Consider the following 57,671-nt stretch of genomic DNA (forward strand, 5'->3'; position numbering starts at 1 on the left):
TTTTACAGGCGTGAAGAACCGTAGCGTGATCGCGTTTTCCTATTTGCGAACCAATACTAGCTAATGAAGCTTTGGTGAATTTTTTAGCAAAAAACATGGCAAGTTGACGTGCTTGAACAATGTGACGTTTTCTGGTTTTTGATTGAAGTGTATCAATATCCATTTGGAAATAGTCAGATACTACCTTTTGGATGTAATCTATAGAAACTTCACGTTTTGTATTTTTTACAAATTTTTCAACAATAATTCTGGCTAAATCTATGGTAATCTCTTTTTTGTTAAAAGAAGATTGTGCAATCAGCGAAATAATGGCGCCTTCTAGTTCTCTAACATTGGTCTTGATATTTTTAGCAACGTATTCCACTATATCATCTGGCATTTCAACCCCATCTCGATATAATTTGTTTTTCAAAATGGAAACTCTGGTTTCAAAATCTGGATTTTGTAACTCAGCCGATAATCCCCATTTAAAACGAGATAATAAACGTTGTTCTATGTCTTGCATGTCTACAGGTGCTTTATCGCTAGTTAAAATAACCTGTTTACCATTTTGATGTAAATGATTGAAAATATGGAAAAAGACATCTTGCGTACCAGTTTTTCCAGAAAGAAACTGTACATCATCAATAATCAAGACATCAATAATTTGGTAGAAATGAATAAAATCATTTCTGTTATTTTTCTTGACAGCATCAATGTATTGTTGTGTAAATTTTTCTGCTGAAATATACAAAACTGTTTTTTCAGGATACTTATCTTTAATATCTACCCCTATAGCGTGAGCTAGATGCGTTTTCCCTAAACCTACACCACCAAAAATCAACAAAGGATTGAAAGAAGTTCCACCAGGTTTAGCGGCAACGGCTAATCCGGCGCTTCTTGCTAACCTATTGGAGTCACCTTCTAAGAAATTTTCAAAACTATAATTTGGGTTTAGCTGAGATTCTATTTTTACATTTCTAATGCCAGGTATTACAAATGGATTTCGTAATTCAGGATTTTTATTGTTCAACGGAACATCAACGTCTTGCGATTTTAAAGCAGTTCTGTTTGCACTTGGTATTTTTTCTGTAAAGGGTATTTTGTTGCCATAGGTGTTTTCCATTTTAATAATGTAAACAAGTTTGGCATTTTCTCCTAACTCCTTAGTCAAGGATACTTTAAGGATTTTAACATAGTGTTCTTCAAGCCATTCGTAAAAGAATTTACTTGGTACTTGAATACTTAAAGCATTATCGGTAAGTTTCACTGCAACTATGGGTTCAAACCAAGTTTTGTAAGCTTGCGGTTGAATATTATCCTTTATGAATTCAAGACAATTATTCCATACCGATTGCGCAGTTATACTCATTTTATAATCTATTTGGTTTTTAGTTAGTTAGAATTCGTATGAAAAATGACTTTTCATATCCCCCTTTTATAGTGAGGCAAATATGTGAACAAAATTCTTAAAAAAAAAATCATTTGCTATTGAATTTAAAGAAATTTTTTCTCATGTTTAGCCCTAGCCGAAACTACAAAAAAATATTTAGATACAATCATGAAAATCGATGAAATACAAATTAGAGTGAGGTATGGAGAAACAGACCAAATGGGTGTGGTGTATCACGGTAATTATACGCTATATCTTGAAATGGGGCGCATTGAGTGGTTGAGAAAGTTAGGCATTTCTTACAAATCTATGGAGGAGAATGGTATTATGTTACCCGTAGTTTCATTAACTATAAACTATAAAAAATCAGCAGGTTATGATGACCTAATTCATGTAAAAACTCAACTTAAAAATATACCCACAGCTAAGATTGAATTTGATTACGAAATTACTAATGAGTTGGGTGAAATTTTAACGACCGCCAGCACAACTTTAGTATTTATAGAGATGAAGACAAAAAGGCCTATTAAAGCACCAGATTATATATTAAAAGCCTTGGAGAGTTAATTATAATTTCTCGATTTTTATTTCAAAAAGATTATTGAAAATTTCAAAAACGGTATTTGCCTCTTTTTTCCTGACTGAAATTGTGATTTGGCAATCTATTTCCAATTTTTGATTTGTAATATTCAATTGCTTTTCTTTGATGATTCGCATTACAGTGTTCATGTTCTTGTAATCAAAGCGGATTAAAAAATCATTATCAATAGTCTTTTCAATAATTTTTGAATTCTCAAGAACCATTTGTGCTGTTGTTTTATAAGCACTTATTAAACCACCAATACCTAATTTTATACCACCAAAATATCGAACCACAATCACTAAAACATTAGTAATATCAAACGATTGTATTTGTCCGTAAATTGGCAATCCTGCCGTGTTATTTGGTTCACCATCATCGTTGGCGCGATAGGTTATGGTTTCTGTACCTATTTGATAAGCATAACACCAATGGCGNTAACCGTAAAATTTACTGTTTTTATCCTTAAACAAAACAGATTCAGGTGCGGTTTCAATGGTTCTATATGTATCCTTTTCAATCAAATATGGTATTTATTTGTTGAGGTAAGTTTTTAAAATATCAGTATCTATTTTCTGTTCAGAAATCAATTCACCTGAAAATTTTGGAACTAGAATACCTTTTTTAAAAGAAACATCTCCAGTAAAAACTCTGGCTTCGTCCCAAAGATTTTCATCTATAAACATTTGAAGAGTTTTTGCGCCACCTTCAATAATTATGGAGAGTATTTCTTTCTCAAATAGTTTTTGGCATATTTTTTTAGTTGAAGTTTCCTTGATTAAAATTGTTTCAGCTTCATTATTGAAAATATTAAAATCTTTTGATAGTGTTTCATTTTTATCCAAAACTACTCGTATAGGGCTTTCACCTGACCAATCCCTAACGGTTAAACGAGGATTATCTTCCAAAACGGTATTGGTGCCCACTAAAATAGCTTGCTCTTCAGCTCGCCACTTATGGACTAATTGCCTAGAAAACATATTGGTTATCCAAACTGGTTTTTGCTCTCCTTTAGATTCTGGTGCAACAAACCCATCTTTGGTTTCGGCCCATTTTAAAATGATATAAGGGCGTTTTTTATTATGGAAAGTAAAGAATCGTTTGTGGTGTTTTTTACATTCCTTTTTTAAAACACCAACGGTAACATGAATACCCGCACTTTTAAGTTTTTTAATACCTTTCCCAGCTACCTTTTCATTGTCGTCCTTACAACCAATAACCACATTGGGTATTTGGTGTTTTATTATAAGGTCGCTACATGGTGGTGTTTTTCCAAAATGGGAGCAAGGTTCTAAAGTCACATAAAGTGTCGAGTCTTTTAATAAATTTTTGTCAGAAACTGAATTAATGGCATTTACCTCAGCATGATTACCACCGTATTTACTGGTAAACCCTTCTCCAATAATAGTATCATTATATACAATTACACTTCCAACCATGGGATTGGGTCTGGTAGTTCCCAATCCATTTTTGGCAATTTCAATACATCTTTTTATATATTTTTCGTGTATATTCACATTGCAAAAATAAGATTAAAAAGTGGGTATGAACAATATAGTTATCCGAGAAATTGAGCCTCAAGATAATAAACAATTGGAGGAAGTCATTAGAGGGTGTTTCCACGAGTTTAAAATTCCATTAGAAGGTACAGCTTATTCAGATCCTGAAACCAAAAAAATGTATGAATCCTATCAAAATGACAATGATATTTATTATGTGGTTGAAGTTGATGGAGAAATTCTAGGTGGCGGGGGCATTAAGCCTTTGAAGGATTTTGAAAGTGATGTTTGCGAGATTCAGAAAATGTATTTTTCGCCTAAAGTAAGAGGTAAAGGTTACGGTAGAAAATTATTTGAGAAATGCATGCAATCTGCCAAAGTATTGGGATACAGAACGTGTTATTTAGAATCGGCTTCACAACTTAAGGCCGCTATACATATATATGAAAGCTATGGTTTTGAACATTTAAATGGACCTCTGGGAAACACCGGGCATTATTCATGTGGTGTTTGGATGACTAAAGATTTATGAAATGGCTATTAACAAAATTGTAATCCTACATTAATAATCGAGGCATCGCATCTGACCTTTTAGAAACAAATAAAATTAACAGATGAAATTAAAAGCGGTTCAAAATATATTTCATGAAGAGTTGGATGCCATTTATTCCAAAGAAGAAGTAGATAGCTTTTTTTTCATCCTAATAGATTTTTACTATAAAGTGTCCAGAATGGAACTGGCTTTGAATCCAAAATACGAGGTTGAAGAAGCGCATACGATACTAAAAGCATTACAAGATTTAAAACGACAAAAACCAATTCAATATATTACAGGGGAAACTGTGTTTTATGGGTTGCCTTTTAAAGTAACGGAAGATGTTTTAATTCCAAGGCCAGAAACGGAAGAACTGGTTGAATGGGTTATAAAACATATTCATTCAAATAATCAAATACGTATTTTGGATATTGGTACAGGTAGCGGATGTATAGCTATTTCGATTGCTAAATATTTACCAAACGCAATGGTTTATGCTTTGGATGTTTCTGGAAAAGCATTAAAAATAGCCGAAGAAAATGCCCAAAGAAATGAAGTAGACATCAAATTTTTTGAAGAAGATATTTTGAAAATCGAAAGCATAAATGATTTAAAATTTGATATTATTGTATCCAACCCGCCGTATGTGAGAGAGCTAGAAAAAGAACTTATGGAACCTAATGTTTTAGAAAATGAGCCTCATTTGGCTCTATTTGTAAAAGATAACAATCCATTATTGTTTTACGAAGCAATCTCAAAATTTGCTGTTAATAATTTATCAAAGAAGGGTTTGTTGTTTTTTGAAATCAATGAGTATCTTGGTCAAGATATGATGGCTTTAATGAAAACTTATTTTTCCAATATAGAATTAAAACAAGATATCTTTAAAAAGGACAGAATGATAAAAGGAGTTTTATATTAATGAATACAATCCAACAACAAATAGAAGCATTACGCCACGAATTGCGAGAACATAATTACAATTATTACGTACTTGATAATGCCACGATTTCAGATTATGAGTTTGATATAAAACTAAAAGAACTCCAGGAACTTGAAGCAAAACACCCCGAGTTTTTTGATGCTAATTCACCAACTCAGCGTGTAGGTGGTGAGGTTACCAAAAACTTTGAAACCATACCCCATGAACATCGAATGTATTCCTTGGACAATTCTTATTCAAAAGATGATTTATTGGATTGGGAAGCTCGAATAAAAAAAATTATTGAAGGCGATATACAATATACTTGCGAGTTAAAGTATGATGGGGCTTCCATAAGTTTAACTTATGAAGATGGTAAATTAGTAAAAGCTGTTACTCGAGGTGATGGATTTCAAGGGGATAATGTTACGGCGAATGTAAAAACCATTAAATCGGTGCCTTTGCAATTAAAAGGAGATTTCCCTGAAAAATTTGATATTCGAGGTGAAATTGTATTGCCATTTGAGGGTTTTAACAAAATGAATGAGGAGCGCATTGAAATAGGTGAAGAGCCATATAGAAACCCAAGAAATACAGCTTCTGGAAGTTTAAAACTACAGGATAGTGCAGAGGTTGCTAAACGCCCTTTGGAATGTTTACTGTATAACATAACCGCGAACAAACTGGATATTAAAAGTCAGTTTGAAAGCTTAGAAAAAGCTAGACAATGGGGTTTCAAAGTACCCAAAGCCGCCAAATTGGTAAACTCCATTAAAGAGGTTCTGGAATTTATTGATTTTTGGAACACTGAACGCCATAAATTACCATATGAAACCGACGGCGTAGTGATTAAAATAAATAGTCTTCAGCAGCAAGAAGAGTTGGGTTATACAGCAAAATCCCCACGTTGGGCAATGGCTTATAAATTTAAAGCAGAGCAAGTTTCGACAAGGTTGAATGGCATCACCTATCAAGTTGGTAGAACTGGCGCTATCACACCCGTAGCTAATTTGGAACCTGTTGATTTGGCTGGTACCACAGTGAAACGCGCATCTTTACATAATGCAGACCAGATAGAAAAATTAGATATAAGAGTAGGAGATGAGGTTTATGTTGAAAAGGGAGGTGAAATTATCCCGAAAATTCTTGGGGTAGATTTAACAAAACGACCACTAAATTCTCAACCTACAAAATACATTACTCACTGTCCTGAGTGTCATGCGGAATTGGTGAGGCAAGAAGGCGAAGCACAACATTATTGTCCTAATTATAATGGGTGTAAACCGCAAATAATAGGACGTATTCAGCATTTTATTTCCAGAAAAGCTATGGATATTGAGGGTTTAGGTGGCGAAACTGTGGCGCTTTTAGTGAATGAAGGTTTGATTAATAATTATTCCGATTTGTATGAATTGACCAAAGAAGAAGTTATTCCCCTAGAACGCATGGCAGAAAAAAGTGCCGATAATTTAATTCAAGGTATTAAAAAATCTATAACCATCCCTTTTGAGCGTGTTTTGTATGCTTTAGGAATACGATATGTAGGCGAAACGGTCGCGAAAAAGTTGGCTAAACATTACAAAAGTATAGATGCTATGATTGATGCTACAGAGGAGGAATTGGTAAATGTAGATGAAATAGGTGTTAAAATTGCTGAAAGTATATTAGCTTTCTTTTCTTCAAAAGAAAATATCTTCATTATTAATAGATTGAAGCAGTTTGGTGTACAACTAGAAATGAGTGCAGAAGAACTCATGGGCAAAACGAATATATTGGAAGGACAAACTATTGTTATTTCAGGCGTTTTTGAATCTATTTCAAGAAATGAATTAAAAAAACTAATAGAGGATAATGGGGGTAAGGTTAGTAGTTCCATTTCCTCAAAAACAAGCTATATTGTTGCAGGGGATAATATGGGGCCAAGTAAAAAAGAAAAAGCAATTAACTTGGGTATAGAATTAATAAATGAGTATGAATTCCTACAAAAATTAAATTAATTTAGTTTTTTTATCGATAAAATGTATTTTTTTATCGTTTATTTGTAAAAATTATTTATATTTGACCATCAACCCCAAATTGCTGTTATGAACAAGTCTAAAATCTTGGTCGGATGTGTTTTGTCACTTTATGTCCTATTCGCTTTTTTTGAGGCCATTGGCCAATATACTATAGCATTTCATTTGGATTCTCTCATTATTCCATTGATTACTCTTATTTATATATTGTTTGTAAAAAACAAGAGCAGGTTGTTTTTGTTGTTTTTACTGTTTTACTCAATATCTGATATTTTTGGAATTGTTACAGATAATTTATTGTATTATTACGTGCCATATAAAGAGGGTTTTATTCTTTATGAATACGATTACTATATAGGTACAGGCTTATATATTATGGCTTATATCTTTCTTTTCATTAAAATAGCCTACTCGCTATCATTACCATACGTTTTTAAAAATTACAAAATACATTTAGTAGTTCTTACAATACTAAATATTTATTTGATTTATGTCTTACAATTAATTGTAGAACCTCATCTTAGTTATAAGCATGAATTTGGATTTGAATTAATTTATAATTTGATAATGCTTTTGGTTTTATCAGCATCCTTGATAAACTTTTTTTACAGAGACAATAAGAAATCTTTGTATTTGTTCATAGGTTCATTATGTATTGTGTTTTCTGAAGTGTTGGATATAGCTTATATTTATATCACACAGAGGAGTTTAATAAATTTCCTGGGAACCACACTGGCATTGGGTGCCTTTTACTTTTACTTTCAGCAATCCAAATTGTTATATGAGAGCAATGGGGAGAAAAATTACATGATACCGTAGTTTGACTAAATCATAGAAGTTTTAAAAAAGGAATATCTTTTTTGTACATATAAAGAATTGCCGTTGATAAAATGAATGTTACAACCGCAGTTGTAAAAAGTAAGCCATTATCATTGTTAACATCAATTCCTAATAGCGTTAAGTGCATCATAATAGCGCCACCAATAATTCCTATGGTCAGCGTTGCGCCAATCCAAACCGTTTTGGGTATCAACAATAAAATACCAGAAATTAATTCTAAAATACCTATGCCAATTCTTCCGTATGGCTCTAAGCCCACTTTTTCAAAAATGTAAACACTATCTGGATGCGCGGAAAATTTAAAACGTAAAGTTTGAATTAAAATAATCGCGACTATAATCCTTAAGGCTAAGGGTATGTATTTTTTCATAAAATGAGCTTCATTTAAGTGTTCCATTCTTTAGACGTTAAACACAAAATAACCTATCATTTTATTTGTTATTTTATACAATTATGGAAGTTCCGCTTGCAGATTTGTTTTTATTAGCATCAAAATAAAAATCTATTTTCCCGAGATAAAGCCCGTAGCACCCCACTTGATTTACAAGCATATTTTTGCCCACAACATTTTTAACAACAGTTGGTTTTTGCAAAAAGGTGTGTGTATGGCCACCGATAATTAAATCAATGTTTTTGGTACCGGCAGCAAGTTTTAAATCACTTATTTTATTTTTGTTATCTCTATAATGATACCCTAAATGCGAGAGACAAATTATTAAATCGCACTGTTCTTCTTCTTTTAAAGCGCTAGTAATATCTTGAGTAATTTCAATTGGGTCCAAATATTTGGTTTCTTTAAACAAAGCAGGATCAACTAATCCATTCAGTTCAATTCCCAAACCAAAAACGCCAATTTTAATACCATCTTTTTTAAAGATTTTGTAGGGTTTGGTATGTGTATCCATAACGGTATTTGAAAAATCATAATTAGCCGAAAGAAATTCAAATTCGGCGTGTGGTAATTGCGCATACAAGCCATCAATGCCATTATCAAAATCATGATTACCAATAGTTGATGCATCATATTTTAACTTGCTCATTAGTTTAAATTCTAACTCGCCTCCATAATAATTAAAATAAGGGGTACCCTGAAAAATATCACCAGCATCCAACAAAAGTGTATTTGGGTTTTCTTTTCTAATAGATTCAATTAAACTAGCACGACGCGCAACACCACCTTTATTCGCATTCCTACCGTCTTCTGGCCCAAAAGCATCTATATGACTATGTACATCATTGGTATGTAAAATAGTTATTTTTGATGTTTTTACCGGTGGCGTAAATGATTGTAATCCGAAACTCCCAAGGGTTACCAATGCCGTTCCTGCCGTTGCTTGTTGTATAAAATCTCTACGGTTCATCTGCTTACTTAATTTGGATAAATCTATCGTCCCTCAAAGGGTTAATGGTATCTTTTTTTATAAAATAATCAATTAGAGCATTTCTAACTTTGTAATTTAAAACATAAAGACTATCGTTAGTTTTAAAAAAATTCATGTTATCACCACCATTATATAGGTAATCATTAGTGGCAACATAATACGTTTTGTTGGGTTCGATAGCATGTCCTTTAATTGTAGCTTCAAGCACCTTAAAATCTTTGTCCAATGTTAATTTAAGTTTTGATATTGGGTGTGCTCTTCTTGCCTTACTTAAATAAGTAATTAAACTATCCATTTGTGGGCTTTCAAGAGCTACAACAACAATGCTATTTTCAAAAGGCATTAACTCAAAAGCAGTTCTTTTGGTAATATTACCTTTTGATAGTATTGAGCGTATTCCACCATGGTTTAACAATACCATGTCAATGTCATGTCCCGATCTATTTTTAAAAATAGGGTTTGTTTCTTCATACACCACATCTGCCATAAAGTTGCCAATAGCTGTGTTTAATTCACCATCGGTTTTAGAATAAGTATCGACCGAATATGCCAAAACGCTGTCTAAATCTTTTTGAATATGCTCCCTGAAAGGCTTTACAAATGCTTCAATTTCAGCATCTGAAGTTATGCTATCATTTATCTCAATGCGCTCGCCCTTAATTTTTGTTAAATGGTAAATTTCTTGTTTGCAACCCAGAAAAATAAAAATATATAACAAAAAAAATAAATGTGTAAACCTCATATTTAAAAAACGGAAAATTTGAATGTACTTTTGCTACCTTTGCGCAAAGTATAAAGATAAATGATTTTAAAAGGTTTTAAAGAAAAATCTATTAAAAAATGCTTAAACAAATTGTTGTCAGAAAGGCACGTAAATGTTAGTGATAGTAAGATTGAAAGTTTAGGTATTATCTTAAATATTGATGAAGTTGATGATTTTGAGTTGTTTAGAAAATTTGCTGATTATTTAAAAGTTCACCCCAACAAAATAAAAATAGTAGCATTTTCTGAAAATAGAAAAGATGATTTGAATTCTTGGGATTTGTGTTTTAACCCTAAAGATTTTGGATGGAATGGCATTATAAAAAACTCGGAATTACAAACGTTTTTAGATACTAGGTTCGATGCCTTAATCAGTTATTATGAAAAAGAAGTCATAGAAATCAAACTAATGACCGCTTTTTCAAAAGCAAAATTTAAAATAGGGATTTTACAAACCGATGAACGTTTAAACGACCTTATATTAAAAACCAATGTTAAACAATTTGATTTGTTTAAGGATGAGGTTTTTAAATACCTAACTATATTGAATAAAATTAAAAAGTAATGAATAATAAGTTTTTAGGAACTGGAGTCGCCCTGGTTACACCTTTTAAATCTAATTTGAGTATAGACCACGATGCACTTGCAAATATTGTAAATTTCAATATTAAAAATGGCGTTGAATATCTAGTGATATGTGGAACAACTGGTGAGAGTGTTACCATATCCAAACAAGAAAAAAAGGATATTATTGCTACAATTACGAGGGCTAATAACGGTCGTGTGCCCATGGTTTTAGGTATTGGCGGCAATAACACTATGCAAGTTATAGAAGAAATTAAATCGACAGATTTAAGTGAAATCGATGCTATTTTATCGGTATCACCCTATTATAGCAAACCAACACAAGAGGGCTTGTATCAACATTTCAAGGCTATTTCAGAGGCCTCACCAATAGATGTTATTTTGTATAATGTACCTGGTAGGACTTCAAAAAATATGGAAGCAGCCACTACGTTGCGATTGGCAAACGATTTTGAAAATATTATTGCCATAAAAGAGGCAGGCAACAATATGGCTCAATATTTAGAGTTATTAAAAAACAAACCCGAGGATTTCATGGTCATTTCAGGTGATGACGATTTAGCTCTCGGTGTGGTTTTGGCTGGCGGTTCTGGTGTCATTTCTGTGATTGGTCAAGGATTTCCAAAGGAGTTTTCTGAGATGATTCGTTTAGGATTAAGGGGCAATGCCAAGGAAGCATATAGGTTACATTACAAACTTATGGATGTAATTGGGTATATTTTTGAAGAAAATAATCCTGCTGGTATCAAAGCGGTTTTTGAGGCCTTAAAATTATGTGATGATACGGTTAGATTACCATTGGTGCCCGCATCCAATAATTTAAAAAAGAAAATTCAACATTTTGTCAATGCGTTTTAGTATTGTTAAATATTACTTAAACCACGTAATTACTAGGATTAAGCTATTATTTTAGCTACAAAATAATATTTTTAAAATCCATATTAATAACGTAATTTTGCATCCTGTTTAAAAATCTATGAATAAATTTTTTTACATATTACTAACAATCACGCTTTTAAGTAGTTGCAGTGAATATCAAAAAGCATTAAAGTCTGAAGATATTGCAACTAAATTCAAAATGGGAGAGGACTTGTATAACGAAGGTAAATTCGCAAAAGCCAATAGGCTTTTTGCCCAAATAGTGCCAGATTATAGAGGAAAACCTCAAGCTGAAAAGCTAATGTATTTATATTCGAATTCATTTTACAAAATGGAGGATTTTTATACATCTGGTTATCAGTTTGAACGCTTTGCATCGGGTTACCCAAATAGTGAAAAGTTAGAAGAGGCTTCGTTTTTAGGTGCTAAAAGCTATTACATGCTTTCTCCAATTTACACCAAAGACCAAACAGAGACTAAAGAAGCTATCGAAAAATTACAGGAGTTCATAAATTTATTCCCAGATTCTCAGTATGTTGCAGAGGCTAATACTTTAATTAAGGAGCTGGATTATAAACTTGAGAAAAAAGCATTTGAAATTGCTAAACAATACAAGGTGATTGCACCAGGATATACCAAAGACTTCAATGCGGCCATAAAATCGTTTGACAATTTCCTTTTTGATTTTCCGGGTTCAATCTTGCGAGAGGACGCAATGTTTCATAGGCTGGATGCTATTTACCAACAAGCCATTAACAGTGTTGAATATAAAAATACCGTACAAGATGGTTTGGTAGCTCTAAAGAAGCAACGTTTAGAAATGGCAAAAGAATATTCCGAGGCATTTAAAAAGACATTTACCAATTCAAAATTCTTGGATGAAGTAAATGAAATGGCTATAGTTGTAGAAGAAGAATTAAAAAATTATCGCACACAAAGTTAAATTATAATCAAAATGGATTTAAAAAAAACCAATGCTCCAGTTAATACGGTAACGTATGATAGAAATCAAATAGATGAGCCAACAAATAACATCTATGAGTCTATTTCTATCATTTCAAGACGTGCAGAACAAATTAACACAGAGATCAAAAAAGAATTAATTGATAAGTTAGAAGAATTTGCAACTTACAATGATAGTCTGGAAGAGATCTTTGAAAACAAAGAGCAAATTGAGGTATCTAAATTTTATGAAAAATTACCAAAACCTCATGCGTTAGCTGTTCAAGAATGGTTAACAGATAAAATTTATTTTAGAAATACTGAGGAAGATAATCAGGAATAATTTTTAAAATGTCAATATTAAGCGGCAAGAACATACTATTAGGAATTAGTGGTGGTATTGCCGCTTATAAAACAGCTACACTTGTAAGATTGTTTATAAAATCGGGTGCCAACGTCAAAGTAGTTATGACACCTTCTGCAAAAGATTTTATTACACCGTTAACCTTATCTACACTTTCAAAAAACCCTGTGTTTTCATCTTTTACAAATGAAGAAGATGAAAACGCTGTTTGGAACAATCATGTGGATTTAGGGCTTTGGGCAGATATATTTCTTATCGCTCCAGCCACGGCGAATACGCTATCTAAAATGGCAAATGGGGTTTGCGATAATTTATTATTAGCAACTTACCTATCCGCTAAATGCCCCGTTTATTTTGCTCCTGCCATGGACTTGGATATGTATAAGCACGAAAGCACACGTCGCTCGTTTAAGGTCTTGAAAAGTTTTGGAAACATCATTATTCCTGCCACTAGTGGGGAATTAGCAAGTGGTTTAGTTGGCGAAGGTAGAATGGCAGAACCTGAAAACATTGTAGCTTTTATTGAAGATGATATCTTAGGAAAACTTCCTCTTCGTGGAAAAAAAATATTAATTACTGCGGGTCCAACTTACGAAGCCATTGACCCCGTACGTTTTATTGGAAACCATTCCAGCGGTAAAATGGGGTTTGAAATAGCTAAAGCCGCTGCAAATTTTGGAGCTGAGGTTATTTTAATTTCAGGGCCAACACACGAAAAAGTGAATCATAATTTAATTGATGTTATTCCGGTAATGAGTGCCCAAGACATGTTTGAAGCGGCACATAAATATTTCAATGATGTAGATGTGGCCATTCTTTCTGCCGCGGTAGCTGATTTTAGACCAAAAGAAGTAGCTTCTCAGAAAATAAAAAAGACTTCCAATACGTTAATTTTAGAGTTAGAAAAAACAAAAGATATTTTAGCTTCTTTAGGAGCTATCAAAAAACAGCAATATTTGGTTGGATTTGCATTGGAAACCAATAATGAAGTTGAAAATGCCAAAGACAAACTAAAAAGAAAGAATTTAAATTTAATTGTCTTAAATTCGTTAAATGATAAAGGTGCGGGCTTTAAAAGCGATACCAATAAGGTAACTTTTATTGATGATGAAGAAACCATCACCTCATTCGAATTAAAATCTAAAGCTGAAGTAGCTAAGGATTTATTAAATAAAATTATATCAGTAATTCATGCGTAATATTTTAATTATACTCTTATTCAGTTTTGTTTTTAATGGATTTTCGCAAGAATTGAATTGCAATTTAGTGGTAAATGCGCAACAAACCGGTAATGAAAATTTTCCCATTTTTAAAACCCTAGAAAAGCAACTTACCGAGTTTATAAATAACACGAAATGGACCAATAAAACCTTTAAAAACCAAGAGCGCATTAATTGTAGTATGGTTATAAACATAACCAACTACAGTGGCGAATCTTTTCAAGCTTCGTTGCAAGTGCAATCTTCTCGTCCGGTTTATGGATCATCTTTTGGTACGCCACTTTACAGCTTTAATGACAAGGATTTTAATTTTCAATATCTGGAATTTCAAAATTTGATCTACAATCCTACACAATTTGAATCTAATTTGGTATCTGTTTTAGCTTTTCATGTGTACATGATACTAGCCTTAGATGCGGATTCCTTTTCGGAAAATGGTGGGGATGAGTATTATAAACAGGCACAAACCATTCTAAATTATTCACAACAAGGTAATTTTAAAGGTTGGAAATTGGAAGATGGTTTGCAAAGTAGATTTGCACTTATTGATAACGTATTATCTCCTACTTTCAAGGAGTATAGAAGTGTGATGTATAATTACCACAGAAATGGGTTGGACGTTATGAGTGACAACACAAAAGAAGGTAAAGATGTCATAGCCTCATCTTTACAACAGTTTCAGGCTATGAACAGTAGGAGACCAAATTCGTTTTTGCTTCGAACTTTTTTTGATGCCAAAGCAGATGAAATTGAACAAATTTTCACAGATGGACCTAACGTGAACATAGCCAAGGTTAAAGAAACGCTTCAAAAAGTGGCACCAATGCATAGCGGTAAATGGCAAAATATTAAGTTCTAAGAGTAACTATTTTAATTGGCATTTTCTTATATTTATTTTCAAATTTTTATAGCTTAAAAAACATTGTTAACCTCACTTTCCATAAAAAATTACGCTTTAATCGATAACCTTCAAGTAGATTTTAACGATGGCTTTTCAATAATTACGGGCGAAACTGGAGCAGGAAAATCCATTTTGCTAGGTGGTTTATCTTTAATATTGGGTAAACGAGCCGATTTGAGTAGTTTAAAAAATAAGGAAGAGAAGTGTGTTATTGAGGCCGTTTTTAATGTTTCCAATTATAATTTAAAAGCGCTTTTTAAGGCTGAAGATTTTGATTACGAAGAGCAAACCATTATACGTAGGGAAATTTTGCCATCAGGTAAATCAAGAGCCTTTGTAAATGATTCGCCTGTAAACCTGAATAGTTTGCAACTTTTAGGAGAGCGTCTGGTAGATATACATTCACAGCACCAAACTCTGGAACTGACAAGTAATGATTTTCAGTTTCAAGTAATTGATGCTTTGGCTAAAAATGATGAAGATTTACAAATTTACAGACAAGAATTAAAGGTTTATAAGCATTTACAAAAAGAGTTCAAAGAACTTTTAAATTTTCAAGCAGAAGCCATAAAAGAACATGATTACAACTCATTCTTACTTAATGAATTGATAGAAGCAAAATTGGTTGAGGGTGAATTGGAGACCCTAGAAGAGGAATACGAGACCTTGAATAATATAGAGGGTATTCAAGAAAAACTTTCTGAAGCTTATCAATTATTAAATGAAGAACAAATAGGTGTTTTAACATCGCTTACATCTTTAAAAAATGTGCTTCAAAAACTAGCAAATTATTCTTCAAAATATGAGGATATTTTTAATAGAACCCAAAGTAGTTTGATTGAATTAGATGATGTTTTTACTGAAATAAATAGGCTGCAAGATGGTTTAGATGCAGATCCCAATAGGTTAGAAGTAATTGATGCTAAATTAAAAATGCTTCATAATTTGATGCAAAAACATGTAGCCAATGATATTTCAGAATTATTAAACATTAAAAACCAACTTGAGGAAAAGGTAGCGTTTACTGAGAATTTGGATGATACGATTACTAAAAAACAAACTGAAATCAATTCAAAAGAAAGAGAATTAAATACCATTTCTAAAACCATTCATGACAAAAGAATAAGTGTTATTCCAAAATTAAAATCACAACTCGAAACTATTTTATTTAGTTTGGGTATGCCAAATGCCCAGTTTAAGATAGATTTGGTTTTCAGCGATATGTTTTTTACTAATGGAAAAGATGAATTATCGCTTATGTTTTCGGCCAATAAAGGGGGTAATTTTAACGAGCTTAAAAAAGCAGCTTCTGGTGGTGAGTTATCTCGAATTATGTTGGCTATAAAATCGGTTTTGGCAAAGTATATCCAATTGCCAACTATCATGTTTGATGAAATTGATACGGGTGTTTCAGGTGAAATATCCAATAAAATGGGAGATATTATGTTGGAAATGAGTAGAACTATGCAAGTTTTTTCCATAACACATCTGCCACAAATCGCGGCTAAAGGGCATTCGCATTTTAAGGTTTTTAAAGAAGATGTTAATGAAGTGACACAAACCAATATGGTTAAGTTAAATCACGATGAGCGTATTGTGGAAATTGCGCAGATGCTTGGGGGGATTGACATGTCTTCATCTGCCATTGCTCATGCTAAAGAATTATTGAATTAGCCTGCCATTCTTTCGGAATCCCGATTCCATTATAAAATTCATAATTAAATATTATCTTTGAAGCCATATAAATATACAAAGCAACTATTAAATTCATAAATTAACCAGACATGTCATACAATTTACTAAAAGGAAAAAAAGGTATTATTTTTGGAGCTCTAGACTCTAACTCCATTGCTTGGAAAACAGCAGAACGTGTTCATGAAGAAGGAGGTACATTTGTTTTAACAAATGCACCGGTAGCCATGCGAATGGGTCAGATTAATGAGTTAGCTGAAAAAACCGGATCTCAAATTATTCCTGCCGATGCAACATCTCTGGAAGATTTGCAGAATTTAGTAGATAAATCCATGGAGATTTTAGGAGGTAAAATCGATTTTGTTTTACATTCTATTGGGATGTCTATAAACGTTAGAAAAGGAAAGCATTATACAGACCAAAATTATGACTGGACACAAAAAGGAACCGATGTTTCTGCGATGTCTTTTCATAAATTAATGCAAACACTTTACAAAAGTGATGCGATGAATGAGTGGGGAAGTATAGTGGCTTTAACTTATATGGCTGCACAACGTGTATTTCCAGATTATAACGATATGGCTGATAACAAAGCCTATTTAGAGAGTATTGCCCGTAGTTTTGGGTATTTCTTTGGTGTCGATAAAAAAGTGCGTGTCAATACCATTTCACAATCGCCTACGCCAACAACTGCCGGTAGCGGGGTAAAAGGATTTGATGGCTTTATTGCTTATGCCGAAAAAATGTCGCCTCTTGGAAACGCTACGGCTTTAGATTGTGCTAATTACACTGTGGCTATGTTTAGTGATTTAACCAAACGTGTAACTTTGCAAAATCTATATAACGATGGTGGTTTCAGTAATATGGGGGTAAGCGATGCAGTAATGAAAACCTTCATGGGAGAAGAATAAATTTTTAAAAATCACAAAACAAGCCATCTTTAATAAGGTGGCTTTTTTGTTTGGATTGGTTACATTTGTGTTATGCCATTACAATTTTCATTTATTATTCCAGTGTATAATCGCCCTGACGAAATACAAGAACTTTTGCAAAGTTTTGAAGCTTTGGAAACTAATACGCCATACGAAATTGTAATTGTTGAAGATGGATCTTCAAATTCATCGAAAAATGTGGTTGACAGTTTTAATGATAAACTGAACATCTCATATTTTTTCAAAAAAAATTCTGGTCCGGGAGATTCTCGGAATTATGGAATGTTACATGCTAAAGGTAATTATTTTATCATTTTGGATAGTGATTGTATTTTGCCTAAAAACTATTTGAACGAAGTTGAAAAAAGTTTAAATGAAGATTTTGTAGATTGTTTTGGAGGGCCCGATACGGCACACCAATCGTTTACTAATCTTCAAAAAGCCATTAATTTTTCCATGACATCATTTATTACTACTGGTGGTATTCGTGGCAAAAAAAAGAGCGTGGATAGATTTCAACCAAGAAGTTTTAATATGGGTATTTCCAAAAAAGCCTTTCACGCTTCAAAAGGATTTGCTCATATTCATCCAGGAGAAGATCCTGATTTGTCTATTCGTCTTTGGAATTTAGGTTTTAAAACTAAACTTATTCCTGAAGCCTTTGTATATCACAAACGTCGTATTTCATGGATAACCTTTTACAAGCAGGTTTATAAATTTGGTTTGGTACGCCCCATTTTAAATCAATGGCATCCTTCAACAAATAAAATCACTTATTGGTTTCCAACGGTTTTTAGTATCGGCTTTATAATATCTGTTGTGCTCTTATTTTTCAACTTTAAATGGTTATTTTATACCTATATTTTGTACTTTATAATAGCTTTTATGGTAGCTTTAATATCAAATAATAATATAGTTGTATCGCTACTTTCATTAATAGCTATTTTTGTACAATTTTTCGGGTATGGCTTTGGATTTTTAATATCTACTTTGGCCACATCAATTTTGAATATGGAACCAGAAACATATTTTCCTAAATTATTTTTTAAATCAAAATGATAAAAAAACTTAGGTTAGAAATTATTACTTCGTTTAGAAACGGAAAAATAAATGTGTTTTTCTTGTTTTTGTTGTCGTCGATTGTTATTTTATTATTGACTAAACTTTCTAAAGAATATACAAATACTTTGGCTTTCGAAATTGAAAAGCAAAATGTGCCTCAGGAAAATATAATTTTAAACGACTCGGTAAAATTGATTGTTACTCTAAAAACCCATGGTTTTAAATGGTTAAATTATTATATATCTAAACCAAAAATTAAAATTGATTTCAGTAAAGATGTGTATAAAAAGGATGGAGTATTTACTTGGAATAAATCTATGGCTTATTTAAATAATACACAGTTTGATAAACAAGTTGAGTTACTCAATATATCACCTGATACATTAACCTTTAGGTATGGAATAAATATGGTTAAAAAGGTTCCTGTAAAAGTGAACGTAAAGCTGAATTTTAGTCCAGGATATAACATCTCAAATGATTTTGTCTCAGAACCCGATTCTATTGTTGTTGTAGGGCCAAATATTTTGGTTTCAGAAATTAATTTTGTTGAAACAGATAGCGTAATGTTTAACGCTGTTAAATCGGATTTGACATCCAAAGTAAAATTGAAATTACCAAATAACAATTCGAATTTAAGATTCTCAAATAATCAAGTTTTAATAAAAGCCAAGGTTGAAAAGTTTACAGAAGGCTCATTAAACATACCCATAACCATTATAAACAAGCCTAAAGATATAGAATTAAAATATTTTCCGAAAACAGTAAATGTATCTTATAATGTTAGTTTAAGTGATTATAGTAAAATATCAAATAAAGATTTTAAAGTGGTTTGTGATTATAATAAAACAGGTGATAATCAATCGTTTTTAATCCCAGAGTTCGCGAAAATTCCGGAGAATGTAAAAAATGTAAAAATTAGTCAACAACACATTGAATTTATAATAACCAAATGATTATTGTAGGGCTTACTGGAGGTATTGGCAGTGGCAAAACAACGGTTGCAAAACAGTTTGCCATTTTAGGCATTCCTGTTTATATAGCTGATGAAGAAGCTAAAAAACTAATGCAAAAATCTAAAATTATTAAAAGAAAGCTTATTGAATTATTTGGAGACCAAGCTTATATTCATGGTAAATTGAATAAACCTTACATAGCAGATATCATTTTTAAAGACAAGGTTTATTTAAGAAAAATGAACAATATTGTACACCCAAGAGTTGCTAACCACTTTGAAAAATGGTTGAAAAAGCAAAATGCACCCTACGTCATCAAGGAAGTTGCTATTCTATTTGAAAACGGAGGAGACAAATTTTGTGATTATGTTATCACGGTTACTGCCAATAAATTGTTGCGTATAGAACGTCTTTTAAAACGTGATAATACTACTAAGGAAAGGATTGAAGCCATTATGAAAAACCAGTGGACCGATAAAAAAAGAATAGATAAATCCGATTTTGTTATTAACAATATTAGTATTGCAAATACCAAAAAGCAAGTCCTCAAAACGCATAATGAGATTTTAAAAAGGATTAATAGCTAGTATTTTAACATTTTTGTTAATGTAAGGTTAAAACAAAGGACTGCTAAATGTTAAAATGTTAATTTTGATTGATGAGCAAAAGAATATTTATCCTACTAATAATATTAATGAGTTTATCGCTTGTTGGTATAATATCTATTCAAGCTTATTATATTAACGATTCAGTAAAAAACGAAAAGGAACGTTTTAAGTATAATGTTGTAACGGTATTAAATAATGTATCTAATACCATTGAAGAAAATGAGTTTGAACAATTTTTTGCTGAATATTTAAGCTTAGATAAGGAAAAAAAATCTGATGAGGATGCTGTATCGCAATTATTGATATACAGAAAAAATAATAGCACTAAAGAAACGCTCATTTATAAAAGTAATGTTTTGGAAGAAAATTATAAGCTTTCTTCCTCGCTCTTTGACATAGGTTTAGATAGTCTCGATATAAGTAATATCATTGGTAATTCCAGTACAGAAATATACAGTGATTTGGAATCTCCTGAAAAAGATTTAAAAAGTCCCATTACCAATATTATTCGAAGTGGTACAATAGATGAAGCTCAAAAGTTATCCTTCAAGAAAAATTTTAAAGAAGTATTTAAAAGAAAGCCAATTCATAAAAGAGTTTCTCAAGAAGAAATTAGACAATTATTAACTGAAAGACTAAAAAAATACGGAATTAATATCGATTTTGAATTTGCTATTTACAGCAACGATCTAGCAACTAAAGTAAAAAGTGATAATTTTGAAAATATTAAAAATTCAACGTTCAGTGTTCCTATTTTTTATGACGAAAACAATCAAAGTCTTTACAAACTTTTGGTAAATTTTCCAGATGACAGAAAGTTTATTTTGTCTACAATAATTGGCATGATTTTGTTGTCAATAATTTTCACGTCTATTATTATTTTGGCTTATACGAGTGCTTTATATCAATTAATAAAACAACGTAAAATATCAGAAATCAAAAGTGATTTTATTAACAACATGACCCATGAGTTTAAAACACCTATTGCCACCATCAATTTAGCTCTGGACGCCATAAGAAACCCTAAAATAATCGATGATAAAGAAAAGGTGCTTCGTTATCTTACCATGATTAAAGAAGAGAATAAACGCATGCATGCTCAAGTAGAAAATGTATTAAGAATATCTAAGCTAGAAAAAAATGAATTAAATATTAGTAAGGATAGGGTTAATTTGCACGACTTAATTGAAGATGCCATTACACATGTAGAACTTATAGTTGAAGACAGACAAGGCTACATAAAAACGTTTCTTGAAGCTGAGAAATCATCAATTTTGGCAAACGAAACTCACTTTACAAATGTTATTGTAAATATTCTGGATAATGCCATAAAGTACTCTCCAGATGCCCCAAAAATAGAAGTTTATACCGAAAATGTAGGGACTAATGTTTTTTTGAAAATAAAAGATCATGGTAGTGGTATGAGTAAAGCTGCTGCCAAAAAGGTGTTCGAAAAATTTTACAGAGAACACACTGGAAATATTCATAATGTAAAAGGCCATGGTTTAGGTTTGGCTTACGTAAAACGAATTGTAGAAGACCACCAAGGTCATGTATCAGTAGAAACAGAAAAAGACAAAGGAAGCACCTTTATAATTAGGCTTCCACTAATATCTTAACAAAATGGAAGATCACAAGAAAAGAATACTGTTGGTTGAAGACGACCCCAATTTTGGAACCGTTCTTAAAGACTATTTAATGATGAACGATTATGAAGTTACTCATGCTAAGAATGGCATGGAAGGCTTTGAAAAGTTTAAAAAAGATGATTTTGATTTATGCATCTTGGACGTTATGATGCCATATAAAGATGGGTTTACTTTAGCCAAAGAAATAAGAGAAAAGAATACCGATGTACCGATTATATTCTTAACCGCTAAAACGATGAAGGAAGACGTTTTAAAAGGTTATAAAGTAGGTGCTGATGATTATTTAAACAAACCGTTTGATAGCGAGGTCCTTTTAATGAAAATTAAAGCCATTATTCAACGTAAAGCTACCGAAACCATTTCTGATAGTAAACAATTTGAGTTTAAAATTGGACGTTTCGATTTAAACTCAAAACTACGTTTCTTAAAATTTGACGGTGGGGAGCCTGTAAAATTATCTCCTAAAGAAAACGAATTATTGCGTTTATTGGCTTTGCATGAAAATGATTTAATGCCCCGTGAATTGGCGCTAACCAAAATTTGGAGAGACGATAACTATTTTACCTCTCGTAGTATGGACGTGTATATAGCCAAATTACGTAAATATTTAAAACTAGACCCAAAAGTAGAAATATTAAATATACATGGTGAAGGATTTAGGTTGGTTATAAACGACTAAAAGCAATAAGTTATAAATTTAAAAATCCAACTTTTAAGTTGGATTTTTTTTTATCCTATTTATTAGATTAATTTAATTTTATTGATGTTTTATACAACTTATTAATTTATTTGTTTTCAACACATAGACTAAAGCTAGATGTCTTTTAACAAAATAAATTTAAACTATATACGCTTACTCAACCAATCCTGAAACTCATAGAAATTTTGTGGTGCCACACCGTGGCCTACTGGAAATTCAGAATATTGATGCTTTATGTTTAAGCGATTAAAAAAAGGAACAGTTTGTCGCGCCCAATCTACAGGTATTACTTGGTCTACACTTCCGTGTGAACAATAAAAATCTAAATTTGAGTAATCTGTATCTTTTATATTATCTGGCAAAATCCCTTGATTTACATAACCGCTCAGGGCTATAACATTCCTTACTTTTAAAGGATATGTTAATGCCACAGCATAACTTAAAATACTGCCTTGACTAAAGCCTAAAAGTGTAACATTATTTTTATCAACAGGATAATTTTCTATAGCCTTATCAATAAAGTCTGCAATTAAATCACGTGATTGTATAGCTTGTTCATTATCACTCCATTTACCTTTTTCAGCATCAAAATTAATAGCATACCATGCATTTCCATAGGGTTGCATAGGGTATGGCGCTCTAACTGAAATGATAAAGAGTTCTTTTTGTAATTCTGGCGCAAATGAAAACAAATCATTTTCATCACTACCATAGCCATGCAACATAATAAGTAATGGCGCTTTTTCCTTTAATATAGAGGGTCTGGTAATATGAAATAAGGGAAGTGAAGTATTCATTATTTATAACCAAAATTTGCGAATATTTTTTGATAGAATGTACCGACTAACGGGACAATTTGGGCTTTTCCACTTATAGCACCAACAAGTCCATAAATAAAAAGCACAACAAAAAACACATAAAAACCAGATGATATTAGCCAACTGTCAAAGCTACCTACTATGTAACCTAAGGCATAGAATGTTAACCACAAACCTAGAGATTGCCTAATATGAAAACTGGCGAAAACACTTTTTTTGTGATCTTCATTATTTAAATAATACGCTACTATAACTCCAATTATGGTTAAATAACTGATGATAGCATTAGTTCTTCCTTTATCAATATCTTGACTGGTCATAGTTTTAATTTAAATGCAAAATATTATTTGAAATAATGCCATAAACCTTTCCCTTTAGGATTTCGTTTTCAAAAATAGCATTTTTTGATTTTGAAACGATATCGCTCTTTGAAAACGTGTATTTGACATCTGGGTTAAAAAGCGTCATGTTTGCTTTTTCTCCCAAATTTATAGACGTGCTATTCATACCAAATCGAGATTTTCCTTTGGTAAGTAATTCAATGGTTTTTTTAATAGTGAAGATACGCTGAAGAGTACCAAAGGCGCTTTCTAAACCTATAGTTCCATATTCAGCATGATCAAACTCCACCTTCTTTTGTTCGATATCAATAGGATTGTGGTCGCTAGTAACCATATCTATAGTGCCATCTTTAGCTCCTTCAATTAAGGCTTCTACATCGGTTTTATTGCGAAGAGGAGGTAATACTTTAAAATGTGTATTAAAATCATTTAAAGCATCATCTGTGAAATATAAGTTGTGAATAGCAACACTACAAGTCACATCCAGTTTTTTCTTTTTGGCTTCCCTAATGAGTGATACGGAATTTGCTGATGAAATAGTTGGGATATGTAATTTCCCACCCGTGTATTCGAGCAAAAACAAATCGCGGGCAACCTGAAGTTCTTCAGCTAAAGATGGAATTCCTTTCAAACCTAATTTGGTGCTAGTTATGTTTTCATTCATCACACCATGACCTGCAATTTTATTTTCTTGAGGAAATGAGCAAACCAATCCGTCAAAATTACTGGCATATTGTAAGGCAATTTTCATTAAATTAGGATTGGAAATTGGTTTTTTATAATCGTAAAAGGCCTTGGCGCCAGCTGTATGCATATCAAAAAGTTCAGCCAAATCTTCACCTTTTGAATTTTTCGTTAATGCGCCTACGGGCAATAGCGTCACAGGGTTTTTGTTGGACTTTGACTTTATAAAAGCAATGTCTGCGTTAGAATCTATTACTGGGTTTGTATTCGGGTTTAGTGCAACTGCTGTGAAACCAGATACGGCTGCCGTTTTTAGTCCGTTTTCTATGGTGTCACGTTCTTCAAAACCCGGTTCACCAAAACTTACACTACTATCAAACCACCCTTGTGAGACATGCAAATTATCTTGTCTAATTTCTTGAAAATTATTAGGATTTTTAATGATTTTGGCAATTTTTGTAATCGTACCATTTTCAATCAATATATCCTGAGTTGTAGAATGAAATTCGCTTTTGGAATCAATAATGGTGGCAGATTTTATAAGTATGTTCATTTAAAGAATTTTAAGATGAGCATTTCAACAATCAATAACGCTAGAGCAAAAATAACAAACCATTTCCATAGCTCGTTAACTTTTGTATTACTTTTTATGTTGTCAAAAACATCGGTTATAGAACTACTTTGATTAATCCCATTTACGTTTTTAATTTTTGAATAAACCAAACTACTTTCATTTCTATCGTAGTTGTAGCTTACAAATTTTATAATTTCATCCCTGTTTTTTAACGAATAAGTATCAGCATTACTTGGGTTTTCTGAAGTGGTTACCACTATTTTATTGTTGAAAATTTTTTGTTTAGGTATGATGTTATTGTCATTATTTACAAGTGATAAAACGGCGTCTTGTTGTAATTGCGTTTTCACATCAAATGTATTTTCTTTTCCTATGGTATAATATAGTTCTGGTATTTTAAAACTTTTTTTTGCTATGTTGTAAAATGTGGGAACAATTAAGGGTGAATTTTTGAAACTTGAATTTTCAAGGTTAAGTGAAGCCGAAAAAACAAAGGTATTTCCAGTTTGCCCTAAGAAAATTTTTTGATCTTCAAATTGTAAAACAGCCGATACTTTGCTGGAAGAAAGATTATAAAAGCTATTTACCTTTGGGTATTGAAAATTACTCACTTGTTTTTCAAAAACACCATTGTTATATAAGGGGTGAGCATAATTTATAGATGTCACTCGTTTTTCAGATGAAACCAGGTCACTAAAACTTGCATTATAATTCATTAAAAACTGATTGAAAGAATCCGTATTTATATTTTTTGAAGGGATAATAATTAAGAATCCCCCAAGATTGGTAAATGCCTTTAATGCAGTATTTAAAGCTACAGGAATGGCACTTAATTCGTTTAAAACAATCAGATTTTGTTGGTCAATAATGTTATAGTTTAATTGGTTTTCTGAGGTTGATGTATAGTTAAACTCTTCTTCATTATAAATGCGCCTCAAAAAAGAATCATTATCCTCATTTATAACTAAAACATTTATTTTTTCTTTGTAGTTTATGTTAAAGTATAAGCTGTTATCAAATTCTAAATGACCTTCATCTATGGAAATTTTACCTTTTATGATTTGATTAGTAGGAAGCGAAAACGTAGTTTCGGCCTGGGTTTCTATTTCAACTGATGTTTTAGCAATGAGTCTGTCATCATTGTATAATGAAATAGGTAGATTATCAACCCTTGCACCACTGTTTTTTAATATTGTTTTTAATTCTATGGTATTGGCTGTAGTTTCAAAAATATAGGCACTATCGACAGCGATATTGTTAGTGTTGACTGGTTCGAGTTTAACAAAATTAAAATTGGTGAGCGAATCAGGTTTGAATTCAAAAATAGAGTTCATTGATTGGAAGTCACTGATAAAAATCAAGTTTCTTAAAGTGCCTTTTTTATTGCTAAAAAGCGATTTACACTTCAATAAAGCAGCATCAAGAGATAAGTTGCTTGAAGAATAATGAAGTTGTAATAAATCATTTTTTATAGCTTTTATGGTTGTGTTTTTATAAGTATTGTCGTTGGTGATTATGGTTATGTTATCATTTTCAGGAATATTATTAATTAGATCTTGTATGGCTCGTTTTAAAAGTTCACCTTGGCTGCCTTTAGCTTGCATACTAAAGGAATTATCTAAATAAATTACCGTTTCTTTTTCGGTTTTAAAAGCATCCTTTTTTGAAGAGAAAGGTTGCGCAAATGCTAAAACCAAAGCTGCCAAAAGTAATAGTCTGGTACACAGAATTAACCATTTTTTTAGTTGTGAACTTTTACGGGTTTGTTGGATAGCTTCTTTTAAAAAAGCCACATTGGTAAATTCTACTTTCTGAAATTTCCGTAATTGAAATAAATGGACAATGATGGGAATAATCAGTAAAAATAGGGCGTAAAGAAGTTCAGGGTGTTTAAACTGCATACTGATTTTGATTTGTCAAAGCTACATATTTTTTTTAATTAACAGAACAAACCAACATGTTTAAAATAATCTTTAAACACACATCTGGGAATTATTTTAAACTTCAAAGGTTACATGTGACCATTAAAAAGAAATAAAAATCAACACATGAAAATAAAATCTTCAAAAGGTTTCAAGTGTAATTTATTCATGTAGTTTTTAATGTCTTTTTGAGCATTCTCATTGGCAACTGTTACTACGCTTTGTGTGTTTTCCAATTCTTCTAAATATTGAAACGGTTTTAGAATCTCACCATAAATGGTTTTGCCAATTTTTTTGTAGTTGTCGCAAATCCATTCAAAAGGAATATTTTTTTTAATAAAGGTTTTGGCCACCTGCTTTCCTTTAAATCCGGCACCCCAAACCACTAAAGTTTTATTAGGGTTGTAATCAATTTCCAAAAAATAATGGAGTTTGATATCCAAAAAATAATTCTGAGCGTAATGTTCGTGCGTTCTAGAAGTTCTATAACTGTAATCGCGCCAATCGTGTAAAATAAGATCACAAGGGATACATTTAAATTGATGTTTATAAAACCGAAAGGTCAGGTCGTAATCCTCTGGATATCTGTGTGGATTAAATGCATTACATAATAGAAAATCATCTCTATGGATCATCCAGCAAGGCGACGGAATGACACATTCTTTATAAATTTCAGAATAATTACTTCCCGATTTTGTTAGGTTATTTAGCCATCGCTCGTATTTTTGGTAGCCGCTGCTAATACCTTCATCCGAAAAATATTTTACCAACCCCGTAGCGACATGTTTTTTACCATATTTTGACAAATTGTTTACTAAAACTTCCAGTTTGTTGGGGCGCATCAAGTCATCACTATCCATTCTGGTTATAAATTCGCCATAGCTTTTGGAAAATGCCAATTGCAGCGCATCTATAATACCATTTCCTGTATTTTTTAGAAGGATTATTCTGGAGTCTTTTTCCACATAGGCACTAACAATATCAAAACTTTTATCAGTTGAATTATCATCAACCATAATAACTTCCCAAAATGTGTAGGTCTGTTTTATTATAGATTCAATACAGTCTGCAATAAACACTTCGGTATTTTTGAAAGGAATGAGTATGCTAACCAATTTTTTTTGCATGACCCGAATATACATAATTACTGTTTTTAACAAAAAATTAATAGTATAACAAGTAACATAATAGTATTTTCGACGTCACTTTTAAAACTTAAAAAAACATAGATGAATACTAGATTTTTTTCTACCCTATTAATAATAAGTATGTTGTTGGCTAGCTGTGGTTCCACAAAAAACAGCAGTAACGATTTAGCAACAGCCTTGCCTATTGAAACGTCCATTGATTTAACTAAAGTAACCAATGATAAAGCGCCAGTGACTATTAACCCGGGGCGTTTTGCAATTGAAACGGTCACTTACAGACTGCCAAGAGTAGTACAGGGAACTTATTCCGTAAGCGATTTTGGTAAATATGTAGACGATTTTAAAGCTTATGATTACAACGGAAACGAAATGCCAGTAAACAAGGTAGATACGAATTCTTGGACGATTGCCAATGCAAAACAATTGGACAAAGTCACCTATTTGGTAAACGATACGTTTGATATTGAAGAACAAGGTGGCATAGGCGAGGAGCAACCTTTTTCACCATCTGGAACCAATATTGAACCAACAAATTATGTATTGAATTTACATGGGTTTATAGGGTATTTCGATTCTTTAAAAAACAATCAATATAAACTGGATGTTACAGCTGATGCTGATTTTGTTCGCACTTCTGCTTTACAAAATGTAAGTTCAAAAATCAGTGACGATGGCAAAACCATAACAACAAGTTATTTTGCTCCACGATATTTCGACATTACCGATAACCCTATGATGTATGGCGATTTGGATGTTGAAGAATTTCAAGTGGGCGATATTAAAATAGTTTTAAGTGTATACTCACCAAATAAACTGCATTCTGCACAGTCTTTAAAGGAAACGGTTTTTAAAATGATGCAAGCACAAAAGGCTTATTTGGGAGATATCAACTCAACACCACGTTATGATATTTATTTATACCTATCCGAAGGGAAAGAAGACTCCCCTAAAGGTTTTGGAGCTTTAGAGCATCATACATCAACCGTTGTAGTGCTACCAGAAGCTATGGATAAAATTGCGTTGGAGGAAAGCATGATTGATGTGGTTTCTCATGAGTTTTTTCATATCGTAACCCCGCTAAGCGTGCATTCTGAGGATGTGCATTATTTCGATTATAACAATCCAACGTTCTCAAAGCATTTATGGATGTATGAAGGCGTTACAGAATATTTCGCAACTCTTTTTCAAGTAGATCAGGATTTGGTAATCGAGCAGGACTTTTATAATAAAATTATGGATAAAATTCAGGGGTCTAAGCGTATGAACGATGCCATGAGTTTTACCATAATGAGTGAAAATGTATTAAAAGAACCTTATAAAGATGAGTATTTAAATGTATACCAAAAAGGTGCATTAATAGGAATGTGCATCGATATTTTAATGCGTGAGGAAAGCAATGGAAATAGAGGCATTTTATCTTTAATGAAAGAACTATCAAACAGATACGGAAAAAATAAGCCGTTTGAGGATGATAAACTTATCGAAGAAATAACCGCGATGACTTATCCATCCGTTGGCGAGTTTTTAAACACACATGTAGTTGGTGATATTCCTATTGATTATAACGAATTTTTTAACAAAGTAGGTTTAGAGATTGGGGAAGGTAAAGTTGAAACCAATTATATTTTAATGAATGGAATGCCCATAGTTAGTGGCGATCCACAAAAGGGAACCATTTTTTTTACTGACTTGGTATTGCAAAATAGTTTTTGGGTTGAAAATGGAGCACAACCAAATGATGTGATTAAAACCATTGATGGAGAAGCACTAACATTACAAAACGCTAACCAATTATTGCAAAAAATATTTAGCTGGAAACCAGGGCAAGAGGTGGAAGTAACATTAGAAAGGAATACCGAAGAAGTAGCTATAAAAACTGCGGTCACACCAACCTATACTAAAGGTGAAGGAATTATGGAAAAAGCCGATGCTACCAATGCCCAAAAAGCGTTGCGTCAAGCTTGGTTAAAAGGATAAGATTTATTAGTATTAAGTAAAAACAAAAAGACTGGCAATACCAGTCTTTTTGTTAATTGAAAAGTTTATTCAAATTAATTCTTTTCATACTTAGCAGCCCTTCCTTGCGATGACGAGTTTTTTATAAACTCGCGTATATCATCGTTAGCTGATTTCAAATCCTCTTTTCGCAAGTACATCATATGCCCACTTCTGTAGCCTTTAAAGGTAAAACGATCTTTCATTTTTCCGCTCGGGTCCACTTGCCACATGGTATATTTCGCTGCAAAGTAGGTAGTGGCCCCATCATAATATCCGGATTGAATCAACACCTTTAAATAAGGGTTTTGTGCCATGGCTTGACGCAGATTTTCTCTTGTATTATCGTTTTGTCGGTCCCAAGGGTTTACAGGACCAAACATGTTATATTTTAAATCAGTTTTAAAATTAAGATGCTCTCTAATGTAATAATTTATGGCAGGTGTAAAGGCGTGGTTCCAAGTGGTCATTTCTGGATTGTAATCTGGACTAGATCCTGCTTCCCTTTTGTCAATACCTAAATATCTAGAGTCTAATCTACCTATGATTTGTCCTGTTTCATCGCGCAGCAATTCTTTCCAAAAAAAAGATGTTGGCACATCCAAATTATGCTGTAAAATAGATTTTTTTGATAACCCAGAGTAGTAGCTCATTTTTTCTGCTACATCCTGTTTTTCATTCTCTGAAATAAAACCACCTTTGGCAATAGCAGGCATCACGGTATTGATGGTGTATTCTTCTACCTCCGGCAAAATATCCAATAAATCCTTTTGCTGTAATTCGGGTGAAAGCACTTTCTGATACCAAGCAGCGGCAGTAAAATAAGGTAAGTTTAAAGCAGAATACACAGGTTGTAAGGTGTTATATAATTTATAATCGGCCGGGGACACCATAATCACGCCGTTTAAGTACATCCACTGGCTATTTTGAAGCTCTTTGGCTAATCCCATCACGCGAGTCCCACCATAACTTTCACCAATAATATATTTAGGAGATTCCCACCTATTTTTTCTTGTTACAAAGGTATTAATCCATTCTGCTAAGTATTTAATATCGGCATTGATTCCAAAAAAGGTTTCGCGTTTTGGCAACTTCCCCTCTTTATCTTCAATCATTCTCGAATAAGCAGTATTTACAGGGTTTACATAAACAATATCTGCGACATCAAGTATGGAGTGTGGGTTATTTTTTATTCCATAAGGCTGAATGGGATAGCCCTCTTCATCAATATTTAAAATTTTTGGGCCCGTGTAGGCAATATGCATCCAAACAGAGGCAGAACCTGGTCCACCGTTAAAGGAAATAATTAAAGGCCTCCTAGGTTTGTCTTTAATATTATCTCGCTCATAATAGGTGTAGTACAAAGTTGCTATGGGTTCATTATTTTCACCCCAAACAGGTTGTGTTCCAGTGGTGGCTGTGTATGAAAAACTAACTCCTTTTATAGTGGTATTATGTTGGGTAATAACCATAGTATCTATGGGAAGTTGTCTTTTTTGTGAAAAAAGAATGGTAGTAGAAATTAACAAAAGTAATGTAAAACAATTTTTCATTTTGAAATTTTTGAGCTAAAGGTAAGATAAGAAAGTATAAAAATGTCTTAAATAATTCTTAAGGTATCTCATAAAGAAAATGTGGAGATAACATTTTTAAAATTACCCAATGTTACAAATATAAATACTTACCTTGAAGATTATTTATAATATCTTATACATGCAAAAACTATCAATTGTAATTTTATTAATACCTCTCATGAGTTTCGGGCAAATTAAAATGGAGGAACATCGAAATGATATCAATTATAAAGATGTATTAGAGATAAATAATTTAATTTATTTTAAAGCAGATTCAATTTTAGTTTCTGGGAGAGTGGTTCGATATAATAAAAAGAATAAAGCAAAGATATATATTTTGGTATCAAAAGGTAAACCTGATAATTTGGGTTGGGTTACGATTAATGATGATCTAGTAATGCCAAAAGCATCAGGTTTAGGAGATGTTTTTTTAGCGGGCGCATTTGTAACTGACATAGTTATGGATATTTCAGGTAATAATATGAATCTCCCCATGAATCAATCGATTAATCAAAATAATATCAATGAGCCAATTAATTCCATTCAGGGTTACTCAGAGGAACAAAAAGCTTATATTTCAAAAGAATATAATAACATGTCAGTTAATAATGAAATTTCAAAACATCTTAATTTAATTGAGGATGCGCACAATGAATCTATTGAAGCCTTGAATAAAAATGGTTCCATAAAAAATAAGGAAAATTTTATTCAAGAAAATAGAAATGGCATATGGAAAGAGTTTTATGACAATAATCAATTAAAAAGTAAAGGATTATATATCGATGGTTTGAGAGATGGATTATGGAAAGAATATTATGACAATGGTAATTTAGAGAGTAGTGGTGAGTATATTAAAGGAAAAAAAGACGGTCTTTTTGAAAGTTATTATGATGAAGGTCAGTTACATGTTAAGGTTTATTATAAAGATGGAAAAGAAAATGGGGAAATGTTGGTATATCATAAAAACGGAAAACGAAAGATACGTGGATTTTTAAATGAAGCAAAAGAAATTGGAGAATGGAAATTTTATGATGAAAATGGAGAATTAATTAATACAGAAATATTTGAAAACTAGATACTTGATTTTCTTAGAATAATTTTTTTGGATAGTTAAAGTTTCTTAAAATCCCTCAAAAACTCCTAAACCAAATAATGCAAAATCATATTTTACAGGGTCGTGTTTATCGAGTTTTCGTAAGGATTTATCTAGCTCCATTAATGCTTTGGCATCATTTTGTTTTCTATTTAGTAAACCTAATTTACGAGCCACATTACCAGAGTGCACATCCAAAGGACAAGACAATTGGCTGGGCGAGAGGGTGTTCCATATGCCAAAGTCTACACCACAATGATCTTTTCTCACAAACCATCTAAGCATCATATTGATGCGTTTTGCAGCCGAATTTTTAAGAGGATCACTTATATGTTTTAGTGTGCGTTGTAAATGTTCAGGTTCAAAAAAATAGATTTAAATTCTGAAATGGCCTTTTGCATGGACTCTTTGTTGGCATGTTTTGAAAAAACAGCTTCTAAACCGTTGTGATTTTTGTAAATATGCTGAAGCGATTTTATAAACTGAATACTATCATCTCCATTGAATGTTCGGTGAACAAAGGGTTTAAGCTTTTTTAGGTCGGTTTCTTGATGGTTCAAAACAAAATCAAAAGGAGCATTATCAAGTAAATGCATCAGTATGCTGGCATTATTGATGATGCTTTTACGGTTTCCCCAAGCGATAGTAGCGGTTAAAAAACCAGAAATTTCGATATCTTCCTTTAATGAAAAAGTATGTGGAATCTGTATAGGGTCGCTTTCAATAAACTTTATATTGTTGTATTGTTCGACCTTTATATCGAGGAAATCTTTTAATTCTGAGTTACTTAATTTATAGGACAATGATTGTGTTTTATCCAACAAATGTAAGAACTACTAATTACTAAGAATAGTAAGCTTATGTTAAATCTATTCTATCCTAATATAATTTTCTGATAAAATACGATCGCCATTTTCATCAAGTTCAATTTGATTGTATGTACTGTCATTCAGTATTAATTCAAAATTAAAAATATTACTTCTTTCAATGGCTTTATTCATGGAGTTAGAACCATAAACTATAGTTTCTGTGAGTGTGCTATCGGTAATTTTATAATCGCCATAACCAAACCAATCTGTAGAGTCCAATTTGTTTAATCTACTCCACATCACTTTGGTAGGTGTATAAATTTTTATTTGTTTATAGTTATCGCTACTCATAAACGAGTCGATTATTTCATTGTCTTGGTAGTTGTAGTACCCTACCATTTGCCATACACCTTCGAGACTAGGATTGTTAATGGTTGTTTCTTTGTTTTTTAGCATTTGATCATTTTTACATGACAAAAGAATAAAGGCGACTAAGCAGGTGGTGGTTAAAAATTTCATAATAAGAGAAGTTTAGTTGTTAGTTTAAGTCTATTCTAAATTTACAAAAAAATATAACAACCTAATTATTAAGAAGATAATAATTTTAATTTTAGAGTGTTTAGCTTATTATTTTACCATCAACCATAGTTAGTTTCCGGTCTGCCATGTTAGCGAGTTCCTCATTATGAGTTACAATTACAAAAGTTTGTCCAAACTCATCTCTTAACTTGAAAAAGAGGTTATGCAAATTTTCAGCAGATTCACTATCCAAATTTCCTGAAGGTTCATCGGCAAAAATTAAATCGGGGTTATTAATAAGTGCCCTAGCTACTGCAACTCGTTGCTGTTCGCCACCTGAAAGTTCACTTGGTTTGTGGTGGTAACGGGCGGAGAGTCCTAAAAAATCCAATAGTTCTTTGGCGCGTTTTTCGGCTTCAATTTTTTTTGTGCCTTTAATAAAAGCAGGTAAGCAAACATTTTCTAAAGATGTAAATTCTGGCAACAATTGATGAAACTGAAAAATAAATCCAATATGCTCGTTTCTAAATTTTGCTAATGATTTGTCGTTTAAAGAATTTATTTGAGTATTGTTAATAATCAACTGAAGTCCCTCTGAAGAAGTAGCTTTATCTAAAGTGCCTAAAATTTGTAAAAGTGTTGTTTTTCCTGCACCCGATGCTCCAACTATGGAAACAATTTCACCTTTTTCAATATGGATATTCACACCCTTTAAAACCTGTAAATTCCCGTAATATTTATGAATGTTTTTAGCTTGAATCATCTGAAAAAAATAACAGGGTGAATTTACTACTTTAAGATGTGATGCACAATTAAGTATCGAATTTATTGTTAAATACATATTTAGGGTTATATTTAATTAACTAAAAATCACATAAAAAGGAAATTTAACATGCCTTACAAAAGTTTTGAAGAATACAACATGCAGGTAACCGATGATGTTAAAGAACGTTATCAAAATATAATTAATGATTTGGGAGAGGACACGAAGCGTGAGGGTCTATTAAAAACCCCTGAACGGGCTGCAAAAGCCATGCAATTTTTAACCCAAGGATACCATCAAGATCCTGTTGAAATCCTCAAAGGGGCTATGTTTAAGGAATCATATAATGAAATGGTGATTGTAAAAGATATTGAACTTTATTCGCTTTGCGAGCACCATATTTTACCTTTTTTTGGAAAAGCTCACATAGCTTACATACCTAATGGATATATAGTAGGTTTGAGTAAACTTCCCAGAATTGTTGATGTTTTTGCCAGGCGACTGCAAGTACAAGAACGATTAACCGAACAAATTTTAGATTGTATCAATGATACTTTAAAACCCCAAGGAGTAGCTGTAGTGATAGAAGCATCACACATGTGCATGATGATGCGTGGTGTGCAAAAACAAAATTCCATTACAACGACATCTGGTTTTAGAGGGCAATTTGAAAAAATTGAAACCAGAAACGAATTTTTAAAACTTATTGGAAAATAAGCTTTGGTATATTTATTGCCTTAGGTTGTTTAAAAATAGTAAATGAACAAATACAAAAAATTAATAATTGGCGTAGTGTTAGATGCCATGGGATATGTGTCTTTCATTATACCAGGTATTGGTGAATTTTCCGATATTGTTTGGGCGCCACTTTCTGGTTGGTTAATGACGAAGCTTTACAAAGGAAAAGCCGGCAAAATAGCGGGGGTCGTTGCCTTTGTAGAAGAAGCCTTACCTGGTTTTGATGTAATACCCACCTTTACACTCATGTGGCTTTATACTTATATTTTTAAGAGAGAAAAAATAAGCCAAAGCCCAAGATGAAATTTATTTACTTTTTTATGCAATGCCTTAGATACATGTCAAATTAAATTTCGTCTTTGGTGAAAATGATTTTATCTGTAAGCATACAAAATCCTTAAATAATTTGTGTGTTACTACAAACCAATACAGCAAAATGTTACTCCATGGCAAAATAAATATACTTATAGTTAAATAGAGTAAACCTGTCCTCGATGCGGTTTTAAAGCATCTCTAATTGGCTTCATATCGGTTTCATCAACTACTAAATAAGCTATGGTGTGTACTTCGCTTAAAGTTTCAAAACCCGTAATAGAGATATTTAATTTTTCTAGTTTTATATACTCTTTCAAATGGGTTTCGTGGTGTTGTGCTGTTTTGCTGGCATTGGGGCCATAAAAATCCCAAATCAATTTAAGTTTTCGCATCTATTTTTTATTTTTAATCATTTACTTAAAACAATGCTAAAAGTAACCATTAATAAAATAATATTTGCTTTCTTTATCCGTTTTAAATGGACTTGTGTAATAGGTATATATTAGTATTTTTGTATCCGTTTTATAAATTTTAATTCCATGAAGTTTAGATATTTTGCTTTTTTATTTGCAACTTTTTTATTGTTAAAGGTTACGGCACAATCAAATTCCAAAGAGGTGCTTTTTTCTGTTGATGGTGAACCCGTTTACACCTCTGAATTTTTGAGGGTTTATAACAAAAATTTAGATTTAGTTCAAGACGAATCGCAAAAAGATGTTGACGAGTATTTAAAACTTTTCACCAATTATAAATTGAAGTTAAAGGAAGCTAAGGCTTTAGGTTTAAATGAAAAGCCATCATATCTGCGAGAACTTTCCAATTACAAAAAGCAGCTAGCCAATAGTTTTATGAAAGATACAAAGGTTACAGATGCTTTGGTTGAGGAGGCTTATGAGCGTATCTCATACGACGTGAACGCAAGTCATATTCTCATTAAATTATCAGAAGATGCTAGCCCAGAAGACACGCTGGCAGCGTATAACCAAATAATGAAATTACGTGAAAGAGCTAAAAATGAAGGTTTTGAAAAAGTTAGGGATGAAGTACATAATGGGCAAACCATTTATGGAGAAAAATTGGGGTATTTTTCAGGTTTTAAAATGGTTTATAAATTTGAAAATGTAGCTTTTAAAACTAAAGTTGGTGAGATATCTCAACCTTTTAGAACCCGTTTTGGCTACCATATTTTAAACGTATTGGATAAACGAAAATCAAGAGGTGAACGCACCGTAGCACACATTATGTTACTTAATAATAAAAGCGATTCATTGGCTGAAAAACCGGAAGTTAGAATTCAAGAATTGTATAAAAAACTAAATCAAGGTGAAGATTTTGAATCCTTGGCAAAACAATTTTCTGAAGACAGGAACTCTGCACCAAGAGGTGGTATGTTATCGCCGTTTTCTGGTGGTCAAATAAGCGTTCAAGAATTTGAGGATGTTGCTTTTGGACTGGAAAATATTGGTGATATATCCAAACCTTTTAAAACCAATTATGGATGGCATATTATTAAGTTATATGATAAAAAGCCAATTCCCGAATTTAAGGATATTAAACCAGAATTGGTTGAGAAGGTAAAGCGTGATGACCGATCTAAACTCATAGACGAAGCTTTGGTTAATAAATTAAAAAAGTACTATAATATTGATGACAAGCAATTAGCTTTAGGTTATTTTGAATCTATTTTAAATGATGATTATTTTAATAATACATGGCAATTACCCAATGATTTTACCAGTGAAAAACCGCTAATTAAAATAGGAAACAAGCAATTATCATATAGGGATTTTGGGGATTATTTACTAAAAACACAACGTAATCCTATACCTAAAGGAAGTTATCAATCTATTATTTCCAATAAATATCAATTGTTTTTAAATGATTATTTAATAGCTTATCATGAAGATAATTTAGAAGATGAAAATGAGGATTTTGCTCATATTGTTGCCGAATATAGAGATGGCTTATTACTTTTTGAACTCATGGAATCTACTATTTGGAATGCGGCTAAAACAGATTCAATAGGTATCCAAGAGTATTATAACAATCATAAAAGTAACTATGTTTTACCTAAACGGATAGAGGCTGTCGTAGCATCCTCAGCAAAACAAAAAACACTAAAAAAGGTTACTAAGTTGTTAGAGCAGAATATGGCTCTAGATCAAATCAAAAAATTAGTTAACGGCAATGATAAAATTGACGTAGTATTCACGCAAGGTATTTTGGAAGAGAATCACCAGTCCATTCCTAAAGAATTCGAATTTAAGAAAGGCCTTTCAAAAATTTATCACCACAACAATAGCTATGTGTTGATTCAAGTAAAAGATATTTTTCCAGAGTCCCAAAAAACGTTTGAAGAAGCAAAAGGAAGCATTATTAGTGATTATCAAACTTTTAAGGAAGAAAACTGGTTGAAACAGTTAAGTGAAAAGTATCCAGTTGTTATTAACCAAGAGGTTTTAAAAAATGTGAAAAGTCAAATTAAAAATCAGTAAGTGCAAAATAAAACCATAATAATATTCTTATTGGCATTAGTGGTTACCTCTTGTGATATGTTTAAAACGACTACCGTGGGAACAGCGGTTGCCAGAGTTAACCAATCTTATTTGTATGCAGACGATATTAAAGATTTGGTTCCTGAAGGCACCTCAAAAGAAGATAGCACCTTATTGGTTCAAAATTTCATTAATCGATGGGCAACCCAACAACTACTGGTAGATGGTGCTGTATTGAACTTAAGTGATGAAAAACAGCAGTCTTTCAATAAATTGGTAGTTCAATACAAGAATGATTTATATGCAAAAGCTTATTTGGAAGCTCTTGTGAAACGCAGTATAGATACGCTGGTAAATAAAGAGGAAGCTGAGGTATATTACAACAACAATAAAGATATTTTCAAGTTGAATGAGGAACTTCTGAAATTTAGATACATTCATGTAGATGAAAATATTATTGATTATAAGAAAATTCAAGAGCGCTTTAAACGGTTTAACCAAGAGGATAAAAAAATATTGGATTCTATCTCAATTCAATTTAAGTCCTTTTCGTTAAATGACTCCATTTGGATAAAATTAACCCAAGTAATAAGTAAAATTCCTGTAGTAACTCCCGAAAATAAAAATCAACTGTTAAAAAAAACTAATTTTGTACAACTCAAAGATTCATTAGGAGTATATTTGATGCAAGTTAATGATGTTTTGTTTAGAAACGATACCGCGCCCCTAGAGTATGTAAAGCCGACTATCGACCAAATAGTTGTTAACAAACGCAAACTCGAACTTATTAGACAATTAGAAAAAGACATTACTAAAGATGCCATTAAAAATAAACAATTTGAAATTTATAACTAAATTGAAATATCTATTACTTTTATTCATTGCACTTTCTGTTAATATTATTTCTGCCCAAGAGATTATTGAAGACGAATTAAAAGAAGAAGTTGCTAAAAAAGTTGATACTACCCATTCAAAAAATGCTATAAAGGTGGATGGTGTCTCCGCTGTAGTAGGAGATTACATTGTTTTAGAATCCGATGTGTCTAAAGAAAGATTACAGTTGGAAGCTGGGGGTTACGACACTAAGGATATTTCAGATTGTGAATTATTTGGAAAACTGTTAGAGAACAAACTATATGCACATCATGCCATCCAAGATAGTATACAGGTATCTGATGCTGAAATAAGAGGTCAAGTTAACTATACGATTGAACAATTTTTACCTCAGTTAAACGGTTCTATGGAACGTCTTTTGGAATATTACAAAAAAGATGATGAAAAGAGTTTGCGAGATGACATGTTTGAAATAATTAAATCTCAACAGTTAAGTCAAAAGATGCAATCAAAGATTGTTGAAGAAGTTGAAATAACGCCGGAAGAAGTTAGAACGTTTTTCAATAAAATACCAAAAGAGGAAAGACCAAGGTTTGGTACCGAATTAAAAGTAGCTCAAATAGTTGCAGAACCTAAAATATCAGAAGAAGAAAAACAAAAAATAATAGATCGATTAAAACAGTTTAAAGCAGATATCATAGAAAACGGAGCCAGTTTCCGTTCAAAAGCAGTATTGTATTCTGATGATCCTGGCTCGGCAAGTAGAGGAGGAAAACTCCCAACTATGAATAGGAAGAAACCACAAATGGTTAAGGAATTTAGACAAGTAGCTTTCGCTATGCAAGAAGGTGAAGTGTCTGAACCTTTTGAAACTGAATTTGGGTTTCACATAATCTATTTGGAAAAAATTAGAGGACAAGAATATGATGTATCACATATATTGTTGAGACCAAAAGTGTCTTCTGACGCAATAAATGAAGCTAAACAACGTCTTGAAAAAGTAAGAAAGCGCATAGTTGATGGCGATATATCATTTGCTGACGCTGCCAAAGAAGCCAGTGACGAAAAAGAAACCAAAAATGATGGAGGACAATTGATAAACCCTACAACGCAGGATTATAATTTTGAGTTAACTAAAATGGACCCCGAACTGTATGCTCAAATTCAAGACTTAAAAGACGGTGAAGTAAGTTTAGTGTTAAGTGAGCAAGACAGAATGGGAAACATTAAGTTCAAAATTTTAACCGTTACGGATAGAGTTGATGATCATGAAGCAGATTATGCGCGCGATTTCTTAAAAATAAAAGAATTGGCGCTTCAAGAAAAAAGAATTAGAGCCATAGAAAAATGGCAAGAGGAAAAAATATTGGACACTTACATTAAAATTGGTGGTGAATATAGAGATTGTAAGTTTTCCAGTAATTGGCTAAAAAAGTAAGTATATGTCGGATGTTACTGCCCTAAAGCAATTTGTTAAGCAATATAAAGATTTAAAAACCGAAATAGCCAAAGTTATTATTGGTCAAGAAGAGGTTGTTAACCAAATTCTAATCTCTATTTTTTCAGGAGGGCATTCATTACTCATTGGGGTTCCAGGTTTAGCTAAAACCTTAATGGTAAATACGATAGCACAGGCTCTTGGTTTGGATTTTAAACGCATCCAGTTCACACCAGATTTAATGCCAAGTGATATTTTGGGAAGCGAAATTTTAGACGAAGACCGTCATTTTAAATTTATAAAAGGCCCTATTTTCGCTAATATTATTTTGGCAGATGAGATAAACAGAACGCCACCAAAAACCCAAGCAGCTTTATTGGAAGCCATGCAGGAACGTGCTGTTACGGTTGCTGGACATCATTACAAGTTAAGTTTGCCTTATTTTGTATTGGCAACTCAAAACCCCATTGAGCAAGAAGGAACTTATCCTTTGCCTGAAGCTCAATTAGACCGTTTTATGTTTGCCATTAATTTGGATTATCCTTCTTTTAAAGAAGAAGTGCAGGTGGTTAAATCAACAACTACGGATACCCAAGCCAAAATTAATGCGCTATTTTCAGCACAACAAATTATGGATTTTCAGCATTTAATTCGTCGAATTCCTGTCGCTGATAATGTCATTGAGTATGCCGTTTCTATGGTTGGAAAAACAAGACCAAATTCTGATACAGCTTCAGATTTAGTTAAAACTTACATTGATTGGGGAGCAGGACCCAGAGCTTCACAAAATTTAATTTTGGCTGCAAAAACACATGCTGCTATCAATGGCAAATTTTCTCCAGATATTGAGAATGTTCAGGCAGTTGCATATAGTATTTTAAGACACCGAATCATTAAAAACTACAAAGCAGAAGCCGAGGGTATTTCAGAAGAACAAGTCATTAAGAGTTTATTTTAATTCACTTTTCATTTGGAAAGTTAACAAATCATCATTTTCAATAAAAAATACTACCAAAAAGTAAATCATATTAAATTATAATGGCACTATAATAATTTAATATAGAAGCCAGCTATAATACATGGTTTATTTAATAACTTTATATTATTTTCGTAATTTTGCATTACTTTTTAAAAAACCAAATTAAAAATATATTTTATGGCATTTGACATCGATATGATAAAAGGTGTTTACACCAAAATGGCAGAGCGCGTGGATAAAGCACGCGATATTGTGGGTAAACCTTTAACCCTTTCAGAAAAGATTTTATATTCACATTTATGGGATGGTAATCCTACAAAAGCTTTTGTTAGGGGAAAAGATTATGTAGATTTTGCACCAGATAGAATTGCATGTCAAGATGCCACAGCTCAAATGGCTTTATTGCAGTTTATGCAAGCTGGAAAAACCAAAGTGGCTGTTCCAACTACAGTACATTGTGATCACTTAATCCAGGCCAAAGATGGTGCAACAGCCGATTTAAAACATGCTAATAGTGTCAGTAGTGAGGTATTTAATTTTTTAGAATCAGTTTCAAATAAATATGGCATTGGTTTCTGGAAACCGGGTGCTGGAATTATTCACCAAGTTGTTTTGGAAAATTATGCATTTCCAGGAGGTATGATGATTGGTACCGACTCGCACACAGTTAACGCTGGTGGTTTGGGTATGGTTGCCATAGGTGTTGGTGGCGCTGATGCGGTTGATGTAATGGCAGGTATGGCTTGGGAACTAAAATTCCCAAAATTAATAGGAGTTAGATTAACCGGAAAATTATCTGGATGGACAGCTCCAAAAGATGTGATTTTAAAAGTAGCTGAAATCCTTACTGTAAAAGGTGGGACTGGAGCCATTGTTGAATATTTTGGACCGGGTGCAACAGCAATGTCTTGTACAGGTAAAGGTACTATTTGTAATATGGGTGCTGAAATAGGTGCAACAACTTCTACATTCGGTTATGATGAATCCATGGAGCGTTATTTACGTTCAACCGACCGCGCCGACGTTGCCGATGCAGCCAACAATATTAAAGAGTATTTAACTGCGGATGCTGAGGTATATGCAAATCCTGAGCAGTTTTTTGATCAAGTAATTGATATTAATTTATCAGAATTAGGGCCTCTCCTGAACGGGCCATTCACTCCTGATTTATCAACCACTGTAGGTAGTGAAATGACTGAAAAGGCTAAAGTTAATGATTGGCCAGTAAAAGTTGAATGGGGTTTAATAGGGTCTTGTACAAACTCTTCTTATGAGGACTTATCAAGAGCATCATCTATTGCTCAACAAGCTTTAGATAAAGGATTAAAAATGAAAGCGGAGCTTGGTATAAATCCAGGGTCGGAGCAAGTCCGTTATACTGCTGAAAGAGATGGTATTTTAGGCATATTTGAAAAATTAGATGCTAAAATATTCACAAATGCGTGTGGCCCATGTATCGGTCAATGGGCACGTTATAGTGACCCAAAAAATGCCCCTAAAAATAGCATTGTGCATTCCTTCAATAGAAATTTCGCCAAACGCGCAGATGGTAATCCTAATACACATGCCTTTGTGGCATCTCCTGAAATTACTGCAGCTATAGCTATTGCTGGTCGTTTGGATTTTAACCCGATGACGGATAAGTTGATCAATGAAAAGGGACAAGAAGTGATGCTAGATGAGCCAACAGGTTGGGAATTACCGCCTAAAGGTTTTGATGTAAAAGATAATGGTTATTTAGCACCTGAGGCAGATGGAAGTCATGTTAAGGTTAAAGTAGCTGAGGATTCAGAAAGATTACAGTTATTAACCCCTTTTGAACCTATTGGAAACACCATCAAAGGAGCTAAACTATTAATTAAAGCTCAAGGTAAGTGTACAACCGATCATATTTCTATGGCTGGGCCATGGTTACGTTTTAGGGGACATTTAGATAATATTGCCAATAATACTTTAATTGGAGCAGTAAATGCTTTTAACGAGAAAACGAACTTTGTTAAAAATCAATTAACAGGTGATTATGGTGGCGTTCCAGATGTACAAAGGGAATATAAAAAAGCTGGTATTAAATCAATTGTTGTAGGAGATCATAATTATGGTGAGGGTTCTTCTCGTGAGCATGCTGCTATGCAGCCAAGACATTTAGGTGTAGCTGCGGTTATAGTGAAGTCTTTTGCCCGTATACATGAAACAAACCTTAAAAAGCAAGGTATGTTGGCACTTACATTTGCTAATGAAAATGACTACGATTTAATCAAAGAAGATGATACCTTCAATTTCTTGGATTTAAATGAATTTGCTCCAGAAAAACCTTTATCTGTAGAAGTCATTCATGAAGATGGGTCAAAAGATATTGTTAAATTGAATCATACGTACAATGCAGCTCAAATTGAATGGTTTAATGCAGGTTCTGCTTTAAACTTAATCAAAATACAAAATGCATCGTAGTAGATGATATATAGTATAAACTGAAAAATCCAGCTTATTTTGCTGGATTTTTTGTTTTTCAGTCGTTAATAAAAACAATATATAATTGTATTTTTACCAAAACACGTACTATGAACTCCAGAGCAAATCAACTACAGGCTTTTGACCGTTTATTGACTATTATGGATGAACTTCGGGCTCAGTGTCCATGGGATAAAAAACAAACCATGGAAACCTTACGCCACCTGACCATCGAAGAAACTTATGAACTAGGTGATGCTATTTTAGATCATGATTTGCAAGAGATTAAAAAAGAATTGGGTGATGTGCTTCTGCATATCGTTTTTTATGCCAAAATAGGAAGTGAGACCAACGATTTTGATATCGCCGATGTATGTAATGGTATTTGTGACAAGTTGATAGGCAGACATCCACATATTTATGGAGACGTGAAAGTTGATAATGAAGAAGATGTGAAACGTAATTGGGAAAACTTAAAACTTAAAGAGGGTAAAAACAGTGTTTTGGAAGGCGTACCTAAGAGTTTACCTGCTTTGGTAAAAGCCAATAGAATTCAAGAGAAAGTAGCAGGTGTTGGTTTTGATTGGGAAGCACCCCATCAAGTTTGGGAAAAGGTTGAGGAAGAATTAAATGAATTTAAAGCCGAAGTGCAATCTGGCAACCAAGACAAAATGGAAAGTGAGTTTGGAGATGTCATGTTTTCGATGGTGAATTATGCCCGTTTTTTGAATATAAACCCAGAAAATGCTTTAGAAAGAACCAATAAAAAATTTTCAAAACGATTTCAATACCTAGAAAATAAGGCTAAGAGTTTAAATAAGCCTTTAAAAGATATGACCTTAGCCGAAATGGATGTATTTTGGGAGGAAGCGAAAATGCTTTAGAGCTTTGATGTTTTTATAGTGTTTTTTGTCTTTAACGCAGGATAGATTTGCTAAATCTAAAATTATCAGTTTTTTTAATGAATTGCTTTCAATGTTCAAAAAAATAGAGTTCACATATATAATATTTTTTTTTCTAGGAATTTCTTGTTTGGCACAAAATGAAGCACCCGTATTAACAGCTTCCGGTAATCAAACTTATTGTCCTAAAAGTCAAATAAATATTGTTACCGATTTTAATATTACGGATCCTGATGATACAGAAATAGAGGCATTATATATCCAAATTTCTAAAGGATACATTCAGGGAGAAGATAACCTTATATTAACTGGTTTACATCCAAACATATTAACTTCTTGGAATGTAGAGCAAGGGAAGCTTACACTCTTTGGTTTGGGATCTAATCCAGTTAGTTATATCGATTTAATCGCAGCTACTAAAAATGTTGTTTTTGAAAGTACAAGCAATTTTCCTATCGATAAAGGTTTTTCTATAACTATTGGAGATGCTAATTACCTGCCTTCTACAGATCATTATTATGAATATGTTCCTAATTTGGGAATTACCTGGACGTCAGCTAGAATAGCTGCTGCTAGCCGCACCTATTTTGGTTTACAAGGGTATTTAGCAACTATTACATCGGCTGAAGAAGCTCAATTGTCAGGAGAACAAGCTGCTGGCGCCGGTTGGATAGGAGGAAGTGATGCTGAAACGGAAGGCGTTTGGAAATGGGTTACAGGCCCTGAAGCTGGCACTATTTTTTGGAATGGTTTAAGTAACGGTTCAACACCTAATTATGCGAATTGGAACATTGGAGAACCTAATCAGTTTAGAGATGAGGATTATGTTCATATAACAGATCCATCAATCGGAAATAGAGGTGCTTGGAACGATTTACCAAATGCGGGTGAAGCATTTGGGCCTTATCAGCCAAAAGGTTACATTGTAGAGTATGGTGGTTCACCTGGAGACCCCGTTTTAAATATATCGGCAAGTTCAAATTTATTTGTTTATTCCATTATTGATACTACTCCTGCCAGTATATGTGGTATTGGTAGTGTTACTTTAGAGGCAACAGCGTCAGAGGGCGATGTACTATGGTTTGATTCAATATCAAGTACAACAGCATTATTTAGTGGTACAGTTTTTACAACACCTATCATAAATTCAACCACTACCTATTATGTTCTAGCATCGGTAAATGGTTGTTTAGAAGGACAAAGGGTGCCAGTTACTGCTACCGTTACACCATTACCAAGTATTGAATCTGTTTCAGGGGATTTGGTTTGTGAATTTGGCTCTGGAACTTTATTAGCGACTACTTCTACTGGAGAAATTAATTGGTATAATTCACCAATTGGTGGTACCTCAATATTTACGGGTAACTCTTTTACCACGCCCATTCTAAATAACACGACGACCTATTATGCAGAGGCTTCAGTAAATGGTTGCACAAGTGCTTCAAGAACCCCTGTTTCATTAATCGTACAAAAAACACCATTACCAACAGCTAATTCAAACCAAGACTTTTGTGATATTGAACAAGCTACTATTGCAAATCTTTCAGCTGCTGGAAATACATTATTATGGTATTTAACAAGTTCTGGAGGTGTTCCCGCTAATAGTTCAGATTTATTGACTTCTCAGACCTATTATGTTTCCCAAACCATTGATGGTTGCGAAAGTATTGACAGAACCCCCGTTAATGTTACCATACACCAAACTGTTGTTTTACCAGATGTCTCAACAATTCTAAATTTATTCGAATGCGACTCATCCTTGGACGGCGATGATACTAATGGATTCACAACTTTTGATTTAACAACTAATGAATCTATTTTATTGAATGGAAAATCTGATGCTGATTTTTCATTTAATTACTTTACAGATGCAGGATATTCCAACCCTATTTCTACGCCATCAAATGAATTTATTAATACTATCGTAGGTGGACAAACCATTTATGTTCGAATCACTAATATTTTCAATAACTTTTGTTATACAGATACTTTTTTTAATATTCAGGTAAATGAATTACCTCAAATACAAAATTCAATTGTTTTTAAGAATTGTGACGAAGATGGTTTTGCAGATGGTATTACCGATTTTAATTTAACTGAGGCTAACGACATTATTTCCAATATCAACAGCTCTGGTATCACAATAACTTATTATTTATCTGAAGTTGATGCTAATTTTGGCACTAATGAAATTTCATCAATTTATAATAATCAAACTTCAAATACGGTTTATGCTCGAGTTGAAAACAGTGCTGGATGTTTCAGAATTTCAACTATAAATTTAGAGGTTTCAACTACATCATTCCCTCAAGGTTTTCTTCAAGAATTGGATACTTGTGATGATGACGATACCATTGATGGCTTGCATGTTTTTGATTTAACCCAGGTTTCTGATGATTTTCTGGCACAATTCCCATCGGGCCAAAATTTAAGTGTTCATTATTTTGAAACTTTAAATGACGCCCAATTGGAGCAAAATGAAATTCTTCAAACTGAAAATTACATGAGTACCACCCCTTTTTCACAAACTTTATTTGTGCGTGTTGAAAGCGATGATAATGGTGATTGTTTTGGCATTGGTCCGCATTTGCTTTTAACAGTTTATCCCAGACCTGAGTTTGAGGTAGATAATTCTGAGATTTATTGTTTGGATAACAATCCCATTACACTAACTACTTTTAACCCGAATGGGAATTTTACATACCAATGGGTTAACACTAATGGTGATGTTGTTAGTGACATGGCATTTGCTGAAGTTATTTCAGGTGGAGAATATACTGTTATAGCCACCTCAGGTTTTGGTTGCGATTCATTTCCAGTGATATTTTCGGTTGTTGAGTCTGCTGTTGCGAGCATTGATTTAGATGACATAACCATTGTCGAACTCTCCGATAATAATAGTATCACCATCAATAATGAGAATAATAATTTAGGAATTGGAGATTATGAATTCTCACTGGATAATATTGACGGGCCTTATAGAAGTCAAACTTATTTTGATAAAGTAGGAGCTGGTTCACATATTATTTATGTAAGAGACAAAAATGGTTGTGGTATAGTATTCCTAGAAGTTTTTATTCTAGGATTTCCTAAGTATTTCACACCCAATGGGGATGGAACGAACGATTTTTGGGCTATAAAAGGTTTAGGAACCGATTTCACCAATGCATCAAAAGTGACTGTTTTTGATAGGTATGGAAAATTAATAAGACAAATAAATGCCATAAACGGTGCTTGGGATGGGACTTTTAATGGTAAAGAGTTACCAAATTCGGATTATTGGTTTGTAGCGGAATTGGTTGAAAGTACAGGAAACATAAGAACCTACAAAGGGCACTTTAGTTTAGTTAGATAAGCTGTATTTAATATAAATCCTTGATTTTTTTGAGTTTGCTTTTCCAAAGTTTTAAAGATTCTTTGTGGGCTTTTATATTATTATGAACTTCTTTCACAAGTGGATTATCATCATCAACATTAGTGAAAAACTGTAAATTATTTTCCAACTGATTGATTTGACTTTTCACTTCACTTATTTTTTTACTGATAAAAGTTCGTTCGTTATCTAAATCTCTATTATCATCAGCGGCATTTAAGGTGTCTAATTTATTCTCAAACTTAATCATCTCCACTTCATTTTTCTCCATATCCAAACTCGTTAACAAACTATCAATTGTTTTTTGAAACTTACCTTCAATGTATCGTTTATCATTTGGAACTCTTCCAATATCTTGCCATTGTGAAATGTATCCTTTGATAAGTTCAATATTACTTTCTTTAGAACCTTTTAGTTTTAATTCTTTTAAAGTGTCTAGCAACTCATTTTTTTTATTAAAGGCTTCAATAAACTCTTTATTTGCAGCATTTTTATTGGCATGTATTCTGTCAAAATAGTAATTACATGCTGTTTTAAAACGTTTCCAAATTTTATCGCTGTCTTTTCTGGGAACATGCCCAATTTTCTTCCAATCGCTTTGAATTTTTTTCATCAAAGGCGTCGTAACTTCAAAATCATCACTGTCTTTATTATCTTCAGCAATTTTTATTAAATCTAACTTTTTCTGAAGATTGTTGTATTGGTCTTTTTTGAGTTCCTTATAAAACGCATTCTTTTTTCTATTGAACCTCCTTACGGAGTCCTTAAATTTTGCCCAAGTATCTTCATTCACTTTTAAAGGTACTTTACCAGCATTGAAAAAAGCTTCCCTTAAGGTCTCAACTTCTTTTATCTTGTTTTGTAAACCACCGTGCGATTTATTTTCTTGAGCTGTAATGGCATCTATTTTCGCAATGATTTCAAGCTTTTTATCAAGATTTTTCTCGTAAATCTTATCTATCTCTTGGTAGTATACTTGTCTTTTATCATTGATTGTTTTTGTTGCTGTTTTAAAACGTTGCCAAATTTCCTCGCGATGTTCTTTTCCAACAGGTCCTAGTTCCTCTTTCCACATTTTGTGCAACTCTTGTAATTCCCTAAAAGCACGCATGACATCATCATCTTTGGCAAGCTCTTCCGCACGCTCAATAATCAATAATTTTTTCTCTAAATTATGTTTAAAGTCTAAATCGCGTAAATCTCTGTTTAAATGTAAAAAATCATAAAACATCTCAACATGGTGGTGGTAGCTGTTCCAAGCATTATTGTACTTATCCCTTGGAATTGGGCCGGTATTACGCCAGCGCTCTTGTAGTTCCTTAAAGTGCTTATAAGTAGTGTTGATGTTTTCTTCAACGTTTATCAAACCTTTTAGTTCCTCAATAATTTCGAGTTTATCGGCTAGATTTTGTTTAAGGTTTTTTTCTAAATTTTGATAATGGTCATTTAATTTTTTTCTGTATTCCCTGTAAGCTTCTTTGAATCTTTTTTGAATAGGAGAGGAGTAATAAAAATCAATTTCGTTACCTCCATCATTTAAAAAATCTTCTTTCTTTTCATCTAGTAAAGCTTGGAATTTAGTCTTGAATTCAGTGTTTATGCTATGTACATGTGACCTAATAGCCTGTACTTTTTCGTTCTTAATAAGTTTTTCCAACTCAATAGCTAAGGCCTCCAAAGACATGGAATCGTATTCTTTTACTTCAATTTTATGTCTGTCTTTATTACCTTCATCTTCAGCGTCTTCCGCATTGGATTCCTCTATCTCATTCAAGACTTCATCATGATCATCAGTTGATAAAATAGGCGTTGCTGTTTCCTCAACTTGTTTGTTTTTATTTGATTCCAAAGACGTTTCTTTAGGACTATCCTCATGTAATCCTCCAGTTTCAGTTAGTTTATTAATATCAGACATTTTAAAAAATGTTAGGGTTCGTGCAATTCTTTTGACATTAAAGATACTAACAAGTACAGTATTTACAAAGTCTTAAAATAGGTTTTAATAATTATGTTGGAAGTTTCAATGTAAATTCCAAATAGACCACGCCTTTTCTGCTTGAAATTTAAGCATGTTCAATCCGTTTATGGTGATGGCTTTATTTTTCTTTCCTTGCTTTAAAAACAAGGTTTCATCAGGATTATAAATTAAATCGAAAAGGATATGGTTTTCATTTATCGCTTCATAAGGAATATTGGGGCTATCATTGACGTTTGGAAATGTACCCAGTGGCGTACAATTGATTATAATTTGGTGATTATTTATATCGTTTTCGGTTAGTGTATCATAAGAAAAAGTAACGTTATTTGATAGTTTTCTAGAAACATAATGATAAGAAATACCAAGTTCTTTTAAGCTATAAGCAATAGCTTTACTAGCGCCGCCAGTACCCAAAATCAAAGCTTTTTTATGATGCGGTTTTAAAAACGGTTTAAGTGATTTTTTAAATCCGTAACAATCTGTATTATAACCAACTAAATTGCCTTTTTTGGTTATTTTGATGGTGTTAACAGCACCAATTTCTTTGGCTTTTTTATTTATTTTATCAAGAAAAGGCATCACCGCTTCTTTATATGGAATGGTAACGTTTAAGCCCTTTAAATCTTTGGTGTTTTTTACTATAGATGTAAATAAATCGATATTGTCAATATCAAAATTTTCGTAGGTTGTATCCATAATATTCTCATTATTAAATTTCTTTTTAAAATATGTTCTTGAGAACGAATAGGATATATTTTTACCTAAAAGACCTAATTTATTCATTTTTGCTTTCTAGTTTTTTGTCCGTACCATTCCAGTGCTAAAACAATTGCAATTCCTAGGAAAATGTAAGCAATGGCATAATAAGTTTCCGTATTTAAAGTCGGTAAATACCTTTGGTAATTTTGGATAATTTTTTCCCCTGTAGAATCCAATAGGTATGCACCTTGGTCATTTATTTTATAAATGGTTTTTTTCCATGGCCAAACAACTCCAAGGGAGCCAATAATAAAACCTATAATTGCAGAAAGAGTAATGCTTTTGTAGTGTTTAAGTATATAACTTAAAATATGCGAAAACGTTACCAAACCTGTTACAGAGCCTAAAGTAAATACTCCCAAAACCTTTAACATTCTAATTCGATATGGGTTATTAATGAAATTAAAGTCGCCACTAATAATATTTGAAAATGTATCAAACAAGGCATTTACAGAATCTACCAAAAGCAGCACATAATTACCTAAAAGAATAAGAATGAAGGATCCTGAGAACCCGGGAAGCGTCATACCAGAAACGCTAATTATTCCACAGAAAAAAACAAATAATAAATGGTCATTTTCCTTAGCGGGATTTAAAAAACTTATACCAACACCCATTAGAATACCTATAATTAAGGAGGTGTAGGTTTTGTAATTCCAATCTCTAAAATCTTTGTTTATATAATAAATGGAACCAATAATCATTCCAAAAAACACGCTCCAAACATAGAGTTCGTAATATTTAATGAGATAATCAAGAATTTTAGAAATACTAAAGTAACTTACAATCATCCCGAAAAAAAGAAGACCCAAAAATTTACCATTAATGTATCTGTAAAAACTTTTAAACCTACCATTAAAAAGCAATTTAAATGCTTTTCTATTCACTTTTTTAAGTGAATAAATAAACTCTTCATAAAAGCCAGCAACAAAGGCTACTACACCACCAGAAACTCCGGGTACTTTGTTAGCAGCACCCATGCCTAAACCCTTAAGGATTAGAAAAATTTTATCTGTAAGTGTTCTGGTACTTTCCATTACTGTTTTTTAGAACCTATTTTTTCCAGTATGAAAATAGTTAAAAAACCAAAAACCATTAAAAATATTGCAAATAGAATTTGATTATTATCACCAAAATTGAATGGTGAGACACTCTCTTGCAGCAATGGATATTTTATTCCTTTTGAGTCTATATGCCATGTCAATGTTTTTTTCCATGGCCAAACTTTGTTCAAAGAACCAAAAATAAAACCTGTTAATAAGGCCAACGTTGCATTGTGATAATTTTTAAAAAGCCATTTTAAAACATGGCTAAAACTCAGAAGACCAACAAGGGCCCCTCCAGCAAAAACGATGATTTTTTTAAAATCAAAATCATGTATAGCATCACTTAATGTTTTGTATGCACCTAAAATAATCAAAATAAAAGAGCCTGAAATGCCTGGTAATATCATGGCACAAATAGCAATGGCACCTGCTAAAAATAAAAACCAAGGATTGTCATTAGCAGCTAAAGATGGCAATTTACTGAGATAAAAGGCTATAACAGTTCCTATTATTAAGGTAAAAATGGTTGCTAAATTCCATTTAGTAATTTGTTTTGCAACAAAATAGATACTAGCCAATATGAGTCCGAAAAAGAACGACCAGATTAACACGGGGTGATTTTCCAATAAATATTTCGCAAGTTTCATAAAGGAAACAAAACTTATAATGATTCCAGTTAAAAGAGCTACTATAAAATTACCGTTTAATTGTTTCCAGAAAGCCATAAAACCCTTGCTTAAAAGGATTTTAACTAGAGCAATATTCACATTGCTAATTGTGTTTATGAGCTCTTCATAAATGCCTGAAATAAAGGCAATAGTTCCACCTGAAACACCTGGAACAGCATCAGCTGCACCCATGGCTATTCCTTTGAGTGAAATTATTAAATAATCGATTAAACGTCTTTGCATAAGGCGATTTTCTAGAAAAAATCAAATATATGTATTTTAATAAGACGTTCCTACAGATTTGTTTTTAGTAAGTTTTTTACCAACATTTTGTTGGAAATTTCGGGGAATAGTTCTTCAATAATGAATGAATAGTCTTCATTTTGTTTGATGGCGTTTTTTAAATGGAAGGTACCTTTATCGTTTTCATTCAACAAGAAATATAGCCCTGCTAAGCGGTATTCTATTTCAGGATTTTCTGGATAAAATTCCACCGCTTGTTCAAAATTATAAATGGCTGCTTCAGGTTCTCCCAATTTAATTAATAAATCACCTCGTGTTAACCATGTATTTAATTCGTAATTACCAAGTTCGAGTGTTTTTTTAAAACCGCGTTCAGCTTCTTCATAAAAATTCAATCTGTAGTTTATTTGAGAATATAATTTCCAATACAATACATTTTCAGAGTCAATATTTATGGCTTTGTTTATAAAATAAAGGGCTTTTTGATAGTTTTTTCTTCTGTTATAAAATTTTGTGATAGCTATCCAACCTTTGTCTAATAGAGGGTCTTCATGAACTGTTCTTTCATAAAACTGAAGTGCTAAATCATTGTTTTTTAGCTTTTCGTAACAATTTCCTATTCGTAAAAGAGCGAACGATGTTGGTTCGTCAAGTTTGAGTGTGATAGTATAATTTTCAATGGCTTCCTCAAAACGTTTTAACTTTTCAAGAACTTTACCACGCTCTAGATAAGCACCTACAAATGTATCATCAGAGATTATAGCAAAGTCAAATGCGGTCAAAGCTTTTTTGTAATCTTTTAAAGTATAATACTGTTTGCCTAATTGGTGCCAAGCTACCTCACAGTATGGATTATTATCCAAGAATATGTTTAAATACGAAATAGCTTCTTCATATTGATTTAAAAACTCAAAGCAATAAATAATGTTGTAAAGCGCAGAGTAATCATCAAAATCTTCCTCCAAGCACTTCATGAAATATTCTTTTGCGTTTTCAAATTCATCCAAAAACAAATATTCCATTCCTATTAAAGAATAAATATCGATGGCATCATCAGTAAGTTCCAACGCTTTCTTTAGAACCTCTATGGCTTGTAAATGGTCATCTTTTTTGGAGAAGATATTAGCCTTTTGAATATAAATCTCTTCATTCATTGGGTCTAAACTATGAAGCTCACTCAATAGGGTATCAGCCTCTATAAGTTTATCTTCAAAAATAAAAACTTCCACTTTAAACAACCTTAAGTTTATAGAGGTTGGATGTTGCCCTAAACCTAACTTTATAGCTTTTTTAGCTAAGGCTATTTTTCCTTGGTTTAGGTAATGATGAATGATGTTTTCGAATTCTTCAGAATCGAAGAACAAAACGTGGTTCGTTTTTAACATCGATTCAAACTTTGTAAGAGGTAGGTTGTTGTTGTCGTCTTGACTAAACTCCATAAGCAAATTTGTAAGATTCTAGCTAAATAAATTTAAGGTTCTATTTTTATTAATGTTGTTGGTTTCATAAATGTTTTTAACAAAGTAATGAACATTCATACTTGCAAAGCATTTTTTATAACCTTAAATTTTGATTATCAGATGGTTGAAATAATATATTTTATTGTATTTCGTTTAAAATATCAATAATTATTTTACACCCTTTAATGATTTCATCATTTGAAATGGTTAATGGTGGTGTAATTCTTACCGCTTTTGGTTCAAAAAGCAGCCAAAAAAGTATTAAACCTGCATCTTGGGATTTTAAAACTAGTGTATTAGTGATTTCAGCAGAGGGCAAGATAAGGGCTAGCATAAGTCCTTTTCCTCTAATTTCTTTAATTAATGGATGTACTAAATGTTTTCTGAAAAGTTTTTCTTTTTCTAGAGTTTGTTGCATCAAATCACTTTCGATAATTTCTTTTAAAGTGGCTAATGCAGCAGCGGCAATTACAGGATGACCACCAAACGTAGTGATATGGCCAAGTTTAGGATGGTCTTGCAATAAATCCATTAATTTCCTGGAAGCCGTAAATGCTCCTATGGGCATACCGCCACCAAGTCCCTTGCCCGTTACTAAAATATCGGGTGTACAATTATAATGTTCAAAACCAAAAAGTTTACCGGTTCTTCCAAAACCAGGTTGAATTTCATCTAAAATTAAAAGTGCACCAACTTTATGGCAACGGTCTAGAACTTTTTTTAGATAATTATTCTTAGGAAGAATAAAGCCAGCACCACCTTGAATGGTTTCTAAAATAACACAGGCTGTTTTATGGGTAATATGGGCCAAATCATCTTCATTATTAAATGAAATAAACCTAATATCGGGGATAAGTGGTCTGAAAGCTTGTTTACGATCTTCATACCCCATAACACTCATCGCGCCCATGGTGTTTCCATGATAAGCATGATTTGCCGCTATGATTTCACTTCGACCTGTCGCACGTTTTGCTAATTTTAGAGCACCTTCAATGGCTTCTGTTCCTGAGTTTGTTAAATAGGTTTTTTCTAAAGGATACGGTAAATTTTTTGCTAATAATTTAGTGAGCTCAACAGCTGGTTTTTGAATATATTCCCCATAAACCATAACGTGCAAATATTTATCCAATTGTTCTTTAATGGCCTTAACAACTTTTGGATGGTTATGCCCTAAAGGCGTCGCAGAAACTCCTGCAACAAAATCCAAAAACCCTTTATTATTAGTATCATAAATGTAAGAACCTTTAGCATGTGATATTTCCATTGCTAATGGGTGGGGTGTTGTTTGTGCTTGGTATTTGAAGAAATCGGATGTCATAATAATTTAATTTTTTGGATCTCAACTAAAATTGTTTTAAATAATATTAATTGTTTTTTAATTTTTTAATAAAATCAATTATCTCAATTGAGCAAGTAAAAAATGGATCATATGATATCTCGTTATTATTATTTATGGTATTTGTGATATAATTGTATTCGTCGTTTAATTTAATATAGCCATTCGGTATGAAATATTTTGGAATTAAATGTTTAGGAATAAAAATCTCATTTTTCTGATACCGAATTGTTATTGAATTTATTTGAATCGGACTCTGGCTTCTGTTGGAACCAATATCTAATCTTAAATTATTTACAAACATCCCCGAAGGAAGTTCATAATCTATTTTTTGAAATTCCTTGTTACCAATAACCTTTTTTGTGATAGATTCCTTTTCAGTAAATTGATTCGCATTTTCATCAACATAAAATAGTTGGAAGTCATCATTTTTTTCAACAAGTAAACTTATGATCACTTGAAAATAGTTTTTTGGTTCTTTGCTTATTGCTTTGCGGAACAAAGGCTCTGTCAAAATTTTTATATGCCTATTACCAGCCTGTTGTATGCGTTCCATCATCTCATCATCAAAAAAAGCCTCTTGTGGTACATAATCTTCAAGTCCTTTTATGGTTGGTAATTCAAGTGGAGGGTCGTCCTTAAACAAATCTTCAACACTCATTGGACGTTCTTCTTCACGCCAATCAAAACCTTTTAATATTTTTTCGTTTTCAGGATATTTTGACTCTGGATACAAATTCCCATCAATTTGGTTGAATCTCGTATATTCTTCAATATCACCATTTTCAAATAACATCGAGATACTTCCTGATTTAGCTTTATCTATGCCAATCAGTTCTTGTTTGTCATTTCTAGCATAAAAAATGGATTGCGCATTTTTTGTAATATCTACTTCCCGCAATTGGTTTTCATCATTGAATAATCCAACCAATCGCATCCCATAAATTTGATTGAATCCCGTTTTGCTTATGGTATCTTGACTGATAATAAAGGCATTATTAAAAACCAAAAGAGAATCTAATTTTTCAGTTTCATTGTTTGATATTAAATGAATCGTATCACCGGTCATTTGGTTTTCAAAATTCCACAATATAGGTTTTCGTTTTACTGAAAACTTGTCTCCAGGTGAAAATCGTGGAATATTAATTAACTTGGTAACCCCAGTTTTTTGATGAGAATGTATAGAGTCTGCTTTTCCACTAATATCAGATTTAAATATTTTGGCATTGTAGTATGCATTGATAATACGATTATCTGGTTTACCAGTAACCATGATTTTATCGGCATGCATATAAATGGAATCATTTTCCTGAATGGTAATTGCTAAGGCGCGTTTAGTAATGAACACCGAATCTTTTTCCTTAAAAACTTCAGCATAATGCCCTTTTATAATGCTCTTGTTTAAGGTATCTGTAACTTTAATATTGTTAGTTGCAGAGGCAAAACTTATATTATTGTCAAAGTATAAACTATCGCCTTCAATAATACGATTGTCATAATTAATTCTAGCTTTTTTTAAAGCATAACCCACCTTGTTTTCGGTATCATAAAATCCTTTTTCACAATAGGTTGTACTTTCTGGGTTGGTTATGGTTGAAGGACCAAAAAGGTAAGCATGACCACTATCTGAATAAAAGTCGAAATAATTGGAATTTATAGTGGTGCTGTCGTTTACTAAAACGACATCTTCAACAAATTGATATTTTTTCAAATCCATATAATATCTACCTATTCTACTTGTAATGGTGCCAGAGGAATCTTTGACAACAGTACCGCCACTTTTATAAAACGCTTGTTGTTTAAGGCGATCAAAAAACAAAGTGTCAGAAGTAATGGTTGAATTAGGATCTTTTAAAATCACATCGCCACTGGCAAAAGCCAATTCAGTAAAGCCACTATATTCCACATATTTTGAAGTCATATTTATGGTATCTCCTTGAATCAATATCACGTTACCGTAGGCTTCAATAAAATTTTCTTTACCATAGTATAGAGCTCTATCACACCATAAGTTAGTACCTCGAT

51 protein-coding genes and 1 pseudogene (2 of these 52 cut by a window edge) are annotated in these 57,671 nt (G+C 32.5%); 29 read left to right on the plus strand and 23 right to left on the minus strand.

Annotation, left to right across the window (positions count from 1 at the left end):
- Positions 1-1,351 carry the 5' portion of a chromosomal replication initiator protein DnaA gene (gene dnaA, locus ABD963_RS14690; RefSeq protein WP_345278119.1) on the minus strand. 77 nt of this gene lie to the left of the window's left edge, so the window shows 1,351 of its 1,428 coding nt (coding positions 1-1,351); the start codon lies at positions 1,349-1,351; the stop codon falls past the left edge of the window.
- A 189-nt stretch (positions 1,352-1,540) separates the two neighbouring features.
- On the opposite strand from dnaA, the gene ABD963_RS14695 reads away from it, so the two are divergent.
- On the plus strand, positions 1,541-1,939 hold the full coding sequence (locus ABD963_RS14695) for an acyl-CoA thioesterase (protein ID WP_345278121.1): 399 nt from the start codon (positions 1,541-1,543) through the stop codon (positions 1,937-1,939).
- On the opposite strand, the gene ABD963_RS14700 is transcribed toward ABD963_RS14695, so the two are convergent.
- A complete protein-coding gene (locus ABD963_RS14700; RefSeq protein WP_345278123.1) occupies positions 1,940-2,476 on the minus strand; it encodes an IMPACT family protein in 537 nt (178 codons plus the stop codon).
- A 9-nt stretch (positions 2,477-2,485) separates the two neighbouring features.
- On the minus strand, positions 2,486-3,469 hold the full coding sequence (gene ribD, locus ABD963_RS14705; RefSeq protein ID WP_345278124.1) for a bifunctional diaminohydroxyphosphoribosylaminopyrimidine deaminase/5-amino-6-(5-phosphoribosylamino)uracil reductase RibD: 984 nt from the start codon (positions 3,467-3,469) through the stop codon (positions 2,486-2,488).
- Positions 3,470-3,497: 28 nt separating this feature from the next.
- Here ribD and ABD963_RS14710 point away from each other — a divergent pair, with 28 nt between their 5' ends.
- The 4 genes from ABD963_RS14710 (at position 3,498) to ABD963_RS14725 (ending at position 7,742) form a co-directional block, all read left to right on the plus strand.
- On the plus strand, positions 3,498-3,983 hold the full coding sequence (locus ABD963_RS14710) for a GNAT family N-acetyltransferase (protein WP_345278126.1): 486 nt from the start codon (positions 3,498-3,500) through the stop codon (positions 3,981-3,983).
- An 82-nt stretch (positions 3,984-4,065) separates the two neighbouring features.
- Complete coding sequence (gene prmC, locus ABD963_RS14715; protein ID WP_345278128.1) at positions 4,066-4,908, plus strand: peptide chain release factor N(5)-glutamine methyltransferase; 843 nt, start codon at positions 4,066-4,068, stop codon at positions 4,906-4,908.
- Positions 4,908-6,905, plus strand: a complete 1,998-nt coding sequence (gene ligA / locus ABD963_RS14720; RefSeq protein ID WP_345278130.1) for an NAD-dependent DNA ligase LigA — start codon at positions 4,908-4,910, stop codon at positions 6,903-6,905. Before prmC ends, ligA begins: the two co-directional genes overlap by 1 nt.
- A gap of 87 nt (positions 6,906-6,992) precedes the next feature.
- On the plus strand, positions 6,993-7,742 hold the full coding sequence (locus ABD963_RS14725; protein ID WP_345278132.1) for a hypothetical protein: 750 nt from the start codon (positions 6,993-6,995) through the stop codon (positions 7,740-7,742).
- 10 nt (positions 7,743-7,752) lie between these two features.
- On the opposite strand, the gene ABD963_RS14730 is transcribed toward ABD963_RS14725, so the two are convergent.
- From ABD963_RS14730 to ABD963_RS14740, 3 genes are all read right to left on the minus strand, one after another.
- Positions 7,753-8,133 carry a DoxX family membrane protein gene (locus tag ABD963_RS14730; RefSeq protein ID WP_345278134.1) on the minus strand — a complete coding sequence of 127 codons (381 nt, stop codon included), beginning with the start codon at positions 8,131-8,133 and terminating at the stop codon, positions 7,753-7,755.
- A gap of 73 nt (positions 8,134-8,206) precedes the next feature.
- Positions 8,207-9,124 carry a bifunctional metallophosphatase/5'-nucleotidase gene (locus tag ABD963_RS14735; protein ID WP_345278136.1) on the minus strand — a complete coding sequence of 306 codons (918 nt, stop codon included), beginning with the start codon at positions 9,122-9,124 and terminating at the stop codon, positions 8,207-8,209.
- Positions 9,125-9,128: 4 nt separating this feature from the next.
- Entirely contained in the window at positions 9,129-9,887 is a 759-nt protein-coding gene (locus ABD963_RS14740; RefSeq protein ID WP_345278138.1) for a 5'-nucleotidase C-terminal domain-containing protein, read from the minus strand.
- 60 nt (positions 9,888-9,947) lie between these two features.
- Between ABD963_RS14740 and ABD963_RS14745 the strand changes: the two genes are divergently transcribed.
- The 13 genes from ABD963_RS14745 to ABD963_RS14805 all read left to right on the plus strand — a co-directional run bounded on the left by ABD963_RS14745 (position 9,948) and on the right by ABD963_RS14805 (position 22,373).
- The gene (locus tag ABD963_RS14745; RefSeq protein WP_345278140.1) at positions 9,948-10,472 is read left to right on the plus strand and encodes a DUF6913 domain-containing protein; all 525 of its coding nucleotides are present in this window, start codon (positions 9,948-9,950) and stop codon (positions 10,470-10,472) included.
- Positions 10,472-11,350 carry a 4-hydroxy-tetrahydrodipicolinate synthase gene (dapA, locus tag ABD963_RS14750; RefSeq protein ID WP_345278142.1) on the plus strand — a complete coding sequence of 293 codons (879 nt, stop codon included), beginning with the start codon at positions 10,472-10,474 and terminating at the stop codon, positions 11,348-11,350. The genes ABD963_RS14745 and dapA overlap by 1 nt, the downstream gene beginning before the upstream one ends.
- A gap of 118 nt (positions 11,351-11,468) precedes the next feature.
- Complete coding sequence (locus ABD963_RS14755; RefSeq protein WP_345278144.1) at positions 11,469-12,314, plus strand: outer membrane protein assembly factor BamD; 846 nt, start codon at positions 11,469-11,471, stop codon at positions 12,312-12,314.
- A gap of 12 nt (positions 12,315-12,326) precedes the next feature.
- On the plus strand, positions 12,327-12,656 hold the full coding sequence (locus ABD963_RS14760) for a DNA-directed RNA polymerase subunit omega (RefSeq protein WP_345278146.1): 330 nt from the start codon (positions 12,327-12,329) through the stop codon (positions 12,654-12,656).
- 8 nt (positions 12,657-12,664) lie between these two features.
- Entirely contained in the window at positions 12,665-13,876 is a 1,212-nt protein-coding gene (gene coaBC / locus ABD963_RS14765) for a bifunctional phosphopantothenoylcysteine decarboxylase/phosphopantothenate--cysteine ligase CoaBC (RefSeq protein WP_345278148.1), read from the plus strand.
- A complete protein-coding gene (porD, locus tag ABD963_RS14770) occupies positions 13,869-14,756 on the plus strand; it encodes a type IX secretion system protein PorD (RefSeq protein WP_345278150.1) in 888 nt (295 codons plus the stop codon). Before coaBC ends, porD begins: the two co-directional genes overlap by 8 nt.
- 63 nt (positions 14,757-14,819) lie before the next feature.
- A complete protein-coding gene (recN, locus tag ABD963_RS14775; protein WP_345278152.1) occupies positions 14,820-16,472 on the plus strand; it encodes a DNA repair protein RecN in 1,653 nt (550 codons plus the stop codon).
- A gap of 110 nt (positions 16,473-16,582) precedes the next feature.
- Positions 16,583-17,401 (plus strand): enoyl-ACP reductase FabI, encoded by an 819-nt coding sequence (locus tag ABD963_RS14780; RefSeq protein ID WP_345278154.1) that lies wholly within the window; start codon positions 16,583-16,585, stop codon positions 17,399-17,401.
- Between the two features lie 72 nt (positions 17,402-17,473).
- Positions 17,474-18,481, plus strand: a complete 1,008-nt coding sequence (locus tag ABD963_RS14785) for a glycosyltransferase family 2 protein (RefSeq protein ID WP_345278156.1) — start codon at positions 17,474-17,476, stop codon at positions 18,479-18,481.
- Complete coding sequence (locus ABD963_RS14790; RefSeq protein ID WP_345278158.1) at positions 18,478-19,437, plus strand: CdaR family protein; 960 nt, start codon at positions 18,478-18,480, stop codon at positions 19,435-19,437. The genes ABD963_RS14785 and ABD963_RS14790 overlap by 4 nt, the downstream gene beginning before the upstream one ends.
- Complete coding sequence (gene coaE, locus ABD963_RS14795; RefSeq protein WP_345278159.1) at positions 19,434-20,024, plus strand: dephospho-CoA kinase; 591 nt, start codon at positions 19,434-19,436, stop codon at positions 20,022-20,024. The genes ABD963_RS14790 and coaE overlap by 4 nt, the downstream gene beginning before the upstream one ends.
- Positions 20,025-20,131: 107 nt before the next feature.
- On the plus strand, positions 20,132-21,664 hold the full coding sequence (locus ABD963_RS14800; protein ID WP_345278161.1) for a sensor histidine kinase: 1,533 nt from the start codon (positions 20,132-20,134) through the stop codon (positions 21,662-21,664).
- 4 nt (positions 21,665-21,668) lie between these two features.
- Positions 21,669-22,373 (plus strand): response regulator transcription factor, encoded by a 705-nt coding sequence (locus tag ABD963_RS14805; RefSeq protein ID WP_345278163.1) that lies wholly within the window; start codon positions 21,669-21,671, stop codon positions 22,371-22,373.
- A 164-nt stretch (positions 22,374-22,537) separates the two neighbouring features.
- Here the strand turns inward: ABD963_RS14805 and ABD963_RS14810 are convergent, their stop codons facing one another.
- The 5 genes from ABD963_RS14810 to ABD963_RS14830 form a co-directional block, all read right to left on the minus strand.
- Positions 22,538-23,191: an alpha/beta hydrolase gene (locus ABD963_RS14810; protein ID WP_345278165.1), complete on the minus strand. Its 654-nt coding sequence runs from the start codon at positions 23,189-23,191 to the stop codon at positions 22,538-22,540.
- The gene (locus tag ABD963_RS14815) at positions 23,191-23,532 is read right to left on the minus strand and encodes a hypothetical protein (RefSeq protein ID WP_345278167.1); all 342 of its coding nucleotides are present in this window, start codon (positions 23,530-23,532) and stop codon (positions 23,191-23,193) included. The genes ABD963_RS14810 and ABD963_RS14815 overlap by 1 nt, the downstream gene beginning before the upstream one ends.
- 4 nt (positions 23,533-23,536) lie before the next feature.
- Positions 23,537-24,790 (minus strand): dihydroorotase, encoded by a 1,254-nt coding sequence (locus tag ABD963_RS14820; protein WP_345278169.1) that lies wholly within the window; start codon positions 24,788-24,790, stop codon positions 23,537-23,539.
- On the minus strand, positions 24,787-26,712 hold the full coding sequence (locus tag ABD963_RS14825) for a vWA domain-containing protein (RefSeq protein ID WP_345278171.1): 1,926 nt from the start codon (positions 26,710-26,712) through the stop codon (positions 24,787-24,789). The genes ABD963_RS14820 and ABD963_RS14825 overlap by 4 nt, the downstream gene beginning before the upstream one ends.
- Positions 26,713-26,852: 140 nt before the next feature.
- A complete protein-coding gene (locus ABD963_RS14830; protein WP_345278173.1) occupies positions 26,853-27,860 on the minus strand; it encodes a glycosyltransferase family 2 protein in 1,008 nt (335 codons plus the stop codon).
- Positions 27,861-27,962: 102 nt separating this feature from the next.
- Between ABD963_RS14830 and ABD963_RS14835 the strand changes: the two genes are divergently transcribed.
- A complete protein-coding gene (locus ABD963_RS14835) occupies positions 27,963-29,858 on the plus strand; it encodes a M61 family metallopeptidase (RefSeq protein WP_345278175.1) in 1,896 nt (631 codons plus the stop codon).
- Positions 29,859-29,932: 74 nt separating this feature from the next.
- Here the strand turns inward: ABD963_RS14835 and ABD963_RS14840 are convergent, their stop codons facing one another.
- Positions 29,933-31,429, minus strand: a complete 1,497-nt coding sequence (locus tag ABD963_RS14840; protein ID WP_345278177.1) for a S10 family peptidase — start codon at positions 31,427-31,429, stop codon at positions 29,933-29,935.
- 160 nt (positions 31,430-31,589) lie between these two features.
- Between ABD963_RS14840 and ABD963_RS14845 the strand changes: the two genes are divergently transcribed.
- A complete protein-coding gene (locus ABD963_RS14845; RefSeq protein WP_345278179.1) occupies positions 31,590-32,525 on the plus strand; it encodes a toxin-antitoxin system YwqK family antitoxin in 936 nt (311 codons plus the stop codon).
- A 45-nt stretch (positions 32,526-32,570) separates the two neighbouring features.
- Here the strand turns inward: ABD963_RS14845 and ABD963_RS14850 are convergent.
- The 3 genes and pseudogenes from ABD963_RS14850 to ABD963_RS14860 all read right to left on the minus strand — a co-directional run bounded on the left by ABD963_RS14850 (position 32,571) and on the right by ABD963_RS14860 (position 34,634).
- Positions 32,571-33,346, minus strand: a pseudogene (locus tag ABD963_RS14850) (TIGR02757 family protein).
- Between the two features lie 66 nt (positions 33,347-33,412).
- Positions 33,413-33,808, minus strand: coding sequence for a hypothetical protein (locus ABD963_RS14855; RefSeq protein WP_345278181.1), 396 nt, complete (start codon positions 33,806-33,808; stop codon positions 33,413-33,415).
- Positions 33,809-33,971: 163 nt separating this feature from the next.
- A complete protein-coding gene (locus ABD963_RS14860; protein WP_345278183.1) occupies positions 33,972-34,634 on the minus strand; it encodes an ABC transporter ATP-binding protein in 663 nt (220 codons plus the stop codon).
- 129 nt (positions 34,635-34,763) lie between these two features.
- On the opposite strand from ABD963_RS14860, the gene folE reads away from it, so the two are divergent.
- Together folE and ABD963_RS14870 are read left to right on the plus strand one after the other, a co-directional pair.
- On the plus strand, positions 34,764-35,351 hold the full coding sequence (gene folE / locus ABD963_RS14865) for a GTP cyclohydrolase I FolE (protein ID WP_345278185.1): 588 nt from the start codon (positions 34,764-34,766) through the stop codon (positions 35,349-35,351).
- A gap of 42 nt (positions 35,352-35,393) precedes the next feature.
- On the plus strand, positions 35,394-35,675 hold the full coding sequence (locus ABD963_RS14870) for a hypothetical protein (protein WP_345278187.1): 282 nt from the start codon (positions 35,394-35,396) through the stop codon (positions 35,673-35,675).
- Positions 35,676-35,842: 167 nt separating this feature from the next.
- On the opposite strand, the gene ABD963_RS14875 is transcribed toward ABD963_RS14870, so the two are convergent.
- On the minus strand, positions 35,843-36,079 hold the full coding sequence (locus tag ABD963_RS14875) for a hypothetical protein (protein WP_345278189.1): 237 nt from the start codon (positions 36,077-36,079) through the stop codon (positions 35,843-35,845).
- Between the two features lie 147 nt (positions 36,080-36,226).
- Here ABD963_RS14875 and ABD963_RS14880 point away from each other — a divergent pair, with 147 nt between their 5' ends.
- The 7 genes from ABD963_RS14880 to ABD963_RS14910 all read left to right on the plus strand — a co-directional run bounded on the left by ABD963_RS14880 (position 36,227) and on the right by ABD963_RS14910 (position 48,138).
- Complete coding sequence (locus ABD963_RS14880) at positions 36,227-38,182, plus strand: peptidylprolyl isomerase (protein WP_345278191.1); 1,956 nt, start codon at positions 36,227-36,229, stop codon at positions 38,180-38,182.
- Positions 38,183-39,037: a peptidyl-prolyl cis-trans isomerase gene (locus tag ABD963_RS14885; RefSeq protein WP_345278193.1), complete on the plus strand. Its 855-nt coding sequence runs from the start codon at positions 38,183-38,185 to the stop codon at positions 39,035-39,037. It abuts the gene before it with no gap.
- The gene (locus tag ABD963_RS14890) at positions 39,000-40,454 is read left to right on the plus strand and encodes a peptidylprolyl isomerase (protein ID WP_425562816.1); all 1,455 of its coding nucleotides are present in this window, start codon (positions 39,000-39,002) and stop codon (positions 40,452-40,454) included. Before ABD963_RS14885 ends, ABD963_RS14890 begins: the two co-directional genes overlap by 38 nt.
- Before the next feature lie 4 nt (positions 40,455-40,458).
- A complete protein-coding gene (locus ABD963_RS14895) occupies positions 40,459-41,412 on the plus strand; it encodes an AAA family ATPase (protein WP_345278197.1) in 954 nt (317 codons plus the stop codon).
- 198 nt (positions 41,413-41,610) lie between these two features.
- Positions 41,611-43,881 (plus strand): aconitate hydratase, encoded by a 2,271-nt coding sequence (locus tag ABD963_RS14900; RefSeq protein WP_345278199.1) that lies wholly within the window; start codon positions 41,611-41,613, stop codon positions 43,879-43,881.
- A 110-nt stretch (positions 43,882-43,991) separates the two neighbouring features.
- Positions 43,992-44,765 (plus strand): nucleoside triphosphate pyrophosphohydrolase, encoded by a 774-nt coding sequence (gene mazG / locus ABD963_RS14905; RefSeq protein ID WP_345278200.1) that lies wholly within the window; start codon positions 43,992-43,994, stop codon positions 44,763-44,765.
- Positions 44,766-44,856: 91 nt separating this feature from the next.
- Positions 44,857-48,138 (plus strand): Ig-like domain-containing protein, encoded by a 3,282-nt coding sequence (locus ABD963_RS14910; protein WP_345278202.1) that lies wholly within the window; start codon positions 44,857-44,859, stop codon positions 48,136-48,138.
- 7 nt (positions 48,139-48,145) lie between these two features.
- On the opposite strand, the gene ABD963_RS14915 is transcribed toward ABD963_RS14910, so the two are convergent.
- The 7 genes from ABD963_RS14915 to ABD963_RS14945 all read right to left on the minus strand — a co-directional run.
- Entirely contained in the window at positions 48,146-50,071 is a 1,926-nt protein-coding gene (locus ABD963_RS14915) for a DUF349 domain-containing protein (protein WP_345278204.1), read from the minus strand.
- Positions 50,072-50,176: 105 nt separating this feature from the next.
- Positions 50,177-50,917, minus strand: a complete 741-nt coding sequence (locus ABD963_RS14920) for a shikimate dehydrogenase family protein (protein ID WP_345278206.1) — start codon at positions 50,915-50,917, stop codon at positions 50,177-50,179.
- Positions 50,914-51,930, minus strand: coding sequence for a DUF368 domain-containing protein (locus ABD963_RS14925; RefSeq protein WP_345278208.1), 1,017 nt, complete (start codon positions 51,928-51,930; stop codon positions 50,914-50,916). The genes ABD963_RS14920 and ABD963_RS14925 overlap by 4 nt, the downstream gene beginning before the upstream one ends.
- Complete coding sequence (locus tag ABD963_RS14930; protein ID WP_345278210.1) at positions 51,930-52,850, minus strand: polyprenyl-phosphate transporter; 921 nt, start codon at positions 52,848-52,850, stop codon at positions 51,930-51,932. Before ABD963_RS14930 ends, ABD963_RS14925 begins: the two co-directional genes overlap by 1 nt.
- A gap of 50 nt (positions 52,851-52,900) precedes the next feature.
- A complete protein-coding gene (locus tag ABD963_RS14935; RefSeq protein WP_345278212.1) occupies positions 52,901-54,289 on the minus strand; it encodes a tetratricopeptide repeat protein in 1,389 nt (462 codons plus the stop codon).
- Between the two features lie 160 nt (positions 54,290-54,449).
- Positions 54,450-55,628: an aspartate aminotransferase family protein gene (locus tag ABD963_RS14940; RefSeq protein ID WP_345278214.1), complete on the minus strand. Its 1,179-nt coding sequence runs from the start codon at positions 55,626-55,628 to the stop codon at positions 54,450-54,452.
- A gap of 46 nt (positions 55,629-55,674) precedes the next feature.
- A protein-coding gene (locus ABD963_RS14945) for an OstA-like protein (RefSeq protein ID WP_345278216.1) crosses the window boundary here: on the minus strand, positions 55,675-57,671 show its 3' portion. 184 nt of this gene lie beyond the right edge of the window; only the last 1,997 of its 2,181 coding nucleotides appear in the window; the start codon falls outside the window, past its right edge; its stop codon occupies positions 55,675-55,677.

The organism is Litoribaculum gwangyangense, assembly GCF_039543505.1.
In the GTDB taxonomy this organism is placed as follows: Bacteria; Bacteroidota; Bacteroidia; order Flavobacteriales; family Flavobacteriaceae; genus Litoribaculum; species Litoribaculum gwangyangense.

Bases quoted from the DNA above. Each gene is read 5' to 3' on its own strand.
- ABD963_RS14695 (WP_345278121.1), top strand. From the start codon at position 1,541: ATGAAAATCGATGAAATACAAATTAGAGTGAGGTATGGAGAAACAGAC.
- ABD963_RS14710 (WP_345278126.1), top strand. From the start codon at position 3,498: ATGAACAATATAGTTATCCGAGAAATTGAGCCTCAAGATAATAAACAA.
- prmC (WP_345278128.1), top strand. From the start codon at position 4,066: ATGAAATTAAAAGCGGTTCAAAATATATTTCATGAAGAGTTGGATGCC.
- ligA (WP_345278130.1), top strand. From the start codon at position 4,908: ATGAATACAATCCAACAACAAATAGAAGCATTACGCCACGAATTGCGA.
- ABD963_RS14725 (WP_345278132.1), top strand. From the start codon at position 6,993: ATGAACAAGTCTAAAATCTTGGTCGGATGTGTTTTGTCACTTTATGTC.
- ABD963_RS14730 (WP_345278134.1), bottom strand. From the start codon at position 8,133: ATGAAAAAATACATACCCTTAGCCTTAAGGATTATAGTCGCGATTATT.
- ABD963_RS14735 (WP_345278136.1), bottom strand. From the start codon at position 9,124: ATGAACCGTAGAGATTTTATACAACAAGCAACGGCAGGAACGGCATTG.
- ABD963_RS14740 (WP_345278138.1), bottom strand. From the start codon at position 9,887: ATGAGGTTTACACATTTATTTTTTTTGTTATATATTTTTATTTTTCTG.
- ABD963_RS14745 (WP_345278140.1), top strand. From the start codon at position 9,948: ATGATTTTAAAAGGTTTTAAAGAAAAATCTATTAAAAAATGCTTAAAC.
- dapA (WP_345278142.1), top strand. From the start codon at position 10,472: ATGAATAATAAGTTTTTAGGAACTGGAGTCGCCCTGGTTACACCTTTT.
- ABD963_RS14755 (WP_345278144.1), top strand. From the start codon at position 11,469: ATGAATAAATTTTTTTACATATTACTAACAATCACGCTTTTAAGTAGT.
- ABD963_RS14760 (WP_345278146.1), top strand. From the start codon at position 12,327: ATGGATTTAAAAAAAACCAATGCTCCAGTTAATACGGTAACGTATGAT.
- coaBC (WP_345278148.1), top strand. From the start codon at position 12,665: ATGTCAATATTAAGCGGCAAGAACATACTATTAGGAATTAGTGGTGGT.
- porD (WP_345278150.1), top strand. From the start codon at position 13,869: ATGCGTAATATTTTAATTATACTCTTATTCAGTTTTGTTTTTAATGGA.
- ABD963_RS14780 (WP_345278154.1), top strand. From the start codon at position 16,583: ATGTCATACAATTTACTAAAAGGAAAAAAAGGTATTATTTTTGGAGCT.
- ABD963_RS14785 (WP_345278156.1), top strand. From the start codon at position 17,474: ATGCCATTACAATTTTCATTTATTATTCCAGTGTATAATCGCCCTGAC.
- ABD963_RS14790 (WP_345278158.1), top strand. From the start codon at position 18,478: ATGATAAAAAAACTTAGGTTAGAAATTATTACTTCGTTTAGAAACGGA.
- coaE (WP_345278159.1), top strand. From the start codon at position 19,434: ATGATTATTGTAGGGCTTACTGGAGGTATTGGCAGTGGCAAAACAACG.
- ABD963_RS14800 (WP_345278161.1), top strand. From the start codon at position 20,132: ATGAGTTTATCGCTTGTTGGTATAATATCTATTCAAGCTTATTATATT.
- ABD963_RS14805 (WP_345278163.1), top strand. From the start codon at position 21,669: ATGGAAGATCACAAGAAAAGAATACTGTTGGTTGAAGACGACCCCAAT.
- ABD963_RS14810 (WP_345278165.1), bottom strand. From the start codon at position 23,191: ATGAATACTTCACTTCCCTTATTTCATATTACCAGACCCTCTATATTA.
- ABD963_RS14815 (WP_345278167.1), bottom strand. From the start codon at position 23,532: ATGACCAGTCAAGATATTGATAAAGGAAGAACTAATGCTATCATCAGT.
- ABD963_RS14820 (WP_345278169.1), bottom strand. From the start codon at position 24,790: ATGAACATACTTATAAAATCTGCCACCATTATTGATTCCAAAAGCGAA.
- ABD963_RS14825 (WP_345278171.1), bottom strand. From the start codon at position 26,712: ATGCAGTTTAAACACCCTGAACTTCTTTACGCCCTATTTTTACTGATT.
- ABD963_RS14830 (WP_345278173.1), bottom strand. From the start codon at position 27,860: ATGCAAAAAAAATTGGTTAGCATACTCATTCCTTTCAAAAATACCGAA.
- ABD963_RS14835 (WP_345278175.1), top strand. From the start codon at position 27,963: ATGAATACTAGATTTTTTTCTACCCTATTAATAATAAGTATGTTGTTG.
- ABD963_RS14840 (WP_345278177.1), bottom strand. From the start codon at position 31,429: ATGAAAAATTGTTTTACATTACTTTTGTTAATTTCTACTACCATTCTT.
- ABD963_RS14845 (WP_345278179.1), top strand. From the start codon at position 31,590: ATGCAAAAACTATCAATTGTAATTTTATTAATACCTCTCATGAGTTTC.
- ABD963_RS14855 (WP_345278181.1), bottom strand. From the start codon at position 33,808: ATGCTAAAAAACAAAGAAACAACCATTAACAATCCTAGTCTCGAAGGT.
- ABD963_RS14860 (WP_345278183.1), bottom strand. From the start codon at position 34,634: ATGATTCAAGCTAAAAACATTCATAAATATTACGGGAATTTACAGGTT.
- folE (WP_345278185.1), top strand. From the start codon at position 34,764: ATGCCTTACAAAAGTTTTGAAGAATACAACATGCAGGTAACCGATGAT.
- ABD963_RS14870 (WP_345278187.1), top strand. From the start codon at position 35,394: ATGAACAAATACAAAAAATTAATAATTGGCGTAGTGTTAGATGCCATG.
- ABD963_RS14875 (WP_345278189.1), bottom strand. From the start codon at position 36,079: ATGCGAAAACTTAAATTGATTTGGGATTTTTATGGCCCCAATGCCAGC.
- ABD963_RS14880 (WP_345278191.1), top strand. From the start codon at position 36,227: ATGAAGTTTAGATATTTTGCTTTTTTATTTGCAACTTTTTTATTGTTA.
- ABD963_RS14890 (WP_425562816.1), top strand. From the start codon at position 39,000: ATGCCATTAAAAATAAACAATTTGAAATTTATAACTAAATTGAAATAT.
- ABD963_RS14895 (WP_345278197.1), top strand. From the start codon at position 40,459: ATGTCGGATGTTACTGCCCTAAAGCAATTTGTTAAGCAATATAAAGAT.
- ABD963_RS14900 (WP_345278199.1), top strand. From the start codon at position 41,611: ATGGCATTTGACATCGATATGATAAAAGGTGTTTACACCAAAATGGCA.
- mazG (WP_345278200.1), top strand. From the start codon at position 43,992: ATGAACTCCAGAGCAAATCAACTACAGGCTTTTGACCGTTTATTGACT.
- ABD963_RS14910 (WP_345278202.1), top strand. From the start codon at position 44,857: ATGTTCAAAAAAATAGAGTTCACATATATAATATTTTTTTTTCTAGGA.
- ABD963_RS14915 (WP_345278204.1), bottom strand. From the start codon at position 50,071: ATGTCTGATATTAATAAACTAACTGAAACTGGAGGATTACATGAGGAT.
- ABD963_RS14920 (WP_345278206.1), bottom strand. From the start codon at position 50,917: ATGAATAAATTAGGTCTTTTAGGTAAAAATATATCCTATTCGTTCTCA.
- ABD963_RS14925 (WP_345278208.1), bottom strand. From the start codon at position 51,930: ATGGAAAGTACCAGAACACTTACAGATAAAATTTTTCTAATCCTTAAG.
- ABD963_RS14930 (WP_345278210.1), bottom strand. From the start codon at position 52,850: ATGCAAAGACGTTTAATCGATTATTTAATAATTTCACTCAAAGGAATA.
- ABD963_RS14935 (WP_345278212.1), bottom strand. From the start codon at position 54,289: ATGGAGTTTAGTCAAGACGACAACAACAACCTACCTCTTACAAAGTTT.
- ABD963_RS14940 (WP_345278214.1), bottom strand. From the start codon at position 55,628: ATGACATCCGATTTCTTCAAATACCAAGCACAAACAACACCCCACCCA.